Origin of the sequence: Klebsiella sp. 10982 (assembly GCF_048589245.1) — a bacterium.
Taxonomy (GTDB): domain Bacteria; phylum Pseudomonadota; class Gammaproteobacteria; order Enterobacterales; family Enterobacteriaceae; genus Klebsiella; species Klebsiella quasivariicola.
The window spans coordinates 1-56,022 of record NZ_JBMAXV010000027.1 but is presented as its reverse complement, the minus strand read 5'-3'; the positions used below and the strand labels follow the sequence as shown (position 1 = coordinate 56,022).

At 56.5% G+C, this 56,022-nt stretch carries 54 protein-coding genes and 3 pseudogenes (1 of these 57 only partly in view); 30 read left to right on the top strand and 27 right to left on the bottom strand.

The features are described from left to right. On the top strand, nt 1-56 hold the final stretch of the coding sequence (fdnI, locus tag ACKLKD_RS18935) for a formate dehydrogenase-N subunit gamma (protein WP_087805690.1). It extends 601 nt beyond the left edge of the window; only the last 56 of its 657 coding nucleotides appear in the window; the start codon falls outside the window, past its left edge; its stop codon occupies nt 54-56. Between the two features lie 52 nt (nt 57-108). Here the strand turns inward: fdnI and ACKLKD_RS18930 are convergent. The 4 genes and pseudogenes from ACKLKD_RS18930 to ACKLKD_RS18915 all read right to left on the bottom strand — a co-directional run bounded on the left by ACKLKD_RS18930 (nt 109) and on the right by ACKLKD_RS18915 (nt 2,121). Next, nucleotides 109-434: pseudogene (locus tag ACKLKD_RS18930) on the bottom strand (CcdB family protein). Then, entirely contained in the window at nt 431-616 is a 186-nt protein-coding gene (locus ACKLKD_RS18925; protein ID WP_025711567.1) for a hypothetical protein, read from the bottom strand. Before ACKLKD_RS18925 ends, ACKLKD_RS18930 begins: the two are co-directional and overlap by 4 nt. Before the next feature lie 178 nt (nt 617-794). Beyond that, a complete protein-coding gene (ppk2, locus tag ACKLKD_RS18920; protein WP_025711566.1) occupies nt 795-1,613 on the bottom strand; it encodes a polyphosphate kinase 2 in 819 nt (272 codons plus the stop codon). Nucleotides 1,614-1,680: 67 nt separating this feature from the next. Further along, entirely contained in the window at nt 1,681-2,121 is a 441-nt protein-coding gene (locus ACKLKD_RS18915) for a VOC family protein (protein WP_087805688.1), read from the bottom strand. Nucleotides 2,122-2,385: 264 nt separating this feature from the next. Between ACKLKD_RS18915 and araJ the strand changes: the two genes are divergently transcribed. After that, nucleotides 2,386-3,540, top strand: a complete 1,155-nt coding sequence (araJ, locus tag ACKLKD_RS18910; RefSeq protein WP_087805686.1) for an MFS transporter AraJ — start codon at nt 2,386-2,388, stop codon at nt 3,538-3,540. 6 nt (nt 3,541-3,546) lie between these two features. On the opposite strand, the gene ACKLKD_RS18905 is transcribed toward araJ, so the two are convergent. The 7 genes from ACKLKD_RS18905 to adhP form a co-directional block, all read right to left on the bottom strand. After that, nucleotides 3,547-4,638 carry an alkylhydroperoxidase domain protein gene (locus tag ACKLKD_RS18905; protein WP_025711563.1) on the bottom strand — a complete coding sequence of 364 codons (1,092 nt, stop codon included), beginning with the start codon at nt 4,636-4,638 and terminating at the stop codon, nt 3,547-3,549. A gap of 9 nt (nt 4,639-4,647) precedes the next feature. Further along, entirely contained in the window at nt 4,648-5,634 is a 987-nt protein-coding gene (locus tag ACKLKD_RS18900) for a putative FMN-dependent luciferase-like monooxygenase (RefSeq protein ID WP_165931795.1), read from the bottom strand. Next, the gene (locus ACKLKD_RS18895) at nt 5,634-7,250 is read right to left on the bottom strand and encodes a dipeptide ABC transporter ATP-binding protein (protein WP_025711561.1); all 1,617 of its coding nucleotides are present in this window, start codon (nt 7,248-7,250) and stop codon (nt 5,634-5,636) included. Before ACKLKD_RS18895 ends, ACKLKD_RS18900 begins: the two co-directional genes overlap by 1 nt. Continuing rightward, nucleotides 7,247-8,095, bottom strand: a complete 849-nt coding sequence (locus ACKLKD_RS18890) for an ABC transporter permease (protein WP_025711560.1) — start codon at nt 8,093-8,095, stop codon at nt 7,247-7,249. Before ACKLKD_RS18890 ends, ACKLKD_RS18895 begins: the two co-directional genes overlap by 4 nt. Next, nucleotides 8,092-9,036 carry an ABC transporter permease gene (locus ACKLKD_RS18885; RefSeq protein WP_025711559.1) on the bottom strand — a complete coding sequence of 315 codons (945 nt, stop codon included), beginning with the start codon at nt 9,034-9,036 and terminating at the stop codon, nt 8,092-8,094. The genes ACKLKD_RS18890 and ACKLKD_RS18885 overlap by 4 nt, the downstream gene beginning before the upstream one ends. A gap of 10 nt (nt 9,037-9,046) precedes the next feature. Next, nucleotides 9,047-10,669 (bottom strand): TIGR04028 family ABC transporter substrate-binding protein, encoded by a 1,623-nt coding sequence (locus ACKLKD_RS18880; protein ID WP_025711558.1) that lies wholly within the window; start codon nt 10,667-10,669, stop codon nt 9,047-9,049. Nucleotides 10,670-10,827: 158 nt separating this feature from the next. After that, on the bottom strand, nt 10,828-11,838 hold the full coding sequence (adhP, locus tag ACKLKD_RS18875) for an alcohol dehydrogenase AdhP (RefSeq protein ID WP_002906221.1): 1,011 nt from the start codon (nt 11,836-11,838) through the stop codon (nt 10,828-10,830). Between the two features lie 251 nt (nt 11,839-12,089). Between adhP and ACKLKD_RS18870 the strand changes: the two genes are divergently transcribed. Together ACKLKD_RS18870 and ACKLKD_RS18865 are read left to right on the top strand one after the other, a co-directional pair. After that, nucleotides 12,090-12,689: an inorganic diphosphatase gene (locus tag ACKLKD_RS18870; protein WP_025711556.1), complete on the top strand. Its 600-nt coding sequence runs from the start codon at nt 12,090-12,092 to the stop codon at nt 12,687-12,689. 167 nt (nt 12,690-12,856) lie between these two features. Next, nucleotides 12,857-13,810 (top strand): bifunctional helix-turn-helix transcriptional regulator/GNAT family N-acetyltransferase, encoded by a 954-nt coding sequence (locus ACKLKD_RS18865; protein WP_025711555.1) that lies wholly within the window; start codon nt 12,857-12,859, stop codon nt 13,808-13,810. Nucleotides 13,811-13,846: 36 nt separating this feature from the next. On the opposite strand, the gene ACKLKD_RS18860 is transcribed toward ACKLKD_RS18865, so the two are convergent. The 5 genes from ACKLKD_RS18860 to ACKLKD_RS18840 form a co-directional block, all read right to left on the bottom strand. Then, complete coding sequence (locus ACKLKD_RS18860; protein WP_042929127.1) at nt 13,847-15,559, bottom strand: ABC-F family ATP-binding cassette domain-containing protein; 1,713 nt, start codon at nt 15,557-15,559, stop codon at nt 13,847-13,849. A gap of 312 nt (nt 15,560-15,871) precedes the next feature. Next, a complete protein-coding gene (locus tag ACKLKD_RS18855) occupies nt 15,872-16,567 on the bottom strand; it encodes a hypothetical protein (protein WP_025711553.1) in 696 nt (231 codons plus the stop codon). A 60-nt stretch (nt 16,568-16,627) separates the two neighbouring features. Next, nucleotides 16,628-17,314: a hypothetical protein gene (locus tag ACKLKD_RS18850; RefSeq protein ID WP_025711552.1), complete on the bottom strand. Its 687-nt coding sequence runs from the start codon at nt 17,312-17,314 to the stop codon at nt 16,628-16,630. Then, nucleotides 17,315-18,022, bottom strand: a complete 708-nt coding sequence (locus ACKLKD_RS18845; protein WP_025711551.1) for a hypothetical protein — start codon at nt 18,020-18,022, stop codon at nt 17,315-17,317. 183 nt (nt 18,023-18,205) lie between these two features. After that, nucleotides 18,206-19,903, bottom strand: a complete 1,698-nt coding sequence (locus ACKLKD_RS18840) for an NAD-dependent malic enzyme (RefSeq protein WP_025711549.1) — start codon at nt 19,901-19,903, stop codon at nt 18,206-18,208. A 56-nt stretch (nt 19,904-19,959) separates the two neighbouring features. On the opposite strand from ACKLKD_RS18840, the gene ACKLKD_RS18835 reads away from it, so the two are divergent. Further along, nucleotides 19,960-20,088 carry a hypothetical protein gene (locus ACKLKD_RS18835; protein ID WP_042929126.1) on the top strand — a complete coding sequence of 43 codons (129 nt, stop codon included), beginning with the start codon at nt 19,960-19,962 and terminating at the stop codon, nt 20,086-20,088. On the opposite strand, the gene sra is transcribed toward ACKLKD_RS18835, so the two are convergent. After that, nucleotides 20,085-20,225, bottom strand: a complete 141-nt coding sequence (sra, locus tag ACKLKD_RS18830) for a stationary-phase-induced ribosome-associated protein (protein ID WP_025711548.1) — start codon at nt 20,223-20,225, stop codon at nt 20,085-20,087. The genes ACKLKD_RS18835 and sra overlap by 4 nt on opposite strands. A gap of 175 nt (nt 20,226-20,400) precedes the next feature. Beyond that, nucleotides 20,401-21,252: a Vmh family MBL fold metallo-hydrolase gene (locus ACKLKD_RS18825; protein ID WP_025711547.1), complete on the bottom strand. Its 852-nt coding sequence runs from the start codon at nt 21,250-21,252 to the stop codon at nt 20,401-20,403. Between the two features lie 114 nt (nt 21,253-21,366). On the opposite strand from ACKLKD_RS18825, the gene ACKLKD_RS18820 reads away from it, so the two are divergent. Then, the gene (locus tag ACKLKD_RS18820) at nt 21,367-22,260 is read left to right on the top strand and encodes a LysR family transcriptional regulator (RefSeq protein WP_025711546.1); all 894 of its coding nucleotides are present in this window, start codon (nt 21,367-21,369) and stop codon (nt 22,258-22,260) included. A 41-nt stretch (nt 22,261-22,301) separates the two neighbouring features. On the opposite strand, the gene ACKLKD_RS18815 is transcribed toward ACKLKD_RS18820, so the two are convergent. Further along, nucleotides 22,302-22,547, bottom strand: a complete 246-nt coding sequence (locus tag ACKLKD_RS18815; protein WP_025711544.1) for a DUF2543 family protein — start codon at nt 22,545-22,547, stop codon at nt 22,302-22,304. Between the two features lie 172 nt (nt 22,548-22,719). After that, the gene (locus ACKLKD_RS18810; RefSeq protein WP_080897772.1) at nt 22,720-23,634 is read right to left on the bottom strand and encodes an SDR family oxidoreductase; all 915 of its coding nucleotides are present in this window, start codon (nt 23,632-23,634) and stop codon (nt 22,720-22,722) included. A gap of 650 nt (nt 23,635-24,284) precedes the next feature. On the opposite strand from ACKLKD_RS18810, the gene ACKLKD_RS18805 reads away from it, so the two are divergent. The 5 genes and pseudogenes from ACKLKD_RS18805 (at nt 24,285) to ACKLKD_RS18785 (ending at nt 27,270) form a co-directional block, all read left to right on the top strand. Then, the gene (locus tag ACKLKD_RS18805; RefSeq protein ID WP_008804757.1) at nt 24,285-24,470 is read left to right on the top strand and encodes a general stress protein; all 186 of its coding nucleotides are present in this window, start codon (nt 24,285-24,287) and stop codon (nt 24,468-24,470) included. 201 nt (nt 24,471-24,671) lie between these two features. Continuing rightward, complete coding sequence (locus ACKLKD_RS18800; protein ID WP_087805682.1) at nt 24,672-24,887, top strand: hypothetical protein; 216 nt, start codon at nt 24,672-24,674, stop codon at nt 24,885-24,887. Between the two features lie 23 nt (nt 24,888-24,910). After that, a complete protein-coding gene (locus tag ACKLKD_RS18795) occupies nt 24,911-25,417 on the top strand; it encodes a ferritin-like domain-containing protein (protein ID WP_080924090.1) in 507 nt (168 codons plus the stop codon). Between the two features lie 17 nt (nt 25,418-25,434). After that, nucleotides 25,435-25,617, top strand: coding sequence for a hypothetical protein (locus tag ACKLKD_RS18790; RefSeq protein ID WP_051459232.1), 183 nt, complete (start codon nt 25,435-25,437; stop codon nt 25,615-25,617). 38 nt (nt 25,618-25,655) lie between these two features. Next, a pseudogene (locus ACKLKD_RS18785) lies at nt 25,656-27,270 on the top strand (alpha-amylase family protein). Here ACKLKD_RS18785 and ACKLKD_RS18780 read toward each other — a convergent pair. The 3 genes from ACKLKD_RS18780 to ACKLKD_RS18770 all read right to left on the bottom strand — a co-directional run bounded on the left by ACKLKD_RS18780 (nt 27,267) and on the right by ACKLKD_RS18770 (nt 29,538). Continuing rightward, entirely contained in the window at nt 27,267-28,262 is a 996-nt protein-coding gene (locus tag ACKLKD_RS18780; RefSeq protein ID WP_080897775.1) for an SDR family oxidoreductase, read from the bottom strand. The pseudogene ACKLKD_RS18785 and the gene ACKLKD_RS18780 sit on opposite strands and share 4 nt — an antisense overlap. Nucleotides 28,263-28,579: 317 nt before the next feature. Then, the gene (locus ACKLKD_RS18775; RefSeq protein WP_025711538.1) at nt 28,580-29,026 is read right to left on the bottom strand and encodes a DUF421 domain-containing protein; all 447 of its coding nucleotides are present in this window, start codon (nt 29,024-29,026) and stop codon (nt 28,580-28,582) included. 8 nt (nt 29,027-29,034) lie between these two features. Next, complete coding sequence (locus tag ACKLKD_RS18770; protein WP_080897821.1) at nt 29,035-29,538, bottom strand: hypothetical protein; 504 nt, start codon at nt 29,536-29,538, stop codon at nt 29,035-29,037. A gap of 146 nt (nt 29,539-29,684) precedes the next feature. Here ACKLKD_RS18770 and ACKLKD_RS18765 point away from each other — a divergent pair, with 146 nt between their 5' ends. The 4 genes from ACKLKD_RS18765 to ACKLKD_RS18750 all read left to right on the top strand — a co-directional run bounded on the left by ACKLKD_RS18765 (nt 29,685) and on the right by ACKLKD_RS18750 (nt 31,797). Continuing rightward, on the top strand, nt 29,685-30,089 hold the full coding sequence (locus ACKLKD_RS18765; protein ID WP_080897776.1) for a YdeI family stress tolerance OB fold protein: 405 nt from the start codon (nt 29,685-29,687) through the stop codon (nt 30,087-30,089). 15 nt (nt 30,090-30,104) lie between these two features. Then, nucleotides 30,105-30,251 (top strand): hypothetical protein, encoded by a 147-nt coding sequence (locus ACKLKD_RS18760; protein ID WP_042929124.1) that lies wholly within the window; start codon nt 30,105-30,107, stop codon nt 30,249-30,251. A 141-nt stretch (nt 30,252-30,392) separates the two neighbouring features. Then, on the top strand, nt 30,393-30,824 hold the full coding sequence (locus ACKLKD_RS18755) for an OsmC family protein (RefSeq protein ID WP_080924088.1): 432 nt from the start codon (nt 30,393-30,395) through the stop codon (nt 30,822-30,824). 103 nt (nt 30,825-30,927) lie between these two features. Continuing rightward, nucleotides 30,928-31,797: an oxygenase MpaB family protein gene (locus ACKLKD_RS18750; RefSeq protein ID WP_080897778.1), complete on the top strand. Its 870-nt coding sequence runs from the start codon at nt 30,928-30,930 to the stop codon at nt 31,795-31,797. A gap of 3 nt (nt 31,798-31,800) precedes the next feature. On the opposite strand, the gene ACKLKD_RS18745 is transcribed toward ACKLKD_RS18750, so the two are convergent. Next, nucleotides 31,801-32,487, bottom strand: a complete 687-nt coding sequence (locus tag ACKLKD_RS18745) for an ABC transporter substrate-binding protein (protein WP_080897779.1) — start codon at nt 32,485-32,487, stop codon at nt 31,801-31,803. A gap of 220 nt (nt 32,488-32,707) precedes the next feature. Between ACKLKD_RS18745 and ACKLKD_RS18740 the strand changes: the two genes are divergently transcribed. The 11 genes and pseudogenes from ACKLKD_RS18740 (at nt 32,708) to ACKLKD_RS18690 (ending at nt 46,878) form a co-directional block, all read left to right on the top strand. Continuing rightward, entirely contained in the window at nt 32,708-33,649 is a 942-nt protein-coding gene (locus ACKLKD_RS18740; protein WP_080924087.1) for a cation diffusion facilitator family transporter, read from the top strand. A 232-nt stretch (nt 33,650-33,881) separates the two neighbouring features. After that, nucleotides 33,882-34,799: a bestrophin family protein gene (locus ACKLKD_RS18735; RefSeq protein ID WP_080924086.1), complete on the top strand. Its 918-nt coding sequence runs from the start codon at nt 33,882-33,884 to the stop codon at nt 34,797-34,799. 320 nt (nt 34,800-35,119) lie between these two features. Further along, nucleotides 35,120-37,420, top strand: coding sequence for an FdhF/YdeP family oxidoreductase (locus ACKLKD_RS18730; protein WP_087805680.1), 2,301 nt, complete (start codon nt 35,120-35,122; stop codon nt 37,418-37,420). Between the two features lie 146 nt (nt 37,421-37,566). Then, complete coding sequence (locus tag ACKLKD_RS18725) at nt 37,567-38,448, top strand: LysR family transcriptional regulator (protein WP_087805678.1); 882 nt, start codon at nt 37,567-37,569, stop codon at nt 38,446-38,448. Nucleotides 38,449-38,851: 403 nt separating this feature from the next. Next, nucleotides 38,852-40,087, top strand: coding sequence for a PTS sugar transporter subunit IIC (locus ACKLKD_RS18720; protein WP_165931868.1), 1,236 nt, complete (start codon nt 38,852-38,854; stop codon nt 40,085-40,087). 50 nt (nt 40,088-40,137) lie between these two features. Then, nucleotides 40,138-42,750, top strand: coding sequence for a family 78 glycoside hydrolase catalytic domain (locus ACKLKD_RS18715; protein ID WP_087805676.1), 2,613 nt, complete (start codon nt 40,138-40,140; stop codon nt 42,748-42,750). Between the two features lie 42 nt (nt 42,751-42,792). Further along, nucleotides 42,793-43,737: an AraC family transcriptional regulator gene (locus ACKLKD_RS18710; protein ID WP_025711525.1), complete on the top strand. Its 945-nt coding sequence runs from the start codon at nt 42,793-42,795 to the stop codon at nt 43,735-43,737. Nucleotides 43,738-43,923: 186 nt separating this feature from the next. Then, on the top strand, nt 43,924-45,207 hold the full coding sequence (locus tag ACKLKD_RS18705) for a carbohydrate porin (protein WP_025711523.1): 1,284 nt from the start codon (nt 43,924-43,926) through the stop codon (nt 45,205-45,207). A gap of 32 nt (nt 45,208-45,239) precedes the next feature. Beyond that, nucleotides 45,240-46,195, top strand: a pseudogene (locus ACKLKD_RS18700) (alpha/beta hydrolase fold domain-containing protein). A gap of 35 nt (nt 46,196-46,230) precedes the next feature. Further along, nucleotides 46,231-46,554 (top strand): PTS sugar transporter subunit IIB, encoded by a 324-nt coding sequence (locus tag ACKLKD_RS18695; RefSeq protein ID WP_025711521.1) that lies wholly within the window; start codon nt 46,231-46,233, stop codon nt 46,552-46,554. 9 nt (nt 46,555-46,563) lie between these two features. Then, nucleotides 46,564-46,878, top strand: a complete 315-nt coding sequence (locus tag ACKLKD_RS18690; RefSeq protein WP_025711520.1) for a PTS lactose/cellobiose transporter subunit IIA — start codon at nt 46,564-46,566, stop codon at nt 46,876-46,878. A gap of 40 nt (nt 46,879-46,918) precedes the next feature. On the opposite strand, the gene ACKLKD_RS18685 is transcribed toward ACKLKD_RS18690, so the two are convergent. Further along, a complete protein-coding gene (locus tag ACKLKD_RS18685; protein WP_080897782.1) occupies nt 46,919-48,325 on the bottom strand; it encodes an MFS transporter in 1,407 nt (468 codons plus the stop codon). Between the two features lie 262 nt (nt 48,326-48,587). Between ACKLKD_RS18685 and zapE the strand changes: the two genes are divergently transcribed. Continuing rightward, nucleotides 48,588-49,649, top strand: coding sequence for a cell division protein ZapE (zapE, locus tag ACKLKD_RS18680; protein ID WP_025711517.1), 1,062 nt, complete (start codon nt 48,588-48,590; stop codon nt 49,647-49,649). Nucleotides 49,650-49,683: 34 nt separating this feature from the next. Here zapE and katG read toward each other — a convergent pair whose 3' ends face one another. Continuing rightward, nucleotides 49,684-51,861, bottom strand: a complete 2,178-nt coding sequence (katG, locus tag ACKLKD_RS18675; protein ID WP_025711516.1) for a catalase/peroxidase HPI — start codon at nt 51,859-51,861, stop codon at nt 49,684-49,686. 267 nt (nt 51,862-52,128) lie between these two features. Further along, complete coding sequence (locus ACKLKD_RS18670; protein WP_080897783.1) at nt 52,129-53,061, bottom strand: LysR family transcriptional regulator; 933 nt, start codon at nt 53,059-53,061, stop codon at nt 52,129-52,131. A 99-nt stretch (nt 53,062-53,160) separates the two neighbouring features. On the opposite strand from ACKLKD_RS18670, the gene ACKLKD_RS18665 reads away from it, so the two are divergent. From ACKLKD_RS18665 to mrdA, 3 genes are all read left to right on the top strand, one after another. After that, nucleotides 53,161-53,595, top strand: a complete 435-nt coding sequence (locus ACKLKD_RS18665) for a DMT family transporter (protein WP_042929122.1) — start codon at nt 53,161-53,163, stop codon at nt 53,593-53,595. Nucleotides 53,596-53,604: 9 nt separating this feature from the next. Continuing rightward, complete coding sequence (locus ACKLKD_RS18660; protein WP_025711512.1) at nt 53,605-54,081, top strand: DMT family transporter; 477 nt, start codon at nt 53,605-53,607, stop codon at nt 54,079-54,081. A 198-nt stretch (nt 54,082-54,279) separates the two neighbouring features. Continuing rightward, the coding region (gene mrdA / locus ACKLKD_RS18655; protein ID WP_420061981.1) for a penicillin-binding protein 2 at nt 54,280-56,022 on the top strand (1,743 nt) is incomplete at its 3' end.

Below are 56,022 nucleotides of genomic sequence, written 5' to 3'. Positions count from 1 at the left end.
ATCGCGATGTCGAACGCCTGGAAGCGATGAAAGAGAGTCGCGAAGGGATGAAGTAAGCCTTCACGGCGCGAAACCCGCTCCGGAGATGTCGGAGCGGGTTACCGACAGTCAGGAGTTCGTGATAAGTGTATCGATTGAATCGATAACGCCCTGGCGCGCATGATTCAGATTGCAGACGAAATCCTGTGCTGGATCCGTTTATTATTTAAGTTACTAATCATTGGCGTACAAAGTAAAAAGCTGTCAAATTCTATATTTATCCTTGGTACGACATGCTGATGCCAGCGTGGTAACTGTTGTGGTCGCATTAAAGGAATAATGACTCTCGTGGCCAGGTCTGCATAATAATCATTCTGCACGATCATATAATACGGCAGGGTTTTATTTGTCTGAGCAGAACAATTCCGATAAACATTGAATTGTTCAAGCATCATAGTACCCTGAAAAATTCATCATCAGTAAGAGTGCCTCCTTTTGCAATAAATTCATTCATTGCGGCAATGAATTCCTTGTGCTGTCGCTGTTTATCTGCTTCTCGTAAATCCTTACCTGGCTGTGCTGACGCCTTCTGGACGGGTACGTCAGTGGGTCTTTTACGTAGCGTATTACTTTTCATCATAGGCTCCTTGCGGTTGGTTCTGTGATTATTCACTTTACTCACTAAAAAATAAATCCCAGCAGGAACTTTAATATTTATTTTGCGAAGCAGCTTCCAGAGGAAAGTAACAGCCTGAAATAGTCATGGTTATTGTAATAAACCTGGCGCTGGTATTAACCAGCGCTGCAGGAAATAATCAAAACTTCTCTGGAATAAAGCGGAAGGGGAAATTGGTCTGTTTCATTTTGCCAATTTTGCGCTTCGGCAGCGTCACATGCTCCACCGGTAACGCTTCATACGGGATCTGCGACAGCAGATGGGTAATGATATTCAGACGCACGCGCTTTTTATCCTCTGAGCGGGCGACGAACCACGGCGCCCAGGCGGTGTCGGTGGCGGCGAACATGGCGTCGCGGGCGGCGGTATATTCATCCCAGCGGTTGAAAGATTTGATGTCCATCGGCGAGAGCTTCCAGATTTTACGCCCGTCGTCGATGCGATCCCGCAGGCGGCGCTCCTGCTCCTGCGGCGAGACCTCCAGCCAGTACTTGAGCAGAATAATGCCCGATTCGACCATACCTCGCTCCACCATCGGCGCGCCGTCGAGAAACTTCTGTACCTCTTCCGGCGTACAAAAGCCCATCACCCGCTCAACGCCGGCGCGGTTGTACCAGCTGCGATCGAAAATCACGATCTCGCCGGCCGCCGGGAGATGCTTGATATAGCGCTGAAAATAGAGCTGGCTTTTTTCGCGCTCGGTGGGCGAGGGTAAGGCCACGACCCGGAAGATACGCGGGCTGACGCGCTCGGTGATCGCCTTAATGGTGCCGCCTTTCCCGGCGCCGTCCCGGCCTTCAAAGACAATGCATACTTTCAGTCCCTTATGCACCACCCAGCGCTGCAGTTTCACCAGCTCAACGTGGAGTTTGCGCAGCGCTTTCTCATACGCTTTGTTGTCGAGCGGCGCGATTTTTGCCGCCGTGTCGACCGGATTACCGCTTTTCTTGTTGCCCATCGCCATGCTCCGTGTTGCCGGGGTATCCCTTTGAAGTGTAATCCTCCTCCGGCGAGGCGATGGAAAATTATTCGCCGGGTTTTGCCGCCTGGATGACTTCCAGACCCACCCGCTGCCCCCACGACAGCTCCAGGGTGTTGCCGTCCGGGTCGGCAAAGAAGGCGAAATAACCCACCGGATCGCCCAGCTGCTCCGGTTCCCGGCGTAAAACACCTTCCCGCCGCGCGAGGGCTACTTTCTCATCGATCTCGGCCTGGGTAGCGCAGGCGACGCCGAGATGGCCGAACGGTCCCAGCGGCGTATCGGCCGGATCGTCACTTTGCACCAGCACCAGGGCGAAAGGCCGGGTGCGGTCGCTGAGCCATGCCACTTTCCGCGCCGAGGGGAGATCGGGTTCGCGTTGGTGAATAACGGTCATCGCCGTATAGCGGGTATAAAAATCGATGCTGCTGGCCAGACAGCGGACGGTAAAGGCAACATGGGTAAAGCCGACATCAACAGTTTGCATGGATAAATCTCCCGAGGTGAACGATGTTTTGACTTTACAACCTCAAGTTAACTTGAGATCAATTAGGCGTTTATCCCTTTGAGCCCACTGATTTTGATAGGGGATTGTCACTGCGAAACCACGCTGCCGTTATGCCACGCTGCTGGGGGGCATGAACGAATCAGGCCGTTGTATGGAGGAAACTGCCGTCGGGCGTTTTTAGCTGGTGTGTCGGGGCGGGATGGTCAATAATGCCGGCCGTCTCTCAATACCCCTAACAGATGTATGAAAAAAACGATTTTTTCATTGGCGCTGGGCACCTTCGGACTCGGCATGGCGGAATTCGGCATTATGGGCGTGCTGCCGGAGCTGGCGCACGATGTCGGGATATCTATCCCCGCCGCCGGCAATATGATTGCCTGGTATGCTTTCGGCGTGGTGATTGGCGCGCCGATCATGGCGCTGCTGTCCAGCCGGTTTTCCCTGAAATCGGTGATGCTGTTTCTTGCCGCGCTGTGCCTTCTCGGTAACACCCTGTTTACCGTCTCCAGCAGCTACCCCATGCTGGCGCTTGGCCGGCTGGTTTCCGGTTTCCCTCATGGGGCGTTCTTTGGCGTGGGGGCGATTATCCTGTCGAAAATCGCGCCGCCGGGGAAAGTGACCGCCGCGGTGGCGGGGATGATTGGCGGCATGACGCTGGCTAACCTGGTGGGCGTCCCGGGTGGCACCTGGCTCGGGCATCACTTTAGCTGGCGCTATACCTTTGCGCTTATCGCGGTGTTTAACGTGGCGGTATTCCTGGCGATCTTCTGCTGGGTGCCCACGCTTTATGACCGGGCCTCCACCCGGTTGCGCGAGCAGTTTCGTTTTCTGGCGTCGCCGGCGCCGTGGCTGATTTTCGCCGCCACCATGTTCGGTAACGCCGGCGTGTTTGCCTGGTTCAGCTATATCAAACCCTTTATGATCCATGTCTCGGGCTTTGCCGAAAGCCGGATGATGCTGATTATGATGCTGGCGGGGCTGGGAATGGTGGTCGGCAATTTGCTCAGCGGCAAAATTTCCGGGTGCTACAGCCCGCTGCGTATCGCGGCGATAACCGACGGGGCGATTGCGGTGACGCTGCTGCTGATCTTTGCCTTCGGTGAGCACAAAGTCGCTTCGCTGGCGCTGGCGTTTCTCTGCTGTGCCGGGCTGTTTGCCCTGTCGGCGCCGCTGCAGATCCTGTTGCTGCAGAACGCCAAAGGCGGCGAGATGCTGGGGGCGGCAGGGGGACAGATCGCCTTTAACCTCGGCAGCGCCATCGGCGCCTTCTGCGGCGGGATGATGATCGCCCAGGGCTTCGGCTGGAACAGCGTGGCGCTCCCCGCCGCCGCGCTGTCGTTTCTGGCGATGAGCGCCTTGCTCATCTATGGCTGTCACCAGCGGCGGCAGGTCGTCTGACGCCGCTTACTCGCGCCAGGGCTCCCCAAGCGTCAGCATCAGGCGGTTGGCCCAGGCGAAAAAGGCCGCCGACTGTAGCAGATCCAGCTGGGCCAGGGTCTCTAAACCCTGCGCATCAAGCGCCGCCAGATGGCCGGCGTTTAACGCGGGTGGCGTCACCGACAGCGCGGCGGCGGCGTCGATCTCCGCCTGCCAGCGCGGCGACTGCCCGTCGCGCAGATTCTCTCCCGGCGTGACCGCCAGCAGCGTGTCCACGGCGGTCTCGTCCTTCGCCAGCTGCGCCGCTTTGCGGGCATGCACCGAGGCGCAATAGATACAACCGTTGATTTTACTGGTCACCGTGGCGGCCAGCTCGCGCTCGGCGCGCGGCAATCCTCCCGGGGTATAGAAAATGCCTTTATCGGTCAGGGTCCGCTGCTCCAGCACCGGCTGATTGCGCGCCAGCAGGCGAAAGTAGGGGGAGTCGCTATGGCCATATTTGGCCAGAGTCGCCTGCTCTTCAGCGCTGAATTCCGCCAGCGGTTTATCGGCCAGCCAGGGTTCCCAGTGCAGCTCGTCGCGGGTGAAGCGAACCGGGGCCGCTTTGCCGCTCTGGGTATGCGGTGTGGTGTGCCAGTACCCGGCGACCACCGGCGAATCGGCGCTGACGATCGGTTTATGGTTGAGCGCCCGCAGGCCCAGCAGCAGTCGGCTCTGGAAGCTGACAAAGGCCACCAGCTGCGCCAGGGTGACGATGCCGCGCAGGCTCCAGCCCGCGCTGGTCAAGGTGTGCAGCGCGCCGGGAGTCGCTTCGACAGGAGTGAAGGTCAACAGGCGGGCGAACGCCAGCGCCGGGACCAGACGATCGGTGGTCGGGTCGGCCAGGCCAAAGCCGGCATAGTGCGCCGCCAGCGCGTCTGCCTGGTGTAATTTCGCTACCTTCGCGGCCACCGCGAAGCGTTCATCAAGAGGAAAGTCAGCGTCCTGCTGGCTGAACAGCACTTCATAACTTCCCTGGGCGTGACGGGTAGCGGCGTCGCGTACGGCGCGCGCCTGGTCGAGCGGGGAACCGGCGGCGATCTCCGCCAGTTCGGCCAGAATATCCTGACTCAGCGTCATGGTGACTCCTTATCTGATGTGGGGGGCAATATGCTGAGCGATCAGCTCAATGGAACGCAGCGTATCCCGGTGCGAAGGCTCGACAGAGTGCACCTGAAACGAAATATCGGTGGCGCGGGCCAGCACGCTGTCCTTAGCGAGGGAGGCAATAACATGCTCTGGGTCGCCAACGTGGGCATCCAGTTGTTGCAGATAGTCGGTGACACTGTCACCTTCGATCGTATGACCCGCCGCCCGGTGCTGTGTCGCCTGCTTGCGCAGACCGGGCTCGGCCACCTGCAGGGCGTGGGCGTGACTGTCGGCGACGAAGGCGGTGCGGGAGGCGAGGATCCGCGGCGCAACGCCGACCGGCAGCGCCGCCAGGTAGGCGTCGATGATCGGGTTCTGAATGGCGTCCAGCGGCAGCCGTGGTTCTCCGGACGGCCGTGGCTGAGTGCGCGACAGCATCAGCCCGTGACCCGCCTGACCGGCGCGGATGGCGCCCTCCACCGAGAAGGTGGCGATCCAGATCCGCTCCGCCAGCTGCGGCGCGGGCGGATAGAGATGGTTGTCCGGGTGGCTCAGCGTGTCGCCGCGCCAGGCGCTGTGGATCAGGTGAAGATGGTCGGCAAATACCGCCCCGCGCTGCTCGCTGGTCAGGCCGAAGGGCAGAAACGAGGTTGGCGTGCCGCCGGAGCCAAACCCCACCTCCAGACGCCCGTCGGTGAGTAAATCCAGTACCGCCGCGTCTTCGGCGACGCGCAGCGGATTTTCCATTGGCAGAGTGATAATCGCCGTGCCGAGACGGATCCGGTCGGTCTGCGCCGCGACGTGGGCGAGAAACACCAGCGGCGAAGGCAGGCCGCCTTCCTGTTCATGAAAATGGTGCTGGGCAATCCAGGCGCTGTCGAAGCCCAAGCGCTCCGCGTGGCGGATCTGTTCGGCCGCCAGCCGGTAGCGCGTTTGCGCGGAGCCCTGATCGAGCAGACGGGTAAAAAAGCCGAGGCGTTTAGGCATTATGCATTCTCCGTGTGGGCCTGTACTAAGCGGGGGGAAACCTGGGGGATGGCGGCGATCAGCTCGCGGGTGTAGGCCTGCTGCGGGGTGGCGAACAGGCGGTCAACGTCGCCATGCTCCACCACCTGGCCGGCACGCAGCACCGTGACGCTGTCGGCGATGCGCCGGACCGTCGCCAGATCGTGGGTAATAAACAGGTAGCTCAGACCCAGCTGCTGCTGTAACTGTTGCAGCAGGGCGAGGATCTGTGCCTGAACGGTGACGTCGAGCGCCGAGGTCGCTTCGTCAAGCACCAGAATGGCCGGCTCGAGGATCAGCGCCCGGGCAATCGCCACCCGCTGCCGCTGGCCGCCGGAGAGCTCCCGCGGCGTACGCGACAGCAGCTCCGGAGCCAGCGCCACCCGCGCGGCGACGTTCTCCACGCGCAGGCGACGCGCCGGGGCGCTGAGGCGTTCGAAGTTTTTTAACGGCTCTTCGATAATCGCAAACAGCGTCTGACGCGGGTCGAGTGAGGCGAAGGGGTTCTGGTAGACAAACTGGATTTTGCGTCGCAGCTGCCGCTGCGCCTCGCGGCTGAGATGCCCGGCGTCGATACCGTCGATGGTCACCTGTCCGGCATCGGCGTGCTCAAAACCCAGCAGGATCCGCGCCAGGGTGGTTTTCCCGGAGCCGGATTCCCCCACCAGCGCGTGCGTGCTGCCGCGTTTGACCTCAAAGCTGACGCTGTCGAGCGCCTGCAGCGCCTGTTTGCCCAGCGAGAAGCGTTTGCTGATCCCCGCCACGCGAATGGCCGGTGTGGCCAGCGGCCGGTGACGCGCCGCTGTCAGTCTCAGCGGCGCATCCTGCAGATCGTGGAGCAGCTGGCGGGTATAAGGGTGCTGCGGACGCTGGACAATCACCTCGGTGGCACCCTGTTCCTGAATCTCTCCCTGACGAAATACCATGATCCGATCGGCGCGTTCGGCGGCCAGCGCCAGATCGTGGGTGACAAACAGCACGGCGGTCCCCGATTCGTGACGCAGGATATCAAGCAGATCGAGAATGCGCTTCTGCACCGTGACGTCGAGAGCGCTGGTGGGCTCGTCGGCAATAATGAGATCCGGCTGCAGGGCAATGGCGATGGCGATCAGCACTCGCTGTTTCATCCCGCCAGACAGCTGATGTGGGTACTGGTCAAGACGCTGTTCCGGGTGGCTGAGACCGACTTTAGTGAGCAGGTTATGGACCTGCTGTCGGCGTTCAGCGGCGGAGAGGGACTGATGCAGGCGCAGGATCTCTTCCACCTGCTGACCAATGGTTTTTACCGGGTTGAGCGAATTGCCGGGGTCCTGCGGCACCAGGCTGATGCTCACTCCGCGCAGGCGGTTCAGGCGTTTTGCCGACCAGTCGCTAATCACTTCGCCATTGAGGACAATCCGCCCGGCGTCGCGGCGGGCGTTATCCGCCAGCAGGCCGATTATGGCCTGCGCGGTGGTGGTTTTCCCCGAGCCGGACTCTCCGACGAAGGCCAGCATTTCGCCTCGCTGGATGGAAAAACTGACGTTGTGCACCACTTCGCGCCATTCGCCCCGTGAGCGGTAGCTGATGCGCAGATCTTCAACGGACAGAACGGTCATGGGCGTACTCCACTCCACTGGCGGCTAAGACGATTGGCGGCAAGGACCACGGCGACCACGGCGAGGCCGGGGAAGGTGGTTAGCCACCAGGCGGTTGACAGGTAATTGCGGCCTTCGGCGATCAGTAATCCCCACTCCGGCACCGGCGGCGGGGTGCCGTAGCCGAGGAAGCTGAGGGTGGCCAGGGCCAGCATCGCCTGACCGAACTGCAGCGTCGCGAAAGCAAGCACCGCGGTGAGCGAGTTGGGCAGAATATGGCGCCAGAAGACGGCGAGAAAGGTGCCCCCGCTGCCCCGGGCTGCTTCGACGTAATCGCTGTGGCGCACGCGCACCACCTCCGCCCGCGCCAGGCGCGCGAAGCTGGCGATAGCCGCCACGCCGACCGCCACCGCCGCATTCACCGTACCGAAACCGAGCAGAATAATCACCGTCAGCTGCAGCAGCAGGGAGGGGATGGCCAGCAGGACATCGACCAGGCGCATGATGGTGGATTCCACGCGACCGGCCAGCGCCCCGGCGAGGGTGCCAAGGGCGGTGCCGAACGCCAGGCCGATGGCGACGGCGATCAGCGCCGCCGAGAGAGAATGTACCGCGCCGTACACCACCCGCGTCCACAGATCGCGCCCCAGCTGGTCGGTACCCAGCCAGTAGTGCGCCTGCGGCGCCAGGCGCTGAGCGCCGGGGATCCCTTCCAGCGGGTTCGCGGCGGTAAACCACTGCGGGGCGAGGGCCATTAACAGCGCAGTGATCATCACCGCCCACGCCAGCCACAGGCCAGGCTGCAGGCGCACCCTGCGCCATTCCGGGCGGCGGCGAACCGCGATGGCATAATCGACCAGGCTCATTTCGCACCTCCGGTCTGTAAATGGAGCCGGGGATCCAGTCGCGGCATGACCAGGTCGACCAGCAGGTTGATCAGGACGAAACCGAGGGCGGAGATCATCACCACCGCCTGCAGCACGGCGATATCCTGGTTATTCACCGCCTGCTGGGTCAGCTGGCCGAGGCCGCTGCGGCCGAAGACGGTCTCGGTGATCAGCGCCCCGGCAATAAGCTCCCCGAGCAGCAGCCCGGCAATATTCAGCGCTGGCAGCAGGGCGTTACCCATGACATGGTGCCAGAGGACGCCAGTCTCGCTCATGCCCTTGGCGCGGGCGACCGCGACGAAGGGCTGAACCGCCACCTGATCCATGCTGCGCATCAGGATCTGCGCCAGCGGCGCGGAAATGGGCAGCGCGACGGCGATAACCGGTAAAATCAGTCCCTCCAGCGGACCAGGGTTAATTACCGGGATCCAGCGCAGCTGAAAGGAAAACAGCTGGATCAGGGCGATACCCAGCCAGAAGGTAGGCAGAGAGATAAACAGCACCGGTAGCGACTGCAGAAAATTGCTCAGCCAGCGCAGCCCCGGCAGCCGCGAGGCGAAAGCGAGGGCGAACGCCAGCGCCACCGCCAGCAGAAAGGCCGGCAGGGCGAGGCTTAAGGTATCCGGCAGGTTGCTGGCAATCAGACTACTGACCGCCAGACCCGCCTGCAGGGAATAGCCAAAGTCGCCGTGCAGCATCGCCAGCAACGTATGCAGATACTGGCGCCACAGCGGGCTGTCGGCGCCGTAGGCTAGCCGCATCTCGGCGATTTGCGCCGGGCTGAGGCCGAGGTCCGGGTTCTGAAACTTGATCAGCACCGCATCCCCCGGCAGCACCTGCAGCAGGAAAAAGGTGAGGGTAAATGCCGCCCACAGGACCAGCAGCCCCTGGCCGAACCGTCGCAGAAGATAAGCGCTCATATCCGGCCTCTTAGTGCTTGTCCAGCCACGCGCCGTAGAACGACGGGCGACCGACGGCCTCGAAGCTGACGCCTTTGACCCATGGCGCGCCGGCGAACACCTGCGGCTCTTCGAAAATAGGGATCACATAGGCGTTGTCGATCAGATAGCGCTGGGCGTCCCCGGTTAACTGCAGGCGTTGCTGCGGCTCTACCGCCGCGGAGATGCCGGTCAGCAGGTCATTTAGCTTATCATCGCGAAAGTGCTGGACTTTATCGCTGGAGCCGCCTTTCTGCAGCAGCGCATCGCGGTTGTTGGGGAAGAACATACTTTTCACCACGTCCGGGTCGGCGCGGCCCACTTCCGAGACGGTGAGCGGGGTTTTCTGCGGGTCGAGGTTGTCCAGCGTATGGCTGCCGGCATCCCCGGCTTTGACGGTTAACGCCACACCCACCTGGCGCCACTGCTGGGCGATCAGCTGTAGCACTTCTTTATTCTGCGGCTGCGGCAGCGACTCATATACCGTTAGCGCCAGCCGCTGTCCGTCTTTGCTGCGAATACCGTCGGCGGCGGGCTTCCAGCCGGCCTCATCCAGCAACTGCCGGGCTTTGGCCTGGTCGAAGGTCAGCTTATCGCTCAGATTGACATAGCCGGCGGCAGAGCTGGCCAGCACGGAGGTGGCTTGCGGGTAGTTAGCGGAGAACAGCGTCTCCACCACCTGCCTGGCGTTGGTGGCATGGAGCAGGGCCTGACGCACCCGCAGGTCGGCGACCAGAGGGTTATCCGGGCGGAAGCTCAGGCTGTCGTTGACCCCGCGGGTAGGGGCCGCGTAGACCTTAAACCCCTGATCGGTCGCCTGCTTCTCATCGTAGGCCTGCACCTGGCGAATAAAGCCCGCCTGGCCCGCCAGCAGCGCGCCGATGCGCACGCTATCTTCCGGCGTCACAATATAGGTGATGCCGTCGAGGTTAGCCGGTCCCTGCTGGGCACTGTTTTTCGGCCCCCACTGATAATCCTTGCGCGCCACCAGCGTCAGCTCGCGGCCCGGCTTTTCATCCTGCACCACAAAGGGCCCGGAGCCGATAATATGCCGGGCATCGCCCAGCGCTTCAAAATTGCGCTGCAGGGTGCTGAGGGACACCAGACCGGAGCCGATGGTGGCGGTGCCCTGCAGGAAGCCCGGCGACGGTTTGTTGAAGTAAAATTTTACCGTCAACGGGTCGATCACTTCGCTGCGCTGGTAGTTATTGATCACCTCCGAGACGGGCAGGCGATGGGCTTTATCTCCCAGACCATAGGTGTCGAAGTTTTTAGCCACGGCGGCGGCGTCCAGCGGGGTGCCATCTGAGAAAGTGACCCCTTTGCGCAGGTGGAAGGTGTATTCGGTTTTATCGGCATTGCTGGTCCAGCTCTCGGCGATCCACGGCTCAATCTCCAGCGTTTTCGGGTTCTGCCAGGTAAGCTTATCGGTTATCTGATTGAGAATTCCGCCATTTGGATAAAAGCCGCCGGCGGGCGGATAGAGATTGGTGTGCGGTTGCTGCTCCAGATAAATCAAGGTGCCGCCTTTAACCGGCGTGTCGGCAGCCCAGACGGAAAAGGCGCCAGAGAGAAACAGCGCGGCCAGCGCGGGCAGGCGAAAATGACGATGCATGGTGAATTCCTTTGTTATCTATTGTGTTGCCATCATCGGGCGCGGCTAAAAACAAAGGAAGCAAGGAATTGCGCTAAGCATTTGCGGAAATTGCATTTACTTCCCGGGGCGGGAAGCGAGGGAAAAGCGCCTCTCCCGGGCGGGAGAGGCGTCGGCGATTAGCTGCGCAGATCGATAACCATACGGCCGCGGATCTGACCCTGCTCCATCTCTTTAAAGATGGCGTTGATATCTTCCAGCGGGCGCAGGGTGACTTTTGGCACCACTTTACCTTCGGCGGCAAACTGGAAAGCTTCCACCAGATCCTGACGGGTGCCGACCAGCGAACCGACCACCTCGATGCCGTCGAGCACCAGACGTGGAATATCGAGGCTCATCGCCTCCGGCGGCAGGCCTACCGCGACCACGCGGCCACCGGCGCGAACGGCATCCACCGCCGAGTTAAAGGCCGCTTTAGCCACCGCGGTCACCACGGCAGCATGCGCGCCGCCGGTTTTTTCCTGAATCACTTTCGCTGCATCTTCATTACGGGAGTTGATGGTCAGGTCGGCGCCCATCGAAGCCGCCAGCTCCAGCTGCCCGTCGTTAACGTCGATAGCGATCACTTTGGCGTTAAAAACATTCTTCGCATACTGCAGCGCCAGGTTGCCCAGCCCGCCGAGGCCGTAGATAGCGATCCACTGACCCGGTTTGATGTGGGAAACTTTGACCGCTTTGTAGGTGGTGACGCCGGCGCAGGTGATGCTGCTGGCGGCGGCGGAGTCGAGGCCGTCCGGCACTTTTACCGCATAGTTAGCGGTGACGATACACTCTTCCGCCATGCCGCCATCGACGGTATAACCGGCGTTTTTCACCGAACGGCACAGCGTCTCGTTGCCGCTGTTACAGTAATCGCAGTGGCCACAGCCTTCGAAGAACCACGCCACGCTGGCACGATCGCCCGGTTTCAGGGACGTGACGCCCGGGCCGACTTTTTGTACCACCCCGATCCCTTCATGGCCGAGAATGACGCCGGTTTTATCGCCAAAATCGCCGTTTTTCACGTGCAGGTCTGTATGACACACGCCGCAGCATTCCATTTTTAACAGCGCTTCGCCGTATTCCAGCGGGCGCAGCGTTTTTTCCGTGACGTTAACCTGATGGTCGTGGGTAACAACAGCTGCCTTCATGCCTGTCTCCTTGTGGGGGATTGATTAATTTAATTAATGCAATAGCACCCAATAAGGATTAGACGCTGAGCGGGGAAATACAAGCTGCTTAGTACAGAATGTGGTTTTTTGCTACAGAGGTAGCACAAAATTCATACGATATCGCTATATTTGGTAGGTAATAATATTGACACCGAATGGTCATGTTTTTGTCATCACTCAAATCTATCGTTTTGCGCATCAATTTCTTATAACAACAGAGTGAATCGACAATGCATCTGGTAAAAATCGTCCTCACCGCCGGTCTGTTTATGTCCGCCGCCGCCCAGGCGCAGAATGTGCTGGAATTTCCCCAGCCGGAAAATAACCCGGAAGAGTTTTACGCCGTCACCGAGATCCCGGCAGGAGGCATCATTAAGTATGAAACCGACGCCAAAACGGGGTTTATCATCGCCGACCGCTTTCAGTCGATGCCGGTGGCTTACCCGGCGAACTACGGCTCGCTGACCCAGTCGCTGGCCGGGGATGGCGATCCGCTGGACGTGGTGTTTTATACCCGCGCGCCAATGGCGCCGGGCACGCTGATTAAGCTGCGGCCAATTGGAGTGCTGAAGATGATAGACGGCGGAGAAAAAGACGACAAAATCATCGCCGTGCCGGCCAGTAAAATTGACCCCACCTACGACGACATCAAGACCATCACCGATCTGCCAAAAATAGAGCAGCAGCGACTGGAGGCCTTCTTCCGGGTCTATAAAGCGCTGCCGGAGGGGCGTAAAAAGGTCGAGCTGGCCGGCTTTAATGACGCCGCCGCCGCGAAGCAGGAGATCAAATCGGCCTGGGAGGCCTGGAAGGCGAAGAACCCGCAATAATATTCATCGCGGGTGCTGTCCGACGCCCGCGGCATTCGCTCTCACGACCCCTGCGGCGGTGAAATCACACGTCACATGGCAACGCTTATCCCACCATATTGCATCTTGGCGCAGGATAAAGATAATGGTTGTATTATACAACTATTTCATTTTCTGGACCCGCCGCCATGCCTGATACCCCCTTAATCCAACAGATTCGTACCGCCTCGCGGTTAATGGTGCGCGAGCTGGGCTTTATGAGCACCACGCTGGCCGCCACCCATTATTCACCTTCGGCGGTGCACACCCTGCTTGAGGTCTCGATGAGAGGGGAGATGACGGCCGCGCAGCTGGTCACGTTGCTGGGACTGGAAAAATCAAGCGTCAGCCGGATGGTTTCTCGTCTGCTGGCGGCCGGTGAGCTGGAGGAGCGTCCTTGCGCGGAGGATGCGCGCGCGAAATCACTCGCCCTGACGGCAAAGGGGCACCATACGGTGGCGAAAATTAACGCCTGGGGTACCCGTCAGGTGGTGGAGGCGTTAGACCATCTGGATGAGACGCAGCAGCAAACTGTCGCCACTGGACTGGCGGCCTATGCCCGGGCGCTGGCGCAGTGTCGGGATAGCGCGCTCGCGAATACGGCTCCGCAAATTTCGCTGATGACCGGCTACCAGCCGGGGATGATCGGCCGGATAGCCCAGATGCACGGGGAGTATTACGCCCGTCATCATGACTTTGGCGCTTTTTTTGAAGGTAAGGTCGCCAGCGGTGTAGCGGAATTTGCCACCCGGCTTTCCTCCCCGGCCAACCAGATCTGGCTGGCGATCCGCGAAGGGAAAATCGTCGGCTCGCTGGCCATCGATGGCGAGGACCTCGGCCAGCAGGAGGCGCATTTGCGCTGGTTTATTCTCGATGACAGCTGCCGGGGAACCGGCATTGGCAGGCGCCTCCTCAGCGAGGCGATGGCTTTCTGCGATAGTCGCCAGTTTAGCGCGGTGCAGCTGTGGACTTTTAAAGGGCTGGACGCGGCCCGCAAACTGTATGAATCCTTTGGCTTCACGTTAACCCGCGAATGGCAGGGAGAGCAGTGGGGAAAGGTGATGACCGAGCAGCAGTTTACCCGGCCCGGAAACACCGGCTAAGGGCGTGGCGCCTTAGCCGGTGGGAGAGCATGAAGATTACGTCAGCTGGATAAGCAGGCGGGCAATTTCCTCCCGCCACTGCGCCTGAAGTGATGGCTTTTGATGCTTCGGCTTGCGGGCCATATCGTCAGCCAGCCACTGCTCCAGGTCAATCAGCCGCGCCAGCAGGACTTCCTCATCATCCACTCCGACGGGGGGATTTTGCAAAGCAGGCCGACTCTCCGGAGCGGGAGCTACGGCCTGCAGACGGTCATACACGGCCTCCAGGCTGTGCCATTCCGTTAACCCGTCATGGTCGATCAGCCAGAAGCGGTTACAGCTTTCGCTAATAAGCTCACGATCATGACTGACCAGCAGCACGCCGCCGGGGTAGTCGCGCAGCGTCTGCGCCAGCGCCGCTTTGCCCTCCATATCAAGATGGTTGGTGGGTTCATCCAGCAACAGCAGGCTGTAGCGCGCCAGCGACAGGCCAACGAACAGCAATCGTGACCGCTCGCCACCGCTGAGGCTGTTGACCTGCTGGCTATGTCGCGCCCAGCCAAACCCGGCGGCGATCAGCGCCCGTTTGCGCACCTCTGCCGACGGGGCGAACGGCGTCAGGGCGTCGAGCAGGCTGGCATCGTCCGGTAACTGCTCCAGCGTCTGGTCATAATAGCCGGGGTGCAGCCGGGGATGCAGGCGCAGCCCCGGGAGTGGCGATGTGTCGTTCATCTGCTGCCACAGCAGGCGCAGCAGGGACGATTTACCACCGCCGTTACGCCCCATGATGGCCACGCGATCGCCACTGCGCAGGCGCGCCACGCCGGTGGTGAAGAGGGATGGCAGGCCCGGCGCGGGCGCGACGGGCAGGGTGTCCATCTCCAGCAGGCGGTCAGCCGGCAGGGCGTCCCCCTGCAATGACAGACGCCACGGCGGGCCGACGCTGAGCTCGGTTTGCTCGTCTTTCAGGCGGGCGACTTGCTTCTCCATCTGTTTGGCTTTGCGGGCGAGGTCTTCGTTGTCATAGACCCGACCCCAGGTGGCCAACCGCCGGGCGCTGGCGCTGACCCGGTCGATCTCTTTCTGCTCGGCCTTATGCCGCAGCGCAGCGCTTTCATCCTGCTCCTGCAGTGCCTGACGGGCGGCGCTGCAGGGCAAGGCGAAGCTGTGCAGCGTCTGGTCACGGAGGATCCAGCTGGTATTAGTTACAGCATCCAGTAAGGTGTTGTCGTGTGACACCAGCACGAAGCTCCCCTGCCAGGTTTGCAGGAAGCTTTCCAGCCACAGCAGGGTGGGCAGATCGAGATGGTTGCCAGGCTCATCCAGCAGCAACAGGTCAGGCTGGCGGATCAGCGCCCGGGCCAGCAGCAGGCGCGTGTGCTGGCCGCCGCTCAGGGTTGAGGTCTGCTGCGCCGTCACCGCCGGGGTAAAGCCCATCTGCGCCAGCAGGCGTTCGGCCAGCCAGCGCTGTGCTTCCCGCGTATCGGCGGGTAACGGGGCCAGCACTGCCTGCAATAGCGACTGCGAACGCAGAGCCTCCGGCAGATGCTGTTCAACGCGGGCCATCAGACACTGACCGGCGAGTGAGACGCTGCCCGAGGTGGGCGCGATCGTCCCGTCCAGCACCTGCAGCAGGGTGCTTTTGCCGCAACCGTTATGGCCGATGAGACCGATACGGTCGCCTTTCTTCAGGGTGAAGGAGAGGGTGTTAAACAGCGGCCCAAAGGCCGTCTCCACGTGGAGCGCATGGGCAGTTAGTAATGTACTCATAGTCAACTTACTCAAGAGTTACAGGCATGCGAATGCCTCGTCAAAACTCGCTGACGATAACCCGGTAAGCCGGAGAGAAGGGATTGCGTGAAGGGTCTTCGCTCAAGCCGTAGTTATCGCAGCACGATACCGATAACGCTTGAGCTGGCGCAATTGCCTAAGGCATGTGAAACAATAAACATTTCACAATACAGCATGGGGGTCCTCCTTTTTTCGTCAGTAAGTGGATGGGTGATGGCAGTGTAGTGGGGAAAGGCAAGCGGCGCCAGTGACAAAACTGGCAGGGGCGCGCGCGCGGCGCCCCCTCAGAGTTTAGCGTACAAAGGGAAACCAATACGCTTTTGCCAGTACCGCTTCAGTCAGTGTATTAGCGTCAGTTATTTTTTGGCACTGGGCTTCGAGGACATCAGGTTTACCCTTCGGGAACCAGCGTTGAGAAATGTAAAGCGTCAGGAAAACAGTTTCACGTGTTTGCTCACAGTGATAGGCATTTTTAATGTTATCAATTCTTCGGAATCCATATGGGTCTCTGTATTCTATGTAAGTTTCATAGTGGGATCTGGATTCAAAATAATTATCTGGATCCATGCTTGCCCAGACAATACTGAGATAATGCTTATCATGAAGGAAGTAACGATAACGGGTTGTCTCTCCACCGGGAATAACGCCGGGGAACAATCCCAAAAAGATGAAAATCAGCAAAGAAAGCATAACGGGAATAACCGGATGACGCAGTTTACGATGCGTTGATTTTCTCGTTGATAACAGCCAAATCAACGGTATAACGAGTGAGCAGAGAATAGCGACAAACGGTTTATAGAAGGTGTACAGACTATGTTCGATAAGATCACCAGCAACGGCATCATATGAACTGATTTCAAAGGGGGAATGCAGTGTTTCACCACTCAGTGAACATAAGCCATAGACTAACCCTGTTATTCCTGTCAGTGCTAAATATAAAATGATCATCCTATTCGTCATATTTTTTGTCGCAACCTGGTGGGGCATATTAACGTTCCTTGTTTGTCTCAGTAGTGAGAATCATTGAAAGTATCATCAGTGATTTATTTAAAAAATAATGGGAAACCAGCGGGCGTGATCGCGGGTATATTCCGTCAGCGCCTGGGGATCCTTTATCGCCTGGCAGGGGGCCTCAAGAATATTCGCATACGCATCCGGATACCAACTCTCCTCGGTCGTTAAGGTAAAAAAGCGAGACTCCCGGTGGGTTTCACAGGTATAGGCGTTTTTAATATTGTCAGCTTTGCGATATCCCTTTGGATCGCGATATTCGATATACACGTTGTACTCAGAACGGGTATCCCGCCATGCGCCTGGCTCCGGTTTCTGCCAGCGTATCGTCTGGTAGTAGCGCTCCCGCTCGCCGTAGCGATAGACAGGGGTCTCCCCGTCGGGTATCACGTCGGGTCTCAGGAAGAAAAACACCAGTCCCGCCAGCAGGAGTAACACCGGTGAGAGAATGTGGGTCAGCAGCCGCGGCGCCCGACGGTTAACCAGCAGCAGCCACAGTAGCGGCGGGATCGTGCTGACGATAAAAGCAAAGAGGATTTTTGCCGGCGTATAGAGTTCATGCACCGAAACCTCGCCGGCTTTCGCCGCGTAAAACGCCTGCTTATCGCCGAAATACCAGTACTCACCGTGAAAGGCGCTGATGGCGCTCACCAACAGCAGTCCGCTAAACAGCCCCAGCCAGAGGCGTAATATCGGTTGCAGAACCCTTTTTTGCTGGCTCATTTACGGTGCCTCCACAGGGACGGTGGCGATCGGGCGGGCAATCATAATTGCCGTTTCACTGAGCGCGTTCAGATCGCTTACCTGAGTACACTGGCGGGCCATGACCTGCGGATCGCCGTTTGGAAACCAGCCCTCATTGAATGACAGGGTGTAAAACTGGCTATGCCGCTGCACTTCACAGCGCCAGGCGCGACGAAGATTGTTTCTGTCGATCGGCCAGCGGGGATCTTTCGCTTCAACAAAAACTTCATATTTAGAGGGTTGAGTAACCTGTCGATCTGAATTCGTTTTACTCCAGAAAATGGCAGTGTAATAAACGTTGTGTTTACCGTACTGAATACTGGCATCCCGCCCGGGGGTAACCGCCGGATGGAGGAAAATAAATATCCCGGCGGCAATCAGTACCATCAGTGGTAATACAGGATGCTGTATCGGCCGCCAGGGGATTTTACGTACCGCCAGCAGCCAGACCAAAGTCATGAATAATACGTAGAGCAGGGCGAAGAAAAATTTACTCGGCGTGTAGATGACGACATCCACCAGTTCGCCGGTGGCGGGCTGATACTGCTCAGCGCGCGGGGTGAGCATCCACATATCGCCGCTGAAGAGGCACATTCCAGTGATGATGGCGATACCGCCGATGAGAAACAAGACAATGCGGATCGGAATCGCATTCGCTTTATTCGCGCCAGAGGTTAATTTTTGCATTTCACATTCCGTTGTGAAGAGATGAGAGGCAACTATTTTGCACAGCAAGGAGCGCGGGGCAAACGCTATCTGTTTACTATTTTTACGGTGAATTAATACTGGCGAAAAGGACGTTTCTGAGGCGGGAGATATTATTCGGACGTTATTAATAACCGGGCCGATATCTCGGCCCGGTGAGAGCGCTTAAATCGAGGTGCGACGATAATTCCGGTATTCCGGCAGCCAGAAATTATCGCTGATGGCCTGCAACAGTGCTTCGGCGGAGGTTTTCACCGCCACGCCTTGCTCCTGCGCCACCTTGCCAACCGCGAAGGCAATCGCCCGTGAGACGGTCTGGATATCCTTCAGCTCCGGCAACACCGGACCTTCACCGTTGTTCACCAGCGGCGAGTGTTTCGCCAGGGTTTCGCTGGCGGCCATCAACATCTCGTCGGTGACCCGCGACGCGCCGGAGGCAATTACCCCCAGACCAATCCCCGGGAAGATATAGGAGTTATTGCATTGCGCGATGGGATACTGCTTGCCTTTCAGGGTGACCGGGGCAAACGGACTGCCGGTGGCGACCAGCGCCTCGCCGTCGGTCCAGCTCAGGATATTCTGCGGCGTGGCTTCCACCCGTGAGGTCGGGTTAGAGAGCGGCATCACAATCGGACGCGGGCAGTGCTTGTGCATCTCGCGAATAATCTCCTCCGTGAACAGCCCCGGCTGACCCGAGACGCCGATCAGGATGTTCGGCTTCACGTTACGCACCACGTCCAGCAGGGACAGTGCCTCGCTGGAGGTATCCCAGCCCTGCAGATGCTCACGCTTCTGCACCAGCTTGTTCTGGAACGGCAGCAGATTAGGCATACCGTCGGTGAGCAGACCGAAGCGGTCAACCATGAATACGCGCTGGCGGGCCTCTTCTTCGCTGAGTCCTTCGCGGACGATCTGGGCGATAATCTGCTCGGCGATACCGCAGCCAGCGGAGCCCGCGCCGAGGAAGACGATTTTTTGCTCGCTCAGCTGGCTACCGGCGCCGCGGCTGGCGGCGATCAGCGTCCCGACGGTCACCGCCGCGGTGCCCTGAATATCGTCATTAAAGGAGCAGATTTCATTGCGATAGCGGTTGAGCAGCGGCATGGCGTTCTTCTGCGCAAAGTCTTCAAACTGCAGCAGGACGTCCGGCCAGCGGGCCTTAATCGCCTGGATCACGTCGTCAACGAACTGATAGTACTCGTCGTCGGTAATGCGCGGATGGCGCCAGCCCATATACAGCGGATCGTCCAGCAGCTGCTGGTTGTTTGTCCCCACGTCCAGCACGACAGGCAGGGTGTAAGCCGGGCTGATACCGCCGCAGGTGGTGTACAGCGACAGCTTGCCGATCGGGATCCCCATCCCGCCGATCCCCTGATCGCCGAGGCCGAGAATACGCTCGCCATCGGTGACCACAATCACTTTCACGTTGTGGTTCGGGACGTTCTGCAGGATGTCGTCAAGGTTATGGCGATTCTGGTAGGAGATAAAGACGCCGCGGGCGCGACGGTAGATCTCGGAGAAACGTTCGCAGGCGGCACCCACCGTTGGGGTATAGATAACCGGCATCATCTCTTCGAGGTGGTTGCCGATCAGGCGATAGAACAGGGTTTCGTTGGTGTCCTGGATGTTACGCAGATAAATATGTTTGTCGATTTCAGTTTTGAATCCCTGATACTGGATCCAGGCGCGTTCAGCTTGCTCTTCGATAGTTTCAACCACTTCCGGCAGCAGGCCGAGCAGGTTGAAATTGCTGCGCTCTTCCATACTGAAGGCGCTGCCCTTGTTAAGCAGGGGGAATTCAAGCAGAACGGGACCCGCGTAGGGGATGTACAGGGAACGGTTTTTCTTATGGGTGAATTGCATCGCACTAACTCCTTGATCATGACCACAGTCCCGGCGCGGCGATAAGCGAAGGGCGGGTGGAAAGCAGCGGGCAGAGTATAGAGCAGAAGGCCTTCAAGCGGGTAAACAAGCAATCATTTGCCATAAAAAAACACCATCCTGGCAACAGGACGGTGTTATTTATCATCATTCAGACTGAAAATTAACCACCGCGGCGTTTGCGGCCGGTAGCATGGATGTGGTTGAGGGTGGTTTCTTCATCGCCTTCCAGCACCACTTTTTTCTGCCGGGAAAGCTTGTAGTTCAGACCGAGAAGATGACGTGCCTGATGGTTCGATTTCATTCTGACTCCTTTATCCTGTTCTGGTTTCAAGGGCAAACCCGGTGTGACCGGATGAAATGTAACCCAAAGTCGGCCGCACGTTTTGTGTGCGACCTCTGGTAGGGTGGTCCATTTTCGCGGCAATAGCAACCTTAGTGCGGCAGATTAAGAACAGTCTCCTCTCGCCACGGCAGGATCACCACTTCATTTCGCCGGTATTCACTTTGGCGCTTAACTCCAGCGAGCTGCTCTCCGCCAGCCCCGGCCACTGCGTCTCCATCGCCTTGATCACGCCGGCAGAATCCGGATGCGTCTTCAGCGCCTGCTCAAACTGCTGGAGATAGGTTTTTGTAAAGCGCACTGCGCTGTCTCCCTCCGGCGGCGTGCCGAGATAATGGCCCGGGATCACCCGCTGCGGGTGCAGGGCGATCATCTGGTCCAGCGTGTTGCGCCATTTTTGACGACTGGCCGGTGTCTGGGTGTCGGCGGTCCAGAGATGCATGCCCCACGCCACGCCGGTGCCGCCGAGGATCGTTTTGTTCGCCCGGATCCAGACGAACGCCGCGTAGTCATGCGGTTGCATTATCGTCACTTTCTCACCGTCGATGGTAAAGCTGTTGGCCTTCAGCGCCTGCGGGACGTAGACCTGCGTCGGCGCGCCATCTTTCATCTGCGGGCCCCAGTACGCCAGCTTGGCCGCTTTCGTCGCTTCGATATGCTTGACCACCTCCGCGGTGGCGACCACTTCCGCCTGCGGGAAGGCTTTCACCAGTGGCTCAAGACCAAAATAGAAATCAGGATCGCCGGAGGTGATCACAATCCGCGTGAGCGGCTTGCCGTTTTTCTTGATCATTTCCACCAGCTTTTCGCCGTCTTTCACACTAAATTGCGCGTCAAACAGCACCGCTTCATGGGGGCCGGAAACGAGGGTCGAGTTAACGGCAAAAAGGCCTTTTTCTTGCGGGTTATAGGTTTGCAGCGTTAGTGGCGCTGCAAAGACCGCGCTACTGAACAGGGCGGTGGCCATAGCAAGGGCAGATAATTTCATGATTCGTTCTCATTAACAGGTGAATGCGTTTCATTGTACGGATTTCGTTATTTGATAGAATTCCTGAAATAAGAGATGCTGAGTTTCATAAATCGTGCAGATGAAGGGGCCATAATGGACAGGGTGATTGCGGCGCAGGTGTACCTGCGCATCTGCGAGCTGGGGAGCCTCAGCGCGGCGGCGCGGGCGCTGGGGATGTCGCGCCCGATGGTGAGCCGCTATCTGGAGCAGATGGAAAGCTGGGCCGGCGCCCGGCTGATCCATCGTTCAACCCGCCGGCTCACGCTGACCCCGGCGGGAGAAAAGGTGTTGCTTAAGACCCGTGGTCTGACGCGGATTGCCGATGAGATCGCTGGCGAGCGCCAGCGGGCCGACCCCAGCGGCACGCTGCGCGTGGCCTGCGCGCACTTCACGGCAATGCAGTTGATCTCTCCGCTGCTGCCGGACTTCCTTGCCCGTTACCCGCTGCTGCGCCTGGAGCTGGATATCAATAACCATCCGGTCAGCCTGATCGGCGAACGCATTGATGTGGCCATTCGCATTACCGACAACCCGGAGGCCGGGGCGATCGCCCGCCGCCTCGGGCTGTGTCGTTCACTCCTCTGTGCTGCACCGCGCTGGCTTCGCCAGCATGGCCCACTGACGACGCTTGACGATCTGCAACACCATAACTGCCTGTTATACAGCCATTTTGCCGGCCAGCGCTGGCAGTTCAGCGATGCGCAGGGGCAGGAGGCCTCGGTGGCGGTTAAGGGTAATCTGAGCGCGGGGATCTCTTCTTTGCTGCTGGAGGCGGCGGTGGCCGGGTGCGGCATTGCGATGCTCCCCGAACTGGAAGCGCGAAGCGCAATCGCCAGCGGGGCGCTGGAGGTGGTGCTTCCTGACTGGACGCCGAAGGCGCTGAGCGTCTACGGCATCTACCTTTCCCGTGACTACCAACCCGACGGACTCCCGCTGTTTCTGGATGCGCTACAGCGGCGTCTGGGGGAGGCCGCCGCCGGGGCCTGAGTGCACTTCAGCCGCGCCGGTGGATGAGCTGCCAGGGTGCCTTACTCATTGCCCCATTGATTAAGGAAGTTGGCAATATCGTCAATACGGCGTTCATCAATGGCCGCTTCGCGGGCCATCTCCTGCTGCGCCTCTTCTTCGATCTCTTCGTTATTCATCAGTCGCTCAATCAGCAGCTGAAAATAGCGTGCCAGCGCATCGCGTTCCGTCTCCTTAACCGGCGAAGCCGCTTCGGTCTCGTATTCGTCCACGATGTCATAAAATTTCAGGGGGATCTCATTGCTCATCAGTTGTCCTCAGGTTTGGCGTCGCTCAGCGGCGGGCGGACATCATAGCACGCGGCCGGTCGCCTCGGCTGCAGGAGAGAAAAAATCGCCGCGCGGTGAAAGCGAAGCGAGAAGGCAAAATAGCGCCGCCTGGACAGGCGGCGCTGGGTGACGCACCGGTCTGGCGGAAGGCTTAAACTACGCCGTCCCCGCCGTCAGAGCACCATACCTGCCCGGAGGTATATGAGCAGGCGTCGGATGCCAGCGTAACATACAGGGGGGCGATCTCTACCGGCTGCCCCGGGCGCCCCATAGGGGTGTCTTTCCCGAACTGTTTCACTTTCTCGTCCGGCTGGCCGCCGCTGGATTGCAGCACCGTCCAGTAAGGGCCGGGGGCCACGGCGTTCACGCGAATGCCTCGTTTGGCCACCTGTTTGGCCAGCGATTTGGTAAAGATCGCCAGACAAGCTTTGGTCTGAGCATAATCGAGCAGGATCGGACTGGGTTTATAGGCCTGCACCGAGGTGGTGTTGATGATCGCGCTTCCGGCCTGTAGATGAGGCAGTGCGGCGCGGGTGATCCAGAACGGCGCGTAGACGTTGGTTTTAAAGGTGGCGTCGAAATCTTCGGTGGTGAGCTCCTCGAGCGTCTCGCAGTATTGCTGACGTCCGGCGTTATTGACCAGGATGCTCAGACCGCCCAGCTGTTTCACCGCCTCGGCGACCAGCGACTGACAGAACGACTCGGAGCGAATATCCCCCGGCAGGGCCACGGCGGTGCGGCCTTCGGCTTTGATCAGCGCGATGACTTCATCCGCATCCTCTTGCTCTTCCGGCAGATAATTGATTGCCACGTCGGCCCCTTCGCGGGCAAAGGCAATCGCCACTGCGCGGCCAATCCCGGAGTCGCCCCCGGTGATTAACGCTTTCTTACCGGCCAGTCGCCCGGTGCCGGTATAGCTGGTTTCCCCATGGTCCGGCGAAGGCTCCATCTCCGCATCCAGACCCGGTGGGGTTTGTTCTTGCTCCGGGAACTCCGGACGGGGAGCCGTCTCTTCTGGCAACATGGAGGTGGGTAATTTCTTCATTGGCGGTTTTTCATCTTGCATAGTCATCTCCTTCAGACAGAACGGGCCAGCCATAAGGATAGGCCAGCTTCACTCCCATTCAGGCCAATAGCGACAGACAGCAGGACGGTTTACGTCCTTTAAAAGCGGCGCGATTAATTCTTAACTGGCTGATCCTCGGCGTATTTCACGGTCTGGCGCTGCGTTATTATTACGAGTGGTAAATTAGGATTATTCCATCATTAATCACCGCGTGGCGCTATTTTTCCATCAGGTAGAGTTCTCGTTTTTAGCTTTTAAAGTCAGCCATATTGTCTGTGAAAATATATTTTTATTTATGCCAGGGAGTGAGCAACTACCCAAAGAGAGGTATTATTTTTGAAAGCAAATGTGTCTATCCGTGGGACAAAAAAAGAGGTTTGATGCTTTTCATTTATTTACAAAACCTTGCCTGGTAAAAAAAGCGCAGTGATAAATGACAACAACCCGAAGCGAATAAGTTAGTTACATGGTGATTATTTTTTATCGCCGCTGCGTTGTATATTTTTATTTTCCACATTGTCTTGCTTAAAGTCCGGTTTTAATTTGACCCCTGCGGGTATTCCTCTAGTGTTAGATAGCGAGGGCGATGATTTGTAACAGGGTCATTTTCCATTTACCAACCGATATTGATCAAACCCAAGGTGAAAATTATGGCAGAGCATAGAGGCGGTTCAGGTAATTTTGCAGAAGATCGTGAAAAAGCATCCGAAGCCGGGCGTAAAGGCGGACAGCACAGCGGCGGGAACTTCAAAAATGATCCTGAGCGGGCATCCGAAGCCGGGAAAAAGGGTGGTAAGAATAGTCATGGCGGCGGGCGTAAAGCCGGTGACAGTTAATGACTGAAGCCTGAGACGCCTCACAAAGGCGTCAGAACAAAAACCTGTGGGCCGCTGGTCCGCAGGTTTCTGTTTATTGGACCCTTTAATAATTAACAGGAGATGGCAAACCATAGGCATTTATCTGAGCAACAGCATAGATAAATGATTTGGCAATACGCTGATTAAGGGGCGAATATTTACATTACAGCAGGTAATAAAATGAAGTTGACGCCGTTTTTTATTAAACGCTGTCATCTTGTGGCCGCCGTGATGTGGGTAGGTCTGGCCATACCCTCGTTAATCTGGTGGAAAAACAGCGTCCTGTGGGTCATCCTTATCAGTATTTACGCAAATATTGTTGGGCACTTATCAGGATATAGCGCAGCGCGAGCTGACGAGGCGGCGGAAGAGAATGAAAATTCCGCGCCAAAATAACGTGTTTGCCCAAAGAGGCTTGTATGACTGATATTGAAAATTACCACAACTGGCTTCGCGATGCGCATGCAATGGAAAAACAAGCTGAAACGATGTTGATAGCGGTGAGTCGCAGGGTAGAAAACTATCCGCCATTACGCACCCGTCTTGAACAACATCTTTACGAAACCCGTCGGCAATTATCGGCGCTGCAGGATCTTATTGCCCGCAATCATATTTCCCGCTCCGCGTTGAAAGAGGCGATGAGCCGTGTGGCGGCGCTGGGCCAGACCATCGGCATGATGCTGCCCGGCGATGAGATCGTTAAAATCATTACCACTACCTATGTTTTTGCCCAATTCGAGGTCGCCTGCTATACCGCCTTATTAACGGCGGCTAAACGGGCAGGTGACCACCATGCCCTTCACGCCCTGGAAGCGATACTGGCGGAGGAGCGAGGTATGGCAGACTGGCTGCGTCATCATCAGTCGGCGCTGGTGGCGGAATTTCTTCATCGCGCTGAACGTCCTGGCGTAGAGGTCGGACATTAAGCAGTCGGAGATAAATTATGGTTAAACGCCACACTATCGCGCTCCCCGCCGCCGAGGGAGAGGTGCCTCTGCTGTTAACCGCCAGACAACAGGCTCTGGTTGACGCAGTCGCTAACAGACCCCTCCCGGCAACGCAGAATGAATCAGCGCCCGTTGACCCACCCTGCGAGAAAGAGGTTGGTGTGCGCAAACCGCGCTGAATCTCGGTGACTGACGGGCAGAACGCGAGGTGATAGGGATGCAACGTGAAGAGTGGTTTCACCGGGCCGTCATTTATCAGGTTGATAGTTCGCTGTTTTATGACGCCAACGGCGATGGCTACGGCGATCTCGCCGGTATTCGCCAAAAGCTCCACTACGTTCGCAGTCTTGGGGCGACGGTTCTCTGGCTGACCCCGTTTTATCTTACCCCTCTGCAGGATGATGGCTACGATATCAGCGATCATCTGCAGCCCGACCCACGATTCGGCACCATCGCCGACGTGATTGAGCTGATTGCCCGCGCCCGGGAGCTGGGGTTGCGGGTCATCGTTGAGCTGGTCATTCAGCACACCTCTGCGCAGCACCCGTGGTTTCAGGCGGCCCGGCAGGATCCTCATTCTCCCTGGCGGCCGTACTATCTGTGGGCCGATAAGCCACCGGAAAACGACGATCCCCCGATGTTTCCCGGCGTTGAGGAGAGCGTCTGGCGCTGGGATGAACAGGCCGGACAGTATTACCGGCACATGTTTTATCGTCATGAGCCCGATCTGAATCTTGCTCATCCGCCGGTGATCGCTGAAATCGAAAACATCATCACCTTCTGGCTGCAGGCGGGGGTATCAGGTTTTCGCCTTGATGCCGCATCGCATCTGGTCAAGCAGGCCGGGAAGGGCGACGAGGCGCGCGGCTACCCGCTTCTGACCCATCTCCGGCAGGTCGTTCAGCGTCACAATCCCGATGCGATACTGCTGGGGGAAGTGGATGTGGCGGTGGAGGACTACCGCCATTATTTCGGCCGCGGCGACCGGCTGCAGATGGTGCTTAATTTTTTACCTCTACCTCAGCCTGGCGCAGCAGCGCGCCGCACCGGTGGTGAAGGCCCTGCAGGCGATGGTGTCACCCCCGGAGGGGTGCTGCTTCGTTAACTGGCTGCGTAACCATGATGAACTGGATCTCGAGGGGATTGGCGAACGCAATAAGCGCCAGGTTATCCGCACCTTTGCTCCTGATAAATCGATGTCCGTTTATCAGCGCGGGGTGCGCCGGCGGCTGGCGCCGATGCTGGATGGCGATACCCGGCGCATTGCGCTGGCCCATGCGATCCTGCTGGCGCTGCCCGGCGTGCCGGTGATGCGCTATGGCGACGAGATTGGCATGGGGGACGATCTGAGTTTACCGGAACGCTACGCGGTCAGAACACCGATGCAGTGGTCGGCTGCGCCCAACGGCGGCTTTTCCCGGGCGGCGCGGGACGACCTGCCGGTAAAACCGGTGGCCAGCGGACGGTGGCGCTACCTGCGGGTCAATGTCGAAGCGGCGCTGCGTCATCCCCGATCGCTGCTACACCGGGTGCGCAATATGGTACTGGCGCGGGCGGAATATACCGAGCCGGGCTCCCTTTCTTTCGCCATTCTCGCGGTGAAACCCGCTGCGGTGCTGGGCCTGAGCTATCGCAGCGAGTCGCGCGAGCTGCTGATGCTGGCCAACTGCAGCCCGCAGGCGCTGGAGGTCCAGCTCCCGCCGCTGGCCGAGGGCTACTGGAGCCCAATTCTGGAAGATAAGTTGTACCAGGACGCGCTGCACGGTGGGAAAGACGCGCGGCTGAAGCTGGGAGGATACGGTTACCGCTGGTTCAGCCGCAGCCTGTTTTAGCGCCGTTTCCCGGCACGACGAAACAGCGCCCGCAGGGCCATCGTCGCTACCGCCACGCCAACGCCGGCGGCCACTTTCCCCGGGAGATCGGCGCTGATCGTCACTGCTTTACGCCGCGCGCTATCGTTAAAGGGCCCGTGGCCGGGATGGTTGCCGCGCACCGGTGAAAACAAGTCGTCCTGGTGGTCAGCCGGTTTCGGCTGGCCGGTAAACTGTCCCTCCCAGGCTTTCTTCACCAGCAGCCGATCGAGCAGGCGCGGGAAGAAGACCTGCCCGAGGATCGACTGGATGGTGCTTTTCCCGACCCACAGCTCGTTGACCGGGCGCCGGACGACGCTATAGATAGCCTCGGCGGCGACTTCCGGCTGATAGACCGGCGGCACCGGTTGCATGGCCTGATCCATCTTGTTTCGCGCCCAGCCAAACTGGGCGGTGTTCATCCCCGGCAGCTGAACCATGGTTAACTGGATGTGGATCCCTTCGTGCATCAGTTCGGTACGCACGGCATCGGTAAAACCGCGGATCGCCGCTTTGGCTCCGCAGTAAGCCGATTGCAAAGGGATCGACCGCCAGGCGAGCGCCGAGCCCGCCTGAATAATCACCCCCCGATCCCGGGGCGTCATCACCTCCAGCGCCGCGCGGGTACCGTTCACGTATCCGAGGTAGGTCACCTCCGTCACCCGGCGAAACTCTTCGTCGCTCATCTGGCGAAAGGGCGCCAGCACGGTGGTCATGGCATTGTTGACCCACACATCTATCGCGCCGAGCGTGGTTTCCACCTCAGCGGCGGCGCGTTGCAGGGCGCTGGCATCGGCAACGTCGGCGCTAATTGCCAGCGTTTTTACCCCGAATCGTTCACAGCGTTGCTGTGTCTCCTGCAGACTGGTTTCGTCCCGAGCGATCAGCGCCACATGGTAGCCGGCGCGGGCAAAACGCAGCGCGGTGGCTTTGCCCGCGCCTGCCGTACCTCCGGTAATGACCATTACAGACATAGTGACCTCATTATTTTTAGCTAGCGCAATATTCACTGCACGGATCGGTTAATTATTTCTCACCGACGACATTCCAGAAGTGGGAAATATCCTGGAATGAACGCCGTGTGAATCAGACGACATATTCGGGTTACTTTGGACGGATCCTGCCTGGACCGGCGTAGGCGTTCTATAATCTGTAAGATCCCTGACAAACAGCGAGGAGGAAAAATGTTGCCAGTAGACGTTCTTAGCGTTGAAAAAGAAGAGGATGATGCCACTCGTGCCCCGGAGTCGGGCGATAAGCAACCGGAGCGCGATAAATAGCCAAACCGCTATTATTTCTGTTCAGGAATAATGGATATCTGGCCGTTACGCTCAAGAATGGCATATTTTATCGCGTGCAGCTCGTAAATCCCATGGTGCTGCCTGGCGGCCAGCAGGATATCATCGACAGATATATTAACGAGCCTGATCTTCTCGTCGATGACGGCACCATTTTCCACCACAATAACCGGAGAGCCATCGAGGAAATTTTCCGCCTGGGCAAAACGTTTCTTAATATAGCCGAATAAAATATCGATGCTGACCAGGGTGACGATGGTCAGCATCGAGCCGGTGACCGAATAATCGGTGCTGAGCATCGCCTGTTGGGTGGCTTCGCTAATAATCAGCAGCAATATCAGGTCGAAATTGGTAAGCTGCATCAGCGTTCTTCTGCCAGCAATCTTAAAAATAATCAAAAGGATAAGATAGATTGCCGCAGCTCTGAGGACCATTTCCATAGCGACTCCTACGGATAAATAAATTGAGTCCAGGTGACAGCGGGACGATCGTTTACTGCCGCCTTCAGCGTGATATTTCCCGCCGTTTTTGGGGTAATGGAAAGCCACACTGACATCGGCAAACGATGGGGCGTCTGCTGGTATACGAGATATAATTTCCCCCCGCTGCTGTACATTTTATCCGGTTGCGGACGGATATCGCCGATCTGGTAGCGGGATAATAGGGTGCTGGCGAAGCTTATCGTCGTCTCGTTTTTCTGATCGGGGTGTATCAGAATATTCAGTTCGGTCTCACTCATCAGCCTGGCATAACGCTGGTAATCGACGCTTAATTCACCAGTGGCACTATCCCGGTGCGCTTCGCTGAAATACCCGGAGGACCACAGGCCGCTTAGCGCGGTAAGGATGATGAGGCTCAGGATAATTATCCCGTAGCGCCGGAAACGATATTCGAAGCGTAGGGCTCGTTCATTCTCATCAATGCCGGGACAATGCTGTTGATTCTTAATCATTATTATTTTCCCCGCGTTTCGTTTCGGCAACAGCGTAACGATTAAGGACTTTCTTATATTAGACGATATCAGAACAATTGACTTTGTAAAAATGGCCAGCCTCAGCCAGGCTTTATTGTCATCATCAGCAAAAACATGGAGGCATGATGAAAAAATTAGCATGGGTCATGGCCGGTCTGTTCGCCGTGGGGATAGCGCAGGCGGAAGATAAGGGGGGTTTTAGCCAGGATGCCGCACCGCCGCCGCCACACAAACTGGATGATGGCTATCGCGGCGTCGAGGAGGGGCGGATCATGACCGTCGAACAGGCGAAAACCATGCACGATGGCGCGACCATCTCGCTGCGCGGTAATCTCCTCACCCGTGAAGGGGATGACCGTTACCAGTTTCGCGACAAAAGCGGCACCATCACCGTCATTGTTCCCACTGCCGCGTTTAACGAACAACATGTAGAGCCTGACGATCTGGTGAGTATCAACGGCAGTCTTGATCGCAAAATGACGCCGCCGGTGGTACGTATCGATCGCCTGCTCAAGCAGTCGCCCAAATAAGCGGAGCACGTCGATATGAGCACAACTTCTCATTCGCAAGGCGAAGAGCGTGGTAAACATCCCGCCCGGGAGGCGCCGGGCGAACAGGGCGAAGTTCCGCGTAAACGGGACGACAGCAAGGATGACAAATCCGATCCCTGGCATCCACGCGATGGCCGTTAGCGTCATCAACTCGTCATCAAAGACACAAAACGACACCAAAACGACGGGAACGCGGGTGCCGGAGGCGGTAAGGCGGTAAAAAGACCCAGCTCCGGCATCACGCACTATACTTTTGTTCGACATCATCACTGGAGGAATCATATGGCGATTCATAAGAAAGGGCTGGCCCACTGGGAAGGCGACCTGAAACATGGCAAAGGCACCGTGTCAACAGAGAGCGGGGCGCTGAACCAACAGCCCTATGGCTTTAACACCCGTTTTGAAGGGGTGAAGGGCACCAATCCCGAGGAGCTGATCGGCGCCGCGCATGCCGCCTGTTTCTCAATGGCCCTGTCGCTGATGCTCAGCGAAGAGGGGTATACCGCCACGTCCATCGACACGACGGCGGTGGTCACACTCAACAAAACCGACGGCGGCTTTGCGATTACCGATATCGCGCTGCAAAGCCAGATCGTCCTGCCGGACGTCTCACCCGCGGCGTTCGATGAGATCATCGAGAAAGCGAAGGCCGGATGCCCGGTATCGCAGGTGCTGAAAGCCAATATCACCCTCGATTACCAGCTGAATCCATAAGCTGCCGTGCCCGCATTATGCGGGCACTCTGTCCGCAATATCTCTCCCTGCGCTGCCCAATAGTGGTATCTTTTGTCCTTTAGTGAACGTAAGGGACACCATCATGATCGGCATTCGCCGGATGATCGAGGCGCAGGTGCTCGGCCTGACGGGCATGGCGCTAAAAGAGATCGATTTTGAACAGCCCAAAGGCGAGCCGGGTCTGTTTGGTCCGCAGTCGGCCATCTGGCAGGTACATGGCGATTTTACCTCGATGCTCTGCGGCGGTATCAGTGCGCTGCTGCTGCAGATGCTGCATCCCCTGGCGCTGGCCGGGGTCTGGGATCACTCCCGTTTTCGCGAAGATATCTTTGGCCGCCTGCGCCGCACCAGCCAGTTTATTTCCGCCACCACGTTTGCCGCCACCCCCGACGCCGAACGGCTGATCGCCAAAGTGCAGGGGATCCATCAGCGGATTGGCGGGGTGGATAAGGACGGAACCCCTTATCGGGCCAGCGACCCGGCGCTGTTGACCTGGGTGCATGTCGCCGAGTGCAGCCGCTTTATGGCCTCTCACCTGCGCTACAAGCGGACGGTGGTCAGCGCCGGGCGTCAGGAGGATTACTTCCGTGAGTCGGCGGAAATCGCCCGTCGGCTGGGGGCTCAGGATATCCCTCAGACGCCGCAGGAGGTGGCGGACTATCTTGAGGCCATGCGCCCTCGGCTGCGCTGTGATGAACGCACCCGCGAGGTGGCCCAGGTGCTGCTCACCACTCGCCTGCCGGGGCGGCTGAGCCAGCCGGTCGGCCAGGTCATGATGCGTGCCGGAATTGACCTTTTGCCGCCGTGGGCGCAGGAGATGCTGGGGCTGTCGCTCACGCCGCTGCAGCGGCGCGCGACGCGTCTGATGGTCCATGGCATTGCCCGCGTGCTGCGCGCCTCGGTACGCAACGGCGCCTGGCATTGCGCCATGCGCCGGATGGACGTGGGGTGAAGATCATTGCGCATTGCCCAGCTGTTGGGCAATCAGCGCCTCCAGGCTGCCATCCGCCCGCCACTCGCTTAGCGCGTCGTTTACCGCGTTAAAACGAGCCACGTCCCCCCGGGCGACGCAGATGGCCTGCTGGATCTCGGTAAAATTATCCGCCAGTACCCGCACGCCAGCGTGCCGACGGGCTGTTGCCTCCAGCGGTTGTCGGATGCCGGCGACCATATCCCCCTCACCGGCGAGGAAGGCGTCGATGGCTTCCTGCGAGGAGGGAAGGCGATTCAGGCTGGCGTGCTGCAGATGACGGGTTAACCACAGATCGTAAGCGGCGTTTAGCCCGACGTTAATGGTGGTTGCCGGGCGATCCATGTCAGCCACCCGCTGACAGGCCGAACCGGCTCTGACCAGCGCGGTCCCCTGGATGGTGATATAGGGCGGCGTAAAACGCAGGGTCGCTTCCCGGGCCGGATCGATGGCCAGAAAGGCTATATCCCAGTGCTCGCCGCCGGCGTCAGCCACCACTTTACCGGCGGCAGGATAGGGCACAAACTCGGCGCTGACGCCCCAGCGCGTCGCCAGCCGATGGCTGAGCTCAACGGTGATGCCTGCTGGCGCTCCTGTCTCCCCGAGACGGGCCAGAACCGCGTTGCCCAGATTAATGGCAAAACGCAGCCGGGATGAGGTGATCTCTGACATCGCTGACTCCTGTAGTGGTTAAAAGAAAGTGGCCCGACCTGTGGCCTCTCTGCAAAAGATAGTTCATTACCACGCGGTTGTAGCGGTCCTGCCAGCCCTTCAGGAAAGATAAATTACCGCAGCAGCGATATCGTTAAACGGCAAGACAATGGTTTTTATATTGTTAAGCATAAACTCAGCTTGTCAGTTTATTCTTGCCGCTCACAAAGGGAGAGAAATAATGACACAACATCATTTTGAAAATGATAATAAATATCATGAGCGTTCGGTGCAGGCACGAAAGAGTACCCTTGTTAGCGTGGTGGTTAATATTTTTCTTTCTGCCTTGCAGGTGGTCGTGGGAATATTCTCCGGCTCTCAGGGATTAATTGCCGACGGTATGCACTCTTTTTCCGATCTGGTCGCCGATGGCGTGGTACTGATGGCGAATAAAAAGAGCCGTCGACCGTCTGACCATGATCACCACTATGGCCACTGGCGCTACGAGAATGGCGCCTCGCTGATCCTCGGCGCGATCCTGGTACTGGTGGGGATTGGTATGCTGTGGTCCGCGGCGGGCCACCTCGCCGGGCCGCAGACGATTCCGCCGGTGCACAGCGTGGCCCTCTGGATGGCGCTGGCAGCGCTGGTGGTCAAGGAGGGATTGTTTCGCTATATGCTGGCGGCCGCCAGGCGGCTGAATTCATCGCTGCTTATCGCCAACGCCTGGCATGCCCGCTCCGACGCCGCGTCATCTCTGGTGGTGGCGCTGGGGATTATCGGCAACCTGGCCGGGTTCGCCTGGTTCGATCCGCTTGCCGCGCTGGCCGTGGGCCTGCTCATCTCCCGCATGGGCTATCGTTTCGCCGCCACGGCGCTGCACGATTTAATGGACCGCGCGGTCGATGAAGAGACGCAGCGGGCGATCGCCGGCACGCTGCAGGCCACGCCGGGCGTGGCGGGCCTGCACGATTTGAAAACCCGTAAGGCGGGGGATCTGGTGCTGGTGGATGTCCATCTCGAGGTGGCCGGTGAGATGTCGGTAGCTGAAGGGCATCAGATTGCCCGGCAGGCGCGGGAGTGGGTCATGGCGCAGCATCCGGTGCTTAACGTGATGGTGCATGTCGATCCCTGCGAAGCGCCTGCGGTTGACGAAAGCGGTCTGCTACACCCGGTAGCATAAGCGGAAAAATGAATTGGCTCAGCGGCAATTTTTTCTTCTGAGCCATTATTGCTGGCGCATTGATTGCCTGAAATATAAAAAAGGCCCATACTAAAAACGCCATTACCATCGCTAAATAATGGCGCAGATCTGCCCATCGCAGTTAACGATAAAATAAACCAATCGGTTCATAGATAATCTCTATTCTTTATTCCGGGATAATGACCAGAGCGGTAATTCAGGAAGTCAGACCATGATCATTCGGCCAGAACAACACTGGTTTCTTCGCTTATTTGACTGGCACGGCTCCGTGCTGTCAAAAATCACCTTTCGTCTGCTGCTTAATGTGCTGATGTCGATCATCGCCATTATCAGCTATCAGTGGTACGAACAGCTGGGGGTTCACTTAACCGTGGCGCCCTTCAGTTTGTTAGGGATCGCCATTGCGATTTTCCTCGGCTTTCGCAACAGCGCCAGCTACAGCCGCTTCGTCGAGGCGCGCAATCTGTGGGGGACGGTGTTGATCGCCGAACGCACGCTGGTACGCCAGTTGCGCAACATCCTGCCTGCCGAACACGACGCCCATCGCCACATCGTCAGCTATCTGGTGGCCTTTAGCTGGAGCCTGAAACACCAGCTGCGCAAAACCGACCCGACGGACGATCTGCGGCGGCTGCTGCCGGAGGATAAGGTGGGGGAGATCCTTGCCAGCTCGATGCCCACTAACCGGATCCTGCTGCTGGTTGGCAACGAAATAGTTCAGCTGCGGGAGGCGGGTAAGCTCAGCGACATCACCTACGGGCTGATGGACAACAAGCTCGATGAGCTGGCGCATGTGCTGGGCGGCTGTGAAAGGCTGGCCACCACTCCGGTGCCTTTCGCCTATACCCTGATCCTGCAGCGTACCGTCTACCTGTTCTGCGCGCTGCTGCCGTTCGCCCTGGTGGGCGATCTGCACTACATGACGCCGTTTGTCTCGGTCTTTATCTCTTACACCTTTTTGTCGTGGGATTCGCTGGCGGAAGAGTTGGAGGACCCGTTCGGTACGGCAGCCAATGACCTGCCGCTGAATGCGATGTGTAACACCATCGAGCGCAATCTGCTCGACATGACCGGCCAGCATCCGCTGCCGGAGACATTGCGTCCTGACCGTTACTTCAACCTGACCTGAGCCCGACGCGCCGGGCGGTTTCCGCTGCCCGGTCATCATGTTCTCATGCCCGTTTTGCCCGCCCCGGCGAGGGCGGCGATAGGCGCAGAAATTGCAAATAAGTTAAATTTAACACCTGATAGATAACATCAATTATACAGAATTGTGGCGTATGTTATTATTCAGTTAACAAACGCAGTATCTACGCTTTCCCATCGTACTATCCTTGAGAAACCGCATTTTTATCAGGTGACGCCGCGCTAATCACGCCTCGTCGCCGGGGTCGTCGTGTGCCTGTTTTCGGCCGACGGCGGCCAGAACAGAGCAGCAGGAGTAAAGAGATGACCAGTAAAAGACGCGCGGTTCCCGGTGTTCACCCCTACGACGGTCCGGCAGGCGGATGGGGCGCACTGAAGGCCACGGCCATCGCCGTGCGCACCCAGATGGATGCCTTCGAGGCGCCCGCCACGCTGCTGCGCACCAACCAGCCGGATGGGTTTGACTGCCCGGGCTGTGCCTGGCCGGACAAAGAGCATAAATCCACTTTCCAGTTTTGCGAAAATGGCGCCAAAGCCGTGACCTGGGAGGCGACCACCAAACGGGTGACGCCCGCGTTTCTGGCGGCCAACACGGTGAGCTCCCTGCTGGCGAAAAGCGATTTTGAACTGGAAGGCTACGGCCGCCTAACCCATCCTTTAGTTTACGACCGCGCCAGTGATACCCTGCGGCCGCTGGAGTGGGAGCAGGCCTTCGCCCGCATCGGCGAAATCCTTCGCGGCCTGCAGCCAGATGAGGTCGAGTTCTATACCTCTGGTCGGGCATCCAATGAGGCGGCGTGGCTGTTCCAGCTATTTGCCCGCGAGTATGGCACTAACAACTTCCCCGACTGCTCCAACATGTGTCATGAATCCACCAGCGTGGGCCTGCCACAGTCGATCGGCATTGGTAAAGGCACCGTTTCCCTCGATGACTTTGACCAGACCGAACTGGTGATTTCCATCGGCCATAATCCAGGAACCAACCACCCGCGGATGATGGGCACCCTGCATGAGCTTTCCCGCCGCGGCGTGCCGATTATCGTTTTCAATCCGCTGCGTGAACGGGCGCTGGAGCGTTTTGCCGATCCGCAGAACGTGATGGAGATGGCGACCCGGCGCTCGACGCCGATCGCCTCAACCTACTACCAGGTACGGGCCGGTGGCGACGCGGCGGCGCTGAAAGGGATCGCCAAAGCGCTGCTGCAGCTGGAAGAGGAGCAGGGCAATGTCCTCGACCACGCGTTCATTGCCCAGCATACCCAGGGGTTCAGCGCCTTCGCCGAGGATCTGCATGCCACCCGCTGGCAGGATATTGAACAGGAGTCCGGCCTGACGCGCGAATCGCTGACCCAGGTCGCCGTGGCCTACGCCAAATCCAGGGCCACCATCGTTACCTACGGCATGGGCATCACCCAGCATAACAAAGGCACCTCTAACGTGCGTCTGATTGCCGACCTGCTGCTGATGCGCGGCAACATCGGCAAGCCGGGAGCCGGCATCTGTCCGCTGCGCGGCCACTCTAATGTGCAGGGAAACCGCACCGTTGGGATCAGTGAAAAACCCTCCGCGGCCTTCCTCGACAGCCTGCAGCGGGTGATGGGGATTACGCCGCCGCGGCATCATGGCCACGATGCGGTAAAGGCCCTGGAAGCGATGATTGCCGGCGACGCCAAAGCGTTGATCTGCCTCGGGGGTAACTTCGCCGTGGCGATGCCGGACCACGAACGCGCCTTCCCGGCGATGCGCGGGCTTGAACTGAGCGTTCACGTCGGCACCAAGCTCAATCGCTCGCATCTTCTGACGGCGAAAGAGACCTTTATTCTGCCGTGTCTGGGGCGCACCGAACTCGATCTGCAGGCCAGCGGCCGGCAGTCGATTACCGTCGAGGATTCAATGTCGATGGTGCATGCCTCGTCGGGCAAGCTTAAGCCCGCCTCGCCGATGCTGCGCTCAGAGCCGGCGATTGTCGCCGGTCTGGCGAAAGCGACCTTGGCGGCCAGTAAAGTGGACTGGCTGTACCTGGTGGAAGATTACGACCGCATTCGCGATCTGATTGAACAGACTATTCCGGGATTCGAGGATTATAACCAGCGCATTCGCCATCCCGGTGGCTTTCGCATGCCGCTACCGCCGACCGAGCGCATCTGGCCAACTGCCACCGGTAAAGCCATGTTCTCGGTATTTAAAGGGGTGCATGAGAACGTGGTGGTGGAGGGTGAAGATGTGATGCGCTTAGTGACGCTGCGCAGCCACGATCAGTACAACACCACGATTTATGCGATGGATGACCGCTATCGCGGCGTTTTTGGCCGCCGTGACGTGCTGTTTATGAACGAGCAGGACATGGCCGCCCAGGGGCTGGAACATGGCGATCGGGTAGATATTCATACCGCGCTGCCGGGCAGTGAGCTGACGCTGGAAGATATCACGGTGGTGGCCTATGGCATTGCGCCCGGCACCGTCGGCGCCTATTATCCGGAAGCTAACGTGCTGGTGCCGCTGAACTATCTGGATGAAGAGAGCGGCACCCCCTCGTATAAGTCGGTCCCGGTCCGTCTGACGCTGCGCTCGAAAGAGATCCGCCCGCTGGCCGGCGTGCGCTAAAAGGTAGTGTGCAGGGCGGCATCGCGCCGTCCTGCGCCCCCCGCGCCTTGTATATCCTCGCTTGAATTTATCGCTAGTGAAACTAACATTCTGGTAACCTGTGCGCGGCCCCGGGGGTGAACGGCGGGGTTCAAACGGGAAAGAGAATGGATATTAAGCAACTCAAGTATTTGATCGCGCTCGATCAGACGCGCCATTTTGGCCAGGCGGCAGCGGCCTGTCACATTACCCAGCCGACGCTCTCCATGCGGATTCGCAATCTGGAAGAGGAGCTGGATCTGACGCTGATCCAGCGCGGCCAGCGTTTCGAAGGTTTTACCCCGGAGGGGGAGCGGATCCTGGCCTGGGCCCGGGCGGTGCTCGCCGCTCATGACGGCCTGGCGGCAGAGGCGGCGATCTGTCGCGGGCAGATGGTCGGCCAGCTGCGGGTCGGTATGGTGCCGCTGGCGAGCCTCAATCCGATGCAGTTGATTAAACCCCTGGCGGAGAAATACCCGGCGCTGCAGTTCAGCCTGTTGTCGATGACCTCGGAGCAGATTATCGACGGCGTCAGCCGTAACCAGCTTGATCTGGGGATCTGTTATCTGCAGCATTTGGATGAACGTCAGTTCAAGATTGCTCGCTTGCCGCAAACCCGGATGGGGCTCCTGCACGATAAACGCCATTACGACTTCAGCGCCGGGACGCCGGGCTGGGAGGCGCTGGCGACGTTGCCCCTTGGCTTTCTGACCAAGGGGATGAACTACCGGGAGTCCATTGAAATCAGCTTTAAGGCCAAAGGGCTAACGCCGAGGTATGTCTTTGAGAGTGATTCGACCTTTCAGATTATCCAAGCGGTGCAGGCGGGGATCTGCTGCGCCATTATGCCGCTTAACAACGGCCTCGAAGCGCTAAGCGACAATCTTGAAATTCTGCCGATTGCCGAAAGCCAGGTCGATTCACAGCTGGCGCTGATTATGCGCCAGCAGGAGCCGGTCTCGACCCTGGCGGAGAAATGCTTCGCTGAGGCGCAGGGGATATTTGGCTGAGGCCTGGCCGCCGACCTGGCGGCTTGTCACTAAAATGTCTAAACGACCCTCTGATGGGAGAGTGCCAATATAGCCCCGGTGGTGCAGGACCGTTGGTAAAAGTGGTATTGCGGTGCCGCTTAATGTTGTCCAGAAGATACAAGCTTTAATGACAATTTTTTATCCCTCCTGCAGTACACATCACAAATATTAACTACGGCAACAGCCGTCATTTAAGTTAACAACAACCGATATGTATTACTCCATAATGATATATTAGGCTGACTTCCTGGTTAGATTATGATGCATTAATGTCATGCCGGCATATGAATTGTTAAATGAATATGTCTGAAAACTAATAACATCACGGACTGTTTACATGTCATCTCATACCAACATTGTACAAGAAAAGGCTTTGCAACTGATGCAAAGCATTGGTCAAAATACCTACCTTAAGTCAATTATGAGCGGTATGATGCTCATATTGCCAGTAACGATTATGAGCTCTGTGGCGACTTTGCTTAAAGTGTTTCCATTTGCTCCATACCAGGATTTTTTGTTACGACACAACTTAACTCGCTTCTTTGATATCCCGATTACCTTCACGAATAATTTTTTAGCCGTGATTGTCGCTTTCTCCGTTGCCTATACGCTAGCGAAAAATTTCGATGTTGATGGCTTCATGTCAGGTCTGATTTCAATGATCTCTTTCTTTATTTTAACGCCGTATGATCTCGGTGAAATAGGGCCATTAGGGCAATCATTTTCAATTCCTGGCCAATGGCTGGGGCCTATGGGGCTATTTACCGCCATTCTGGTGGCGATAATTTCAACACGAATATTCGTGGCGATAACCCGTAAGGGATTGATTATCAAAATGCCAGAAAACGTTCCGGAATTTATCTCCAAATCGTTCTCTTCATTGGTTCCAGGAATCGCCATCCTGACGCTATTTACAATTATCTCCGCAGGTATTACCAGTGTTGGTTATGGTAGCATTCACGAAATTATTTATAAATTAATCCAGGTTCCGCTAACTTCACTTGGATCCGGAATCTGGTCACTCATCTTTGTTGCTGTTGTTGCGCAATTGCTATGGTTTTTTGGGCTGCATGGCCACGCTATCACCCTCGGTATCGTAGCGCCGATCTGGTTTGCCATGGATGCCCAGCAGCTTGCTGCGTATGCTGCAGGCGTCGACTTACCCAACATCACAGGCTTTGCGTTCTTTATGACTTATGGCGCTGCTGGAGATCTATTGCCGCTGGCTATTATGCTCGCTTTTTTCGCGAAGAGCGCACGCTATAAAACGCTCGGTAAGATCGCCTTGCCGCCAGCTATCTTCACCATTGGCGAACCGATGGCTTATGGCGTGCCGCTGGTAATGAATTTTACTCTGGCGATTCCTTATATTTTTATCAATGGCATCATGCTCGGCATTGCATGGTATCTAACGGTCATTGGCGTATTGCCTCGCGTCGCTGGGGTGAGTACCCCGGCCGGCATGCCGATCATTATTTCTGGTTTTATGCAGGGGAGCTGGAAAATTGCCGCTTTCCAATTTATAGGACTTTTTGCGCGATTTGCAGGATGGTATTTCTTCTTCAAGACTGCCGATCTTGTCGCTTGCCGGGAAGAAAATCAGACAGATACCATTTGAATGCTCCATAAAAATATGCCAGCAACGCCAATTTAGCCATGGTGGGAAAGATGTTAAGTATCAATTACCAAACGGAAAACATTATTGTCGATCATCTGCCAATTATGGTGTGCTGGTCTACCAATTATCCTCAAAAGTCATTTTCGATAAAAGTGTATAAAGGTGCCGAACTGGTATCTCTTATCGCAAGAGAGGGTAATAATACCATTATCACTCTCGATGCAATATCGTTACAACGCTTTACTTCTTATATCATAGAAGTCCTTACCCACGGTGACAATGGTGAGAACAACGTTTTTAGAAACAGTTTTACAACCAGTAACCTTGGCCATTTTTCTGGCCGCTGGGTGAGCGGTGGGCATCACTTCACTAATGATATTCATTACTATCGCGGTAAACGTAATGTGGTGATGAGAAAAACAATTCATCTCGACGAAGACCTCCTTGATGCCTATATCAGCATTGTTGGTCTTGGTTTTTATAAATTGTATATCAACGGTAAAGAGGTCACCCGCGGTGAGCTTAATACTGACTGGACAAATTATGCTAAAATTATTTATTATGATACTTACAGTATAAAGCCGTTTATTAATCAGCCGAAAAATGAAGTCATTGTTGAGCTAGCCGATGGCTGGTTTAATCCAGCGCCGCTTAAATTATTTGGTAAATATAACCTGAGAGAGACCTTAACCATCGGTGAACCACAGGTCATCGCTGACATTTATATGAAGTTTGCAGATCGCGAAATAATCATCGGTAGTGATGCCGACTGGCAATATTGCGAAGGCGCTTATACCTTCAATAATATCTATTTGGGCGAGCGCCTGGATATGAAAGTGTTTCGCGGAGACAACACCACCGATTTGCTGATGCCTGACTGGAAAAACGTGGTGCTGAGCAACGGGCCTGAAGGCCGTCTGGTCTCGAGTTTTATTCCGAAAATTAACCATACGTTGTCCCTCGGGGCAGAGCATATCCACGTCGTAGACGAAGAGACATTCATTATTGATTTCGGTGCCATCATCACCGGATTTATCGATTTATCCATTACCGCGTCTGAGAATCAACGTGTGGAACTGCTCTATAGCGAAGACGTTGATGAAAACTATGAACTAAACACTGACTCCACCCTTGCAGGATTTGTCGGCAAACAGGTTACTGAAGGTGTGGTTATTGACGGCGGAATTGGAGCACCGGCGAGGGCGGAGCAGAAGGATGCCTTTGAATGCCGCAGTGGGAAGAATCATTTTATCAATGCCTTTACCTGTCATTCGTTTCGCTATGTGCAGTTAAGCGGTATTAATATTGAACAATTAAACAATGTTCAGGCGCTTTCAGTACATACTGTACTAAGGGAAAACGGGGGCTTTTACTGCTCAGATCCTTACATAAATAAGCTCTTTGAGGTTGCTAAAAGAACTAAACTCAATAACATTCATTCGGTCTTCGGGGATTGTGCCCGCGAACGTTTCGCCTATGGCGGAGACATTGTCGCGTTGGCCCGGTCGCAAGTGTATCAGTTTGACTCTGCCGCTATTTATAAGAAAACTATCTTTGATTTTATCAATGATATTCGTCCCTGTGGTGGTGTGACCGAAACTGCGCCATTTATGGGAATTAAAACTAATGGCGTCGGCGGGGAAACGGGACCCCTGGGTTGGCAACTGGTATTACCTTATTTGATAGCCATTCACTATCGACATTATGGCAACGTCAATCTGTTGGCCGAAAGCTTGCCATTTCTTGAGAAGCAAATCCTCTCCCTGGAAATGCGTGACTTTGATGACCTGGTAACCTGCTGCCTGGGTGACTGGGGAAGCCGCGATCATGATATGCGTAATTACAAAAATGGCTCGCCAGCTCTCCATTTCACCAGTGCTTGTTTCTATTATTACCATTTGTTAATTATCGCAAAAATATGTGATGATCTTGGCTTAAAAGAAAAATGGCTAAAATATATTAGCAAGGCCAATAAAATTAGAGAGAAAATTTTAACACTCTATAAGAATACGGATGGCAGCTTCGCCGATCGCAGTCAGACCAGCTTTGTTTTTGCAATCTACTTCGATTTGTGTGATGATATCGACAGTTCATTGAATGCATTGATCGATCTCATCAAAAAAGAGCAAAATGTTATCACCTGTGGGATTTTTGGCCAAAGTTTTGCCTATGAAATATTTCATCGCTATGGTCATAATGAATTAATCCTTGAATGGTTAAGAGTCGAAGCCGGATTCAAGAAAATGCTTAAAAATGATGCCAGCACATTGAAGGAATTTTTCGGTGATAACCTGAATGGTTCAAATAATCACGCGATGTTCAGTTCTTATACCAGCTGGCTGTTTCAGGCTTTGGGCGGCATTACCGTCGCTGAGGAGGCGGTTGGTGCTGATGTTATTTTAATCAGTCCATCCTTTACTGAGACGATTAACTTTGTGGATTGCTGGCATCAAACAATCAGAGGGCGTATTGAGTGTCGCTGGCGGCGCTATAAAAAAGGCATTGAATTAGTCATCAAAGCGCCCTTTAACCTCAAAAAATGCACCCTTAAATTACCAAAAGTGTATCAACTTAATAAACAATTACCTGCGCCGATAGACTGTGATAGCTATCATCAGTTTTATGACATTACCGATGCAGGTGAGATAAAAGTACTATTATAATGATAGTGCATACCCAACCGTTCGCTCCAGTTAGGTACTTTTATGTTACACCATGATATTCATGAAAAGCTACTGGCTTATACCGATAGAGAACTCGAACTGCTTCGCGCTAACTATCAACTGTGTCATAAATTTAAAAGCCATATGGAGCGAAGGTTTTTCAAAGACAACTACATTCATATTGAAAAGCAGACCCGATTTACTAAAATTCCGTTGCATTCTCATGGCTTTATCGAGCTTATTTATATATATCAGGGTAAAATGCATCAGAAGATTAATGAAGAAAGTCTCACTCTGGGTAAGGGTGAGATACTGCTTATCAACCAGTTTGCCAGACACGAAATTGAAGCCGCTGGGCAGAATGATATTATCATCAATTTTATTATTAAGACCGAATTTTTCGGTCGACTCATGTCCCTTTTTGACGAAAATAACATCATTTCCCGTTTTATCCTTTCAGCAATTAATGGCAGAAAAAAGCATGGAGAGCATATTCACTTTAAAGTGGGGGAAATCGACGCCATTCAAAGCATTATGCATGTCATCATCAGCGAGATCTACAGTAATAACCACTTAAAAGAGATACGCGTCAATTTCCTGGTGGGACTGTTGATGACCGAACTGCTCTCGAATGTGCAAGCCAGCGATTACCATATCAACGGCAGTTACAATGAATCACTTGCCATGGCCGTGTTGAGATATATTGATACAGATTATAAAACTGCCAGCCTGAAAGAGATCTCCTGTCGTTTAAATCAGCCTAATTATAAAGTGAGTAAACTGATAAAAGACTTCACCGGTAAGAACTTTAGTGATTTGTTGGTTGAAAAACGCCTGGATGTGTTGATCCATCTCCTCAAGCATACTAATCACTCTATTATTGATGTTATTAATATGACGGGTTATGAAAACGCCTCGCATTGTTATAAAGTATTTAAAGAGAAATATAATATGAGTATTAAGGAGTATCGTGATCTGAACTCCTGAATAGTAAATTGGCGCACAGCGTTCATGCTATTGCATGTTTTTGTAATAAGTAAAATCGGCAACAACCGATATATAAAAAGGCAAGCTGGGTTATAACACGAGTGGCATTCTTTAAATAAAATCAGATAAACAATAAAAATAATAATTTTATTTATTTTATATCTCTTACCCGATGGAGTCTGAAGAATGAACCCCAGAATTATTATTCCAGGTGTTATCTCATGTTTTCTGCCTGCGACCCTATGCCATGCGGCCAATCTAAGCGACGACGGCAGCTTCCAGCTAAATGGATATGGCATGGTGGCTGGAGATTTTCAGAGCGAACTAAACCGTCCCAAAAACATGTCATTGCATACCGACCCCACCGGACCTAATCAGGATCCTCGTGGCAAAATGGGCGATTTGGGAAACAGTTTCTGGCACGATTACTGGACATCGCTGGCTATCACTAAAAAATGGCAGGGTCTGGCTTCTCCTGAGCAATGGGCTGATTACACCTATGAAATGGTGGGTTACGGCGATAAAACGGTAGAAACGGCACAGAATTATGGGCGCTTTGGTGGGCTCTCTTTTCTTCCCGAGGGCGCAAACATTTGGGCTGGGCGTCGTTACCTCGATCAACGTATTAATATCTTCGCTTACAATACCAAAGAAGTGCATATTGATTCCGGCCTCGGTTATAACAGTAAGAATTTTGATTTGAACGTTGGTACCGACCAGATCGACTGGTCCAGCGATACCGCGCCGCAGGCGATAGAAGGCTCGCGGCGCATCGTTGATATGGCTTATCGTATCGATCAGACAGAACTGGGTATGACCTATGTTAAAGAAATTGATGATCCATTGGGCACTGGCAAGCAGAAAGCAATTAGTTTTTCCGCGAAATACAGCATGCCGTCTTTTTGGGGAGTGGCAAAGGGACAATCGACAGTCAAATTACAGTATGGTAAAGGGGTTATTGCTCCTTATCTGAACACCAGTCGTATTACCGTCCTTAGCGAAGAGGGCGATTCTTCAATGCGTTTTTCCACCGACGGAAACTTGACGTTGTTTGATGATTTTGCCGTCTCGCCGGCTTTCATCTATGAATATACCAGGCGTGAAAAAACTGCTGACCGAACCACCTTTATACCTGATACAGGTTATTCAGGGGGGGACATGACCTATGGTTCCGCGAATGAAACCGGGATCTTTACCGGCGTAAACGTTAAGCAAAATATTCATCACCAAAATCTTTCCATGTTGTATGAAGTCATGGTGAATAACACTATCAACAAAAATGGCGTCGAAGGTGCCAGCGGCGTCGGCTACAAAATTGCCGCCGGCCCGGCCCTACAGCTGGATGTTTTACCGTATGTCGCGCCGATTCTCAGTTTGACGGTTACCTACGCAGGCGGGGACAAAGAGGTCACGTTATTGCCGGAAGACTCGGAGTGGCGAGTCGGGTATCGAATGGAAGTCTGGTTCTGAATCATTACTAAATCACTACAGGATATTACCCTATGAACAAACACGTCGCTGCTCTGCTGACGATGCTTATTATTCCGTCTGCTTTTGCGCAAACACCTTTAACAGACAGCAAAACTATCGTTATTAAACCAAGCGCTCTGGCCGTCGAGATGGTGCCTGATATTGCCTATTCATTTACGCAAAATATCATGGGACGACCGCTCCAGTTAACGATGGATTGGCTCAAGCCTTATGCTGATAAACCGTTACCCGCAGTAGTATTTATTACCGGCGGCGGCTTTCTCGATGCGCCCAAATCAAAATTTATCGGTCAGCGGGTCGATATTGCCCGGGCTGGTTATGTGGTCGCCAGCATTACCTATCGGGTCGTACCCAATGTGACTTTCCCGGGCATGGTTGAAGATGCGAAAACGGCGGTCAGATTTTTACGCGCCAATGCTGAAAAATTAGGCATCGATCCCAACCATATCGCTGTGATGGGCGAGTCGGCGGGTGGGTATTTAGCCGCTATGGTGGGTACCACCAGCGGTCATAAGGAATTCGACCAGGGAGAGTATTCAAATCAAAGCAGCGATGTGCAGGCGGTGGTTGATCTCTATGGCCTGTCAGATCTGACGAAAGTCGGCGCTGACTTTTCCGCGGACATTCAAAAAGCGCATCAGTCACCGGCCATACCAGAGGCGATGCTGGTTAATGGTATTCCCTGGCAAGGCGGTGGCGCTATCTCCGCCTATCCCGAAAAGGCGAAACGGGCTAATCCCATCACCTGGATTTCGAATAAAACGCCGCCTTTTCTGCTAATGAACGGCGATGCCGACAATGTGGTTTCACCCAGCCAGTCAACGCTTTTACACGAGGCGCTGCTAGCGAAAAAAATACCGTCCACCCATTACGTGGTGAAAGGGGCGGATCACGCAGGTTTGATGTGGTATCAGCCTGAAGTATCAAAAATTATTATTAATTTTTTAGACCAAAATCTCAAAGATAAGCATCAATAATACGTTACAGGAACAGGTAAATAAGATGAAAAAAATATTTTTGTGCTGCGCTGCCGGCATGTCAACGAGCATGGTGATGAATAAAATGAAGCAAGCGGCCGCAGCGAAAGGCATTGCTGTCGATATTATTGCTGTTTCAATGGATGATTTTGACCGCACGTTACCAAATTACGATTGCTGTCTTTTAGGGCCGCAGATTAAATATAAATTCGAAGAATTTAACAAAAAGGCCGCTGCGGTGGGTAAGAGAGTCGCCGTTATCGATAGCATGGATTACGGCATGATGCGTGGCGATAAAATTCTTGATGCGGCGCTGGCGCTGCTGGATGAATGTTCACTCAACAAGTAGGGCACCCGTATGGATATGGAAGCAACCGTCATGGAACTCATCATTAACGCCGGTGAGTCCCGCAGTCTGGCGATGCAGGCGCTGCAAGCCGCCAGAAAAGGAGTGTGGCAGGACGTTGATAGGCTGATGCAGGACGCCGCAGATGCCGCAAAACGCGCGCATGATGTACAAACCATGCTTATTGGTATGGATGAGGGCTGTGGCAAAGTACCGGTTAATCTTATTCTGGTACATGCCCAGGATCATATAATGACCTCTATGCTCGCGCGGGAATTGATCGCGGAGCTTATTGAGGTTCAGCGCCAGTTGCAACATCGCACCTGATAAAATATGTCGCCGCCGGCACCTTCGGCGGCGACCGCCATCAGATATTCTCCAGACGAATGCCCCGCGTTCTCGGGCCGAAAATCCCCACCGACAGCATCACCATCAGCATACTGACGACGATAAAGCTAATCACTCCCGGCGTGCCGGCGTATTGCAGAATAATGCCGATCAGGATGCTGGTCACCGCGGTGGAGAGCCGGCTGAACGAGTAGCAGAAGCCGACGGCGCGGGCGCGAATGTGGGTCGGGAAGACCTCGGCCTGGTAGGCGTGGTAACTGATGGTCAGCCAGGCGTTGGACCAGGTGATCATAAACCCGCAGATCACCAGCAGAATCGGACTGTTTTGCAGGGCAAACAGGGTGCCGAAGATGACGGTCATCAGCGCGGAAAGGACGATCTGCCACTTGTTTTCAAAGCGATGCACGAAGCGGGTGCAGAACAGGCAGCCCAGGGGATAGGCGAGGGTGATAAAGAAGGCGTACAGCAGGCTGTGGGTGATACTGGCCCCCTGACCGGAGAGCAGCGCCGGCAGCCAGTTGCCAAAGCCGAAGAAGCCGATCGCCTGGAAGAAGTTCATCACCATCAGCATCAGGGTGCGCTGCCGATACTGCGGCGCCCAGATCTCGCGGAAGGTGCCGCGTTTGACGACGCTCTGCGCCGCATGCGCATGCTTCGGCGACGGCGTCAGGCCGCAGCGGGTTTCCATCTCACTCATCACCGCATGCGCCTCATCATGCCGCCCTTTGCTTTCCAGCCAGCGGGCTGACTCCGGCAGCTTTTTGCGGATAAACCAGATCGCCAGCGAGAACAGCGCGCCGAAGATGATCACCCAGCGCCAGCCGCTGAGGCCGAACAGGGTGGTCGGCACCAGCATCCAGGACATCAGCGCCACCGCCGGCACCGAGAGGAACTGGATGAAGAAGGCAAAGGCGAAAGCTTTATTGCGCAGATGGGTTGGCACCCATTCGCTGAGGTAGGTGTCAATGGTCACCAGCTCAATGCCGAGGCCGATCCCCACCAGAAAACGGAAAAAGATCACCCCTTCCGCGCTGCTCTGTGTCGCCATCAGCAGTGAAAAAACGCCGTACCAGGCGAGTGCCACCATAAAGGTCAGGCGGCGCCCCAGCTTGTCTGCCAGCGGCGCCAGCAGACTGGCGCCAATAAACAGCCCCATAAAGGTGGCGGAGGCAAAGGCCGCCTGGTCGGCAATGCCAAAGATGCCCGCCTGTCCGGTGTGGAAAATCCCCTCCGCCAGCAGGCCGGCGCTGATATAGCCGGTCTGGAACAGATCATAGAGCTCAAAGAAACCGCCGAGTGAGAGCAGGGTGATAAACGACCATAACCCGAAGGAGGCGGGCAGCGCATCAATGCGTCCGGTTAAGCTGGCGTGCGGTTGTCCTGGCGAAGTATAGGGCGTTTCGCCGAGAACTTGGGTGGTAGACATGGTGTTGTGTTCCTCAGGAAGAATGGTTTGCCTGCTAATGTTAATTGATTGTTAACAGTTTTAAATTTTTAATCCTAAGCCTTAAGGACATTCTTTAGCGCAAGATCGCGCTGCGGAGGCATAAAGATGAGTTTCATGCTGGTTTTCGCCGCGCCTCAGCGACGGAATTGAAGTAAATCACCGCTGCCGGCATTTCCGGTTGTGCGAGTCGCCAACCTGTGGGAAAGCGGCTAGAATGGCCCCTTCGCAGGAGGTTATAAAAATGTTAAAAGATGGATGTGCGCCGTCGGGGTCTGGCTCGTCCGAGGAGACGGCCGATTTTTATTTTAGCCACGTGATGGCCGAGCAGGCGGCGCGGGCGCGCCTGACGCTGGACGACGATCAGCTGTCGCTTATCGCCCGGCTTGACGCCCTGGGCCAGCAGCTGATGTCCGCGTCCGGCACGCCTCAGGGGCTGTACGTCTGGGGACGTACCGGACGCGGCAAAAGTTTTATCCTCGACCACTTTTTTGCCAGCCTGCCGCTCGCTGCCCGGCGGAGGGTCCATTTTCATCACTTCTTCCGCGAACTGCACCAGCGGCTGAATGCCCCCGGCGCGCCCGATCTGCAGGCGGTGATGAGGCAGATGACCTCCGGTTGCCGTCTGCTGTGCTTTGACGAATTTCATCTGCACGACCCCGGCGACGCCATGCTGATCAAGGTGTTGCTGGAACACCTCTTTCAACGGGGCATCGTGCTGCTGGCGACGTCAAACTACCCACCGGAGTTGTTGCTGCCTAATCCGCTGTATCACGAACGCTTTTTACCGTCGATCGCGCTGATCCGCGCCCATCTGGCGGTTGTCGCGCTTAACGGCGAAGAGGATTATCGCGAACGGCATCTGAGCCAGGATAACGCCTTCTGCAGCGGGCGGAGGTGGGTTACCCCAAGCGCGCAACAGCGTCAGCTGTACGATCTACCATCGCTGCCTGGCGAACCCGTCTCGCTGGAGGTCGGTTACCGCACCCTCCAGGCGGTCGCGGCGTCACCTGACTTGCTGCACTTCACCTTTGCCCAGCTCTGTCAGTCCGCCACGGCGGTGATGGACTATCTGGCGCTCAGCGAAAGCTATGCCGTCTGGTTACTGGACGAGGTGCCGCCGCTGGCGACGGTGGGGCCGGCGGCCCAGCAGCGCTTTATCAACGTGATTGATGTGCTGTATGAAAAGCAGATCCGCCTGCTGCTGGTAACCTGTTGCGATCTGCAGACGCTGGTGGCCGGGGTGGAACTGGAGGATATTCAACGAACGTGGAGTCGCCTGCAACAGCTGCCGCGGGCGGTATAAGCAAAACGCCCCGGCGGGAGCCGGGGCGGAGAGATTACAGGTCGAAGCGGTCGAGATTCATCACCTTGGTCCAGGCGGCGACGAAGTCATGCACCAGCTTCTGCTGCCCGTCGGCGCAGGCGTAAACTTCCGCCAGGGCGCGCAGTACCGAGTTGGAGCCAAACACCAGATCCACGCGGGTGGCGCTGTACTTCGCTTCGCCGGTTTTACGGTCGCTGCCGGTAAACAGCTCCGCGTTATCATCGGCCGCTTTCCAGACGGTGGCCATATCCAGCAGATTGACGAAGAAGTCATTGCTGAGCACGCCGACGCGGTCGGTAAATACCCCGTGTTTGCTGCCGTCGTAGTTCGCGCCCAGAACGCGCAAGCCACCGACCAGCACGGTCATTTCCGGGGCGGTTAACGTCAGCTGCTGGGCTTTATCGATCAGCAGAGTTTCCGTTGACACCCCGCCTTCGATACGGCGGTAGTTGCGGAAGCCATCCGCCAGCGGCTGCAGCAGGTCAAACGACTCGACGTCGGTTTGCTCAGGCAGGGCGTCGACGCGGCCTGGGGTAAACGGCACGTTGACGCTGACGCCGGCGGCAGCGGCAGCCTGCTCAACGCCGACCACACCGGCCAGCACGATAATATCGGCCAGCGACGCTTTGCCGGAGGCGCGCTGGATCGCCTGCAGGGTCGGCAGTACCCGGCTGGCGATGGCGTTGACCGGCCAGTCTTTCTGCGGGGCCAGCGCCAGACGTGCGCCGTTGGCGCCACCGCGCTTATCGCCGCCGCGGAAGGTGGAGGCGGACGCCCAGGCGACCGATACCAGCTCACTAACTGACAGGCCGGCACCGGCGATGGCGGTTTTCAGGCTGGCGATATCTTCCGCGCTCGGCTGATGAGTCGCGGCCGGCAGCGGATCCTGCCAAATCAGATCTTCTTTTGGCACTTCCGGACCGAGGTAACGGGATTTTGGCCCCATATCGCGGTGGGTCAGCTTGAACCACGCCCGGGCAAACGCCTCGTTAAAGGCCTGCGGATCGTTGAGGAAGCGGCGGGAAATCTTCTCAAACTCAGGGTCGAAGCGCAGGGTCAGGTCAGTGACCAGCATGGTCGGTTTGCGCTTTTTCTCCGGGTTAAACGGATCCGGAATAATTTCCGGCGCGTCTTTGGCTTCGAACTGGATTGCGCCCGCCGGGCTGCGGGTCTGCACCCATTCGTATTTGAACAGGTTCTCGAAAAAGTAGTTGCTCCACTGGGTGGGCGTCTGCGTCCAGACCACTTCCAGACCGGAGGTAATGGCGTCCGCACCTGCGCCGCTGCCGTAGCTGGAGTGCCAGCCCAGACCCTGCGCTTCCAGCGGCGCGGCTTCCGGTTCGGCGCCGACGTGGCTGGTTTCGGCAGCACCGTGGGTTTTACCCAGCGTGTGGCCGCCGGCGATCAGGGCGACAATCTCTTCATCGTCCATCGCCATATTGCCGAAGGTGGCGCGAATGGCCGCCGCAGCGGACAACGGTTCGCCGCTGGCGTTTGGTCCTTCCGGGTTGACGTAAATCAGACCCATCTCGGTGGCGCCGATAGCCTGTTTCGCCAGACTTTCCGGATGACGGTGGGCCAGCCACTCTTTCTCATCGCCCCAGTCGACGTCGAGATCCGGCTCCCAGACATCTTCACGACCGGCGCCAAAACCAAAGGTGCGGAAGCCCGCGTTTTCCAGGGCGACGTTACCCGCCAGCATGTAAAGGTCGGCCCAGGAGATTTTCTGGCCATATTTCTGTTTCACTGGCCACAGCAGACGGCGGGCTTTATCGAGGCTGACGTTGTCAGGCCAGGAGTTCAGCGGTGCAAAACGCTGCTGTCCACGACCTGCGCCGCCGCGACCGTCAACGGTGCGGTAGGTGCCAGCGCCGTGCCAGGCCATACGAATAAACAAGCCGATGTAGCTCCCCCAGTCTGCCGGCCACCACTCTTGCGAATCGGTCAGCAGCGCTCTGAGGTCAGCCTTCAGCGCGGAGTAATCGAGCTTTTTAAACTCTTCCCTGTAGTTAAAATCCTCACCCAACGGGTTGGAACGACTGGAGTGCTGGTTCAGCAGATCGACACGTAGCTGGTTTGGCCACCAGTCGCGGTTGGCGGTGCCGCTGCCGGCGCTCTGTTTTGGCGTCTCGGCGTGGAAAGGGCACTTCCCGGCGGATGCGTTGTTGGATGGGTCGTTAGACGTGCTCATATCAGGCTCCGTTTGCTTTTGTGAATGCCGTTACGATATACACTGCTACCAATAAGCGATATTTGAATGAGTCTACGGATTTAATAGCTAATTCCGTTCAACCAGGGTTAAGCAACCCCCTGATGGGACCACTTCGGTCCGGAGATTGAGATTAACCTCATTAGTAACCATAGCCGTAACGAGACGGCAAAGGAAACGATCTTGAAGGATCCTGTTGATGGAACGCTAATTCTTTGAGATATGACAATTTTTACTACGCCATACGCATTAGTGTTGCCAGTAGGGCGGTGAACCATACACCCCGGCAAAATAGTCAATGACCGTCCGCACGTTCAGAGAAGGATGTCGGGTATAAGGATAGATTGCCGCAATGTACGATGGCGTGTGGCTGATGGCCGCCGAGAAGCGATCCATCAGCGTGACTAATGTCCCGTTTCGCAGCGCTTCGCTGACCATCCAGTCGGGAAACAACACCACCCCCATGCCGCCAATGGCCGAAGTGAGCAGGGCATCGGCATTGTTCGAGGTCATGAGCGGCGTTTGCGGATAGTGCACCCATGCCTCTTCACCCTGGCGAAACAGCCAGCGGTTGGCCCCCTGCGAGCCGCCGTACACCAGCGTGCGATGTTGACGCAACGCCTCCGGCGAGGCCGGGTTGCCAAAGCGGGAGACATACCCGGGGGAGGCGGTCAGGTAATAGCGCTGGCTGCCAAACACTCTGGCGTGGTAGCCCGCGTCCGGCAGGCTGCTGATGCGAAACAGGATATCCGTCGCGTCGCGATGCGGATCGATAAAATCGTCGGTCAGCGTCAGGTCAAACTGCAGTTTGGGATGCCGGGCCGCCAGCTCCGGAAGCCAGGGGGCGATATGCCGCTGACCAAAATAGACCGGCGCATTGATCCGCACCAGCCCGCCGGGGACCTGCGCCCGATCCTGTAACGCCCGCTGCGCGTCGGCGTACTGTCCCAGCAGCTCGCGGGCGGACGCTGCAAAAAGGCGACCTGCTTCGGTTGGTACCACGGCACGGGTGTTGCGGTAGAAAAGCTGCTGTCCGAGGGCATCTTCCAGCTGCTGGATGGTCCGCGAGATCAGCGAGGGAGAGACCCCTTCACGGCGGGCCACCACGGAAAAACTCTGGTTGTCGTAAACCGCGATAAAAAGCTGAAGGGCGCGAAAATCGACGCTGCTGGCATCGGCCATCTGTGCAATTCCTGCAAAAGTGTTTCCTTCATTATACCGTTTATCACATCACCACGCTGCTTTATGCTCAGCCGCCTGTTGTTCAGAGGAGGCGCAGTAATGCCCTTATTATTCATTTTATTGGTGATTGCCGGCGGCATGGGTCTGTCGGTGGAAGCGGGACTGCTGGGACCGCTGGCGAGCCAGGTCGGAGATCTGTGGGCGACCATGAGCATCTTTGGGATTGGCGCGGTGTTAACCTTTTTTCTGATGCTGTTTTTCAGCCCGCGCAGCAGCCCGTCGTTCTTTTCTCTGCCCGGCTGGCAACTCACCGGCGGCCTGCTGGGCGCGGGGTATGTGGTGATCTTGACCGTGGCGACGCCGGTGATTGGTATTGCCATGACCATGATCGGCATTCTGGCGGGTCAGGTGGCGAAAAGCCTGGCGATCGACCATTTCGGGCTGTTCGGCAGCCCACGGCGCAAAATCGATCCGCGACGCGCCGTGGCGCTGGGGTTGATTATGGCGGCGTTACTGCTGGTGGCCCTGGGTTAAGGAGTAAAAATGAGTACGCTGATAATTATTCTGGCGCTGTGCGGCGGCGCATTGCTTAGCATTCAGGCGGCGATAAACGGGCGTCTTGGCAGCCAGGTGGGGGTGTTTCGCAGCGCCTTTTTAACCTTTGCCACCGGCGCGCTGGTGACCGGATTACTGATCCTGTTTTTTGCTCCGGCGACCTCGGTAACCCTGCTTCAGGTGCCCAAATGGCAGCTGCTGGGCGCTTTTTGCGGTGTGCCCTACATCGTCATTATGGTGCTGGCGGTGCAGCGGATAGGCACCGCGACGGCCACCGTGGCGGTGATCTTTGGCCAGCTGACGATGAGCTTGCTAATCGACAACTTTGGCTGGCTGGGCAACAGCACGATGGCGTTCTCGCCTGCGCGACTGGCGGCGGTGATATGCCTGGCCCTGGCGCTGTACTTAATCTATACCTCCGGGAAGTCGGCTGCCTCCGACAAGGCGGCCCGCGCAGAACAGTGAGCCGCGCCGACGCGTCGGGCAACGTGAATACAGTCTGACGCGTTACGGGCGAGGGTAAGGATAACGAATCCTCTAACATGCTGAAACATTTCTGCCAGATCATTAGCAACCTTTCAGTAGGGCTGACGCTGCGATAAGGCTATGCTTCCCGGCCGTTACGCCGTTGGCTTTTCCAGTGATTCAGGTGATGTACCGCTAATGCCCCTTTTGAGAGATGAAATTCGCGACCACTCCGCGGAAGAGATGCTGTTTATCCGCCGGGCCGCAATTGCCTTTCTGCTGGTGGTGGTCTGCTTTGGCGTGCTGATCGTTAACCTCTACCATCTGCAGGTGGAGCAGCATGATTTCTACCAGACCCGGTCAAACCAGAACGACATCAAAATGTTGCCCATCGCCCCCAGCCGCGGGCTGATATTCGATCGCAACGGCATTCCGCTGGTGCAGAACATTACCCTGTATCGCCTGCAGGTGATCCCGAGCAAAATTCCCGACATGAACGCACTGCTGCAAAGCCTGACGCCGATTGTCGACCTGACGCCGGATGACATCGCCAGCTTCCGCGACGATATGCATCACAATAGTCGTTATAAAGCGGTGACGCTGAAGTCGGACCTCAGCGATGTGGAGGTGGCCCGTTTTGCGGTCAACGAATTCCGTTTCCCCGGCGTGACGGTGGAGAGTTACCAGCAACGGGAATATCCCTATGGCGCTGAACTGGCGCACGTGGTGGGCTATGTGTCGAAAATTAACGACAGCGATCTGGAGCGGCTGGCGAAAGATGGCGAAGAAGAGAATTACGCCGCCGACCACAATATCGGTAAGCAGGGGATCGAAGGCTATTACGAAAAAGCGCTGCACGGCACCACCGGCTATCAGGAAGTGGAGGTGGATAACCACGGGCGGGTGGTGCGTCTGCTGAAAGAGGTACCGCCAGTGGCCGGGAAAAACCTCTATCTGACTCTCGACCTGCACCTGCAGCAGTATATTGAGTCGGTGCTGAAAGGGCAGCGGGCGGCAGTGGTGGTGGTCGACCCGCGGGATGGCGGTGTGCTGGCAATGGTCTCCAGTCCCAGTTACGATCCTAATCCGTTCGTCAAAGGTATCGGCTATCAGGCTTACAAATCGCTGCTGGATAACCCGGACCGGCCGCTGATCAACCGCGTCACCCAGGGGCTGTATCCCCCGGCCTCGACGGTAAAACCCTATATGGCGCTATCGGCGCTGTCTGCAGGCGTGATCACCCCGAACACTACCTTCTTCGGGGCGCCGACGTGGACGCTGCCGGGCACGCAACGCCGCTACCGTGACTGGCTGAAAACCGGCCACGGGATGCTCAACGTGACCAAAGCCATTGAAGAGTCGGCTGACACCTTTTTCTACCAGGTCGCCTTCGAGATGGGCATTGACCGGATCCATGAGTGGCTGAGCAAATTCGGCTACGGTCAGTCCACCGGCATCGACCTTAATGAGGAATACGCCGGGGTGCTGCCGAGCCGGGAGTGGAAACAGCGGGTGCATAAAAAGCCCTGGTATCAGGGGGACACCATCTCGGTCGGTATCGGTCAGGGGTACTGGATCGCCACGCCCATTCAGATGGTAAAAGCGCTTACCACCCTGCTGAACAACGGTAAGGTGCAGGATCCACATCTGCTCTATTCGATGAAGCAGGGTAATCATGTGGAACGTTATCAGCAGCCGGCGGACCTGCCGCAGGTGGGCGATCCGAAATCCCCGTACTGGGGCATTGTACGCAACGGCATGTACGGCATGGCGAATCTGCCCAACGGCACCGGCTATAAGCTGTTCCATACCGCGCCGTACCAGATTGCGGCAAAGTCCGGGACCTCGCAGGTCTTCAGCCTGAAGCAAAACCAGACCTATAACGCCAAAATGATCCCGGTACGCCTGCGCGACCATATCTTCTACACCCTGTTTGCCCCT

Excerpts from the sequence above, each read along its gene's own strand:
- ACKLKD_RS18880 (WP_025711558.1), bottom strand. The coding sequence starts at position 10,669 with ATGCATCGTCATTTTCGCCTGCCCGCGCTGGCCGCGCTGTTTCTCTCT.
- ACKLKD_RS18775 (WP_025711538.1), bottom strand. The coding sequence starts at position 29,026 with ATGGAAATGGTCCTCAGAGCTGCGGCAATCTATCTTATCCTTTTGATT.
- ACKLKD_RS18820 (WP_025711546.1), top strand. The coding sequence starts at position 21,367 with ATGGACAGGGTGATTGCGGCGCAGGTGTACCTGCGCATCTGCGAGCTG.
- ppk2 (WP_025711566.1), bottom strand. The coding sequence starts at position 1,613 with ATGGGCAACAAGAAAAGCGGTAATCCGGTCGACACGGCGGCAAAAATC.
- ACKLKD_RS18870 (WP_025711556.1), top strand. The coding sequence starts at position 12,090 with ATGCATCTGGTAAAAATCGTCCTCACCGCCGGTCTGTTTATGTCCGCC.
- ACKLKD_RS18895 (WP_025711561.1), bottom strand. The coding sequence starts at position 7,250 with ATGACCGTTCTGTCCGTTGAAGATCTGCGCATCAGCTACCGCTCACGG.
- ACKLKD_RS18925 (WP_025711567.1), bottom strand. The coding sequence starts at position 616 with ATGAAAAGTAATACGCTACGTAAAAGACCCACTGACGTACCCGTCCAG.
- ACKLKD_RS18850 (WP_025711552.1), bottom strand. The coding sequence starts at position 17,314 with ATGAGCCAGCAAAAAAGGGTTCTGCAACCGATATTACGCCTCTGGCTG.
- ACKLKD_RS18715 (WP_087805676.1), top strand. The coding sequence starts at position 40,138 with ATGTTAAGTATCAATTACCAAACGGAAAACATTATTGTCGATCATCTG.
- katG (WP_025711516.1), bottom strand. The coding sequence starts at position 51,861 with ATGAGCACGTCTAACGACCCATCCAACAACGCATCCGCCGGGAAGTGC.
- ACKLKD_RS18760 (WP_042929124.1), top strand. The coding sequence starts at position 30,105 with ATGAGCACAACTTCTCATTCGCAAGGCGAAGAGCGTGGTAAACATCCC.
- ACKLKD_RS18730 (WP_087805680.1), top strand. The coding sequence starts at position 35,120 with ATGACCAGTAAAAGACGCGCGGTTCCCGGTGTTCACCCCTACGACGGT.
- ACKLKD_RS18845 (WP_025711551.1), bottom strand. The coding sequence starts at position 18,022 with ATGCAAAAATTAACCTCTGGCGCGAATAAAGCGAATGCGATTCCGATC.
- ACKLKD_RS18725 (WP_087805678.1), top strand. The coding sequence starts at position 37,567 with ATGGATATTAAGCAACTCAAGTATTTGATCGCGCTCGATCAGACGCGC.
- zapE (WP_025711517.1), top strand. The coding sequence starts at position 48,588 with ATGTTAAAAGATGGATGTGCGCCGTCGGGGTCTGGCTCGTCCGAGGAG.
- ACKLKD_RS18685 (WP_080897782.1), bottom strand. The coding sequence starts at position 48,325 with ATGTCTACCACCCAAGTTCTCGGCGAAACGCCCTATACTTCGCCAGGA.
- ACKLKD_RS18695 (WP_025711521.1), top strand. The coding sequence starts at position 46,231 with ATGAAAAAAATATTTTTGTGCTGCGCTGCCGGCATGTCAACGAGCATG.
- ACKLKD_RS18900 (WP_165931795.1), bottom strand. The coding sequence starts at position 5,634 with ATGCCTAAACGCCTCGGCTTTTTTACCCGTCTGCTCGATCAGGGCTCC.
- ACKLKD_RS18750 (WP_080897778.1), top strand. The coding sequence starts at position 30,928 with ATGATCGGCATTCGCCGGATGATCGAGGCGCAGGTGCTCGGCCTGACG.
- ACKLKD_RS18885 (WP_025711559.1), bottom strand. The coding sequence starts at position 9,036 with ATGAGCGCTTATCTTCTGCGACGGTTCGGCCAGGGGCTGCTGGTCCTG.
- ACKLKD_RS18815 (WP_025711544.1), bottom strand. The coding sequence starts at position 22,547 with ATGAGCAATGAGATCCCCCTGAAATTTTATGACATCGTGGACGAATAC.
- ACKLKD_RS18755 (WP_080924088.1), top strand. The coding sequence starts at position 30,393 with ATGGCGATTCATAAGAAAGGGCTGGCCCACTGGGAAGGCGACCTGAAA.
- ACKLKD_RS18890 (WP_025711560.1), bottom strand. The coding sequence starts at position 8,095 with ATGAGCCTGGTCGATTATGCCATCGCGGTTCGCCGCCGCCCGGAATGG.
- ACKLKD_RS18780 (WP_080897775.1), bottom strand. The coding sequence starts at position 28,262 with ATGTCTGTAATGGTCATTACCGGAGGTACGGCAGGCGCGGGCAAAGCC.
- ACKLKD_RS18800 (WP_087805682.1), top strand. The coding sequence starts at position 24,672 with ATGAAGTTGACGCCGTTTTTTATTAAACGCTGTCATCTTGTGGCCGCC.
- sra (WP_025711548.1), bottom strand. The coding sequence starts at position 20,225 with ATGAAATCGAACCATCAGGCACGTCATCTTCTCGGTCTGAACTACAAG.
- ACKLKD_RS18690 (WP_025711520.1), top strand. The coding sequence starts at position 46,564 with ATGGATATGGAAGCAACCGTCATGGAACTCATCATTAACGCCGGTGAG.
- ACKLKD_RS18740 (WP_080924087.1), top strand. The coding sequence starts at position 32,708 with ATGACACAACATCATTTTGAAAATGATAATAAATATCATGAGCGTTCG.
- ACKLKD_RS18840 (WP_025711549.1), bottom strand. The coding sequence starts at position 19,903 with ATGCAATTCACCCATAAGAAAAACCGTTCCCTGTACATCCCCTACGCG.
- ACKLKD_RS18855 (WP_025711553.1), bottom strand. The coding sequence starts at position 16,567 with ATGCCCCACCAGGTTGCGACAAAAAATATGACGAATAGGATGATCATT.
- ACKLKD_RS18865 (WP_025711555.1), top strand. The coding sequence starts at position 12,857 with ATGCCTGATACCCCCTTAATCCAACAGATTCGTACCGCCTCGCGGTTA.
- ACKLKD_RS18720 (WP_165931868.1), top strand. The coding sequence starts at position 38,852 with ATGCAAAGCATTGGTCAAAATACCTACCTTAAGTCAATTATGAGCGGT.
- ACKLKD_RS18810 (WP_080897772.1), bottom strand. The coding sequence starts at position 23,634 with ATGCAAGATGAAAAACCGCCAATGAAGAAATTACCCACCTCCATGTTG.
- ACKLKD_RS18905 (WP_025711563.1), bottom strand. The coding sequence starts at position 4,638 with ATGACGCTGAGTCAGGATATTCTGGCCGAACTGGCGGAGATCGCCGCC.
- ACKLKD_RS18790 (WP_051459232.1), top strand. The coding sequence starts at position 25,435 with ATGGTTAAACGCCACACTATCGCGCTCCCCGCCGCCGAGGGAGAGGTG.
- ACKLKD_RS18795 (WP_080924090.1), top strand. The coding sequence starts at position 24,911 with ATGACTGATATTGAAAATTACCACAACTGGCTTCGCGATGCGCATGCA.
- ACKLKD_RS18915 (WP_087805688.1), bottom strand. The coding sequence starts at position 2,121 with ATGCAAACTGTTGATGTCGGCTTTACCCATGTTGCCTTTACCGTCCGC.
- ACKLKD_RS18705 (WP_025711523.1), top strand. The coding sequence starts at position 43,924 with ATGAACCCCAGAATTATTATTCCAGGTGTTATCTCATGTTTTCTGCCT.
- araJ (WP_087805686.1), top strand. The coding sequence starts at position 2,386 with ATGAAAAAAACGATTTTTTCATTGGCGCTGGGCACCTTCGGACTCGGC.
- ACKLKD_RS18670 (WP_080897783.1), bottom strand. The coding sequence starts at position 53,061 with ATGGCCGATGCCAGCAGCGTCGATTTTCGCGCCCTTCAGCTTTTTATC.
- ACKLKD_RS18770 (WP_080897821.1), bottom strand. The coding sequence starts at position 29,538 with ATGATTAAGAATCAACAGCATTGTCCCGGCATTGATGAGAATGAACGA.
- adhP (WP_002906221.1), bottom strand. The coding sequence starts at position 11,838 with ATGAAGGCAGCTGTTGTTACCCACGACCATCAGGTTAACGTCACGGAA.
- ACKLKD_RS18710 (WP_025711525.1), top strand. The coding sequence starts at position 42,793 with ATGTTACACCATGATATTCATGAAAAGCTACTGGCTTATACCGATAGA.
- ACKLKD_RS18860 (WP_042929127.1), bottom strand. The coding sequence starts at position 15,559 with ATGAGTACATTACTAACTGCCCATGCGCTCCACGTGGAGACGGCCTTT.
- ACKLKD_RS18805 (WP_008804757.1), top strand. The coding sequence starts at position 24,285 with ATGGCAGAGCATAGAGGCGGTTCAGGTAATTTTGCAGAAGATCGTGAA.
- ACKLKD_RS18735 (WP_080924086.1), top strand. The coding sequence starts at position 33,882 with ATGATCATTCGGCCAGAACAACACTGGTTTCTTCGCTTATTTGACTGG.
- ACKLKD_RS18665 (WP_042929122.1), top strand. The coding sequence starts at position 53,161 with ATGCCCTTATTATTCATTTTATTGGTGATTGCCGGCGGCATGGGTCTG.
- ACKLKD_RS18745 (WP_080897779.1), bottom strand. The coding sequence starts at position 32,487 with ATGTCAGAGATCACCTCATCCCGGCTGCGTTTTGCCATTAATCTGGGC.
- ACKLKD_RS18825 (WP_025711547.1), bottom strand. The coding sequence starts at position 21,252 with ATGAAATTATCTGCCCTTGCTATGGCCACCGCCCTGTTCAGTAGCGCG.
- ACKLKD_RS18765 (WP_080897776.1), top strand. The coding sequence starts at position 29,685 with ATGAAAAAATTAGCATGGGTCATGGCCGGTCTGTTCGCCGTGGGGATA.
- ACKLKD_RS18660 (WP_025711512.1), top strand. The coding sequence starts at position 53,605 with ATGAGTACGCTGATAATTATTCTGGCGCTGTGCGGCGGCGCATTGCTT.